Raw genomic sequence first — 57,671 nt, 5'->3', positions numbered from 1 at the left:
TTCAGCAACTTACCAAGACTTCCCCCTATCAAGAAAGGTTGGATTTGCTAAATCTAAAACAAATAGTGATAAAGCCTATGAATGAAGATGTTCAAATCATTACTTTCTCTACCGATGAGCAGCAACAAGGTTATATCGTTGTAACCAAAGATGATAACAAAATGAAGGTGGTTGAATATGGGTTGGGTTCAATACTCCCATATCAAAAACAAGTGATCGCGGATGAAGGTATAAAAGAAATGATCCCTAAAGAATTTACCTATCATTCACCTTTTGAAAACTATTGGTTTTTTGATACAAAGAATGAAAACATATATATAGAGGGTTCCACGGGAGAATGGCTCCCTGATCTAAGTGCCTACCAACCTGAATATAGGCAAACCAATGGACTAGATTTAAAGGAAAAATTAACAGATTCTTTATTTAATGATAAACTTATTTTTAACCCATATGAAGACTTAACTTGGTTATTGAATAATGAAAACAACCTATCAATAACAAAAAATCAACTCATTCTTTCACTTAAACAAAAGCAAGAAGTGCTTTTTGTAGGGTCAAAATATGATCGACAAGTACAATTTGCTTTTCCAGTCATTGGTTATCAATCATGGGATGATCAAAACTATATCACACTTTATGATGAGACACTTGATCTGATTCGTTATGTTCCATTTAAAGATGCTCAAGCCTTTGGCACATTTTATCTACATCCTTAATAAATTCCTAATATGAAAAAAGAGCGATGGATAGATCCATTGCTCTTATCACTTTATTGAAGATTATTGACGATTGATCGCTTGATAAACTTCCTCTGGGGTTAGTCCCCTTGCATTGATTACTGGTACTTTAGATGTGATATCTTCCATTCCCATTACATCTTTATCTTGACCTGAAATAATCACTGCATCCACTTGCCCTGTTTGCTGATTTAAATCCGTAACCTCAACACCTTGGCTTATTAAATAATTCTTTAAGTAATTTAACGATTGTTCCATTGCAACCCGTGGCATAGGTACACCCCCTCTCTAAAATTAATATGAGCGAGAAGGGGGTTCCCTATACCTGCTTATGCTTTTTTGAGCTTTTCATCACCATTTTTAAGGAAAAAGGAATAAGTCCAAACCAGTGAGAAGAAAAAGATTCAGTTTGTTTTTTTGCTGTTTCTTTTGACTTTTGTTTGGGATTGTCAATCCGTTCAACCAATTGAATGGTTAAGTACTTCACAAAATCATTAGATTTCATCCATTGTTCCCCCTTTCATTATCAGTATCAACAAAATATTTAAAAAATATCCTAAGGGGAACAAATTACAACTTATTTAAGATTTAACATTTGCAGTATTTCCTCAATCATTTGATTGATTGATTTTTGATCTGTATCAATTGAGAAATTGGCCACTTGCTCATATAAAGCATGTCTTTCATTCATCATGTCTAAGATATTCCTTTTTACGTCAGTTCCATTTTTTAATAGAGGGCGATCTCCATTATTAGATATCCGTTTATAAATTTCATCAACAGAGGCCTGTAACCAGATCACCATCTGTTCCTTCATTGCAGAACGGTTTTTTTCTGATAAAACTATTCCGCCACCTGTTGAGATCACTGAAAATGGTTTTTGGCCGAGGGTTTTAAGGAATACTTGGGATTCAATTTTTCTAAAGTAATGCTCACCTTTTTTTGCAAAAATGGTAGGTATATCCGATTTTTCTTTTTGCACAATGAGATCATCAGTATCAATATATGATATTCCCATATGGTTTGCTAAGGCTTGTCCGAGCGTCGTTTTCCCAACCCCCATAAATCCAATCAAAACAAGATGCTCTTTTAATAAATCCATCAAAAAGAACCTTCTTCCATTTATATTAGTAATTACCTATATTAGCTACTGCGCCCTATCCTAAAAACTTTCTTCCCAATATTGTATCGTGTAGGTATCTGTATTGACATCAACTTTTAATTCCTTTTGTGTTAATGCTGGTATTTGAATATTCAAGTTTACTGTTAATGGATCAGAGCTTACTTCTGGGGTAAATTGTATAACATAAGTATTTCCATTGTAAACATAGGTCCTATTTCCTAGGAAATCAGGTTCTTGTTGTATATCATGAAGTGCCAAAGCGATACCAGACTCTAATAAGTAATCTGTGTTAGCTTCTTGTTCCATCTTTTGTAGATTCTCTTTCCATATGATCAGATTATTTATGATGGGAAATAACGAAAATAGTAATAAAGTAAATGCAACTAAAATAGCTAAAAGAACAGAACCTTTTTCATTTCCAACAGCCATTTTCACTGCCCTACCCTTCTTAGGATAACCTCATCAAATGAAAAGATGCTATTTCCTTCCTTTAATTGACCAAACAGACGAATTCCTTTATGGTTAGGTAATACTTCAAAACGGATCTGGTCAACATATTCAAAAACAACAACTGACCCTTCAAATGGACCAATTCCTTTTCTAATCGATCGAATTACTTTATCCCCTGCTGTCCGAAAAACTTGAGTATCTTCTCCGTGTTGTATATAAAAAGGAAACAAGCCTCCACCATAGATATCTTCACTTTTTAAGACCTCAGATCTTAAATATTGATATCCTATTTGATAAGAATGTTGTAAGATCATTGTATTTCGTTGCTCATTCTTTTCATTTATAGTCATTAAAAGAAGGCTAGCCAAAAACAGTAACATAAAGGATAAAAAGGAAATGGAGATCAATAATTCGAGATAGGTAAATCCTTTTATATTTCTTAGGTAGGCGAATAAATCAGTTTTCTTAAAACTACCTGCCTTTGTTTGCCCAATCCTAACTCTTCCCATTTCACTGTCACCTTTAATTCTAGAATATTTTCCAAATAAGAACTGACTTTTACTTCAACCAAATAAGAGTCGATTTGTTTTGTACTTGAAACTAGTGTTAATTGGGTTTCTTCCATTTCTTTTCTAGCCAGTATGATAGCTTGATCATACATTTTCCGTTGTTCTTTCTCTTTAACCACTTGCGAATAGATGGGAATGTAGCTCATTAAAATGACACTAAATATAAAAATGGATACTAACGTTTCAATCAGAATAGCCCCTTTATGATTCCACATGGATCTGCCCCGTTAATAGCTGAATAACGATCTTCTTCGTTATTTTAGCGTTTTTAACAGTAATCGTACCACTTTGTTGAGCGAGTTGACCAAAACCATTAAACATAATACGGTGGTTTAACAAATTTTCCGTTACCTTAATACTTGAATCATAATACACCTTTTTTAAAGATCCATTGCCATTACGTATCTCATATGAATAAAATGCAGGTTTAAATAATATTTCCACCCATTGATCTGAATCAACCGCTTCTTGTTGAGCCCAATAGTAATCCGCGGTAAATTGTTCAATCCAATTTTCTATTTCAAAATGAGAGGACAAGGATTGAAAAGATGGAATCGTTAGTGAGAAAAGCAAACTCACGATAAACAAAGTCATCAATAATTCAAAATAAACAAATCCTTTTTCAGAGATAAATTTCTTCTCCATCTTATTCCTCGCCAATATTGTGTTCCGGAATTGAACACCTGATTTTTAATCTCTCTTGTCCACTTATGGCATCAATTACTAATTCATAGGAATATGTCCCATCAGCTGAACAGATTGGGATTTGATCTAATAATTGCTCTTTATATAATTCATTTAAGAAACCATCTTGATTAGGATATTGATGATGTTCTAAGTAATAATTTTCCATTTGCACATAGATCAATTTTTGATTAGCTTGACATGCTTTCGCTTGTGCTTTTTCCCCAGAGGCTTTTAAATTAGGCATTGAAATAGCCAAAATAACGCCAATAATAAAGATTGATATTAAAAGCTCAATTAAAGTAAAACCTTTCTCATTTTTAAATCTCATCGCATTATCCCCCCATTTCTAATTTTTATAAAGAATCCATTAAATAAAAAAGCGGTGAAAATAAGGTATAAATGATTAGAAAGACAAACGCCCCCGAAACCATGAGAAGAATTGGTTCAAGCCATTTTAACTTTTGGTTAAGTTCATGTTCAATTTGATTTTGTAATTGGGTAGAAATATATTGTAAACCTGTGTCTAAAGATCCTGTCTCTTCATAAAACTTAAGATTTTCAGCAAAAGAAGGCAAAAAAATAAGCTCTTGCTTCATTGAATCACTTACTGAATTTCCTTGTAACATCAACTCTTTCATTCTGAAACTAGTTTCTTTAATTAAAGGGTCATCATATTCAAGCAATAGCTCAATCCCTTTTAAAAAAGAAACACCACTATTTAAAAAGGTTCCTAGATGAAAGCTAAACAAATAAGTATATTTTTGTAAAAGAACTCTTCTTGAAAAGGGTAGTTTCAATAACAACAAAATCAAATTCTTCCGAAATCGATTCTTTTGTCTTAGATAGAAAAACAATCCCAGTAAAACAGCAAACAATAATAAAATCCACCATAGATTGTTTTGAAAAAAATAATAGCTAGAGATGAGTTTTCTGGTTGAGGAAGGTATTTCTGCTTGTATCATTCGGTATAACTGAAGAAATTGAGGAATTAAGACAGTTGCTAAAAATATAAAGAGCAATTGAATCATTACTAATATAAATAGTGGATATGCAATTACCGACTTGATCGTTTGTTTTAACTGATTTTTTTGACGATAATACCATTCCATTTGTTCAAATGCCTTTATTAATTCCCCTTGTTCCTCCCCTAAACGAATAATCGATAAATAACTTTTTGGAAACTTGATTTGTTCCAAAGACCTACTAATCGATTCCCCTTGTTCTATCAAGTAGATGATTTGCTTTATGTCTGGCCTTAATTTTTTTGGTAACGTTTCTTTTATAAACTTTAGACCGTACAGTATAGGTATCCCATTTTGGAGTTGAATTTTAACCATTCGGCTAAATTCAGCAAAATCATGATCTCTCCACTTTATAAGCCATCTATTCATAATCCGTCACCATTACGCGATGAAATTCTTCCATTGTTGTTTTTCCAAGTTGTACTTGCTCTAGTACTTCATCTTGTAATCTTTTTAAATTCATTTCCTTCATTTTATCCCTTATTTGATGTACAGAAGCACGTTGCAAAATAAGGTCATGAATCGAATCGTCAATTGGAAGCATTTCAAAAACTGCAAACCTCCCTTGATAACCATCGCCACCACAAATCAAACATTCTGGGTTTTGACCATTGCAAGAACACCTTTTCCTAACCAGTCGTTGTGCAAGAATAAGTCGAATCGATGAGGCAATTAAATAAGGTTCTATTCCCATGTCTAATAGCCTTGTAATTGCACTTGCCGTATCGTATGTATGTAAAGAAGACAAAATCAAATGACCTGTTAATGCTGATTGAATCGCAATATTTGCAGTTTCATGATCTCTAATTTCGCCAATCATGATTACATTTGGATCTTGTCTAAGAATTGCACGTAAACCTTTTCCGAAATTTAAGCCAATTTGACTATTAACTTGAACCTGGTTAATTCCATCTATCTTGTATTCAACTGGGTCTTCTAAGGTAGTAATGTTGCGGTGGGTTTGGTTAAGGAATTGAAGTGCAGTATATAATGTGGTTGTCTTACCAGAACTAGTTGGCCCTGTAAGTAAAATTAATCCTGTTGTTTGTTTTAATGATTTTTGAAATTGTACTTTGACTAGGGGATGCATGCCTAATTCATCAATATCTTTATATTTTGGTTCTTTTTTTAAAATTCTTATGGCCATCTTTTCCCCGTAAACAGTTGGAAGAGTAGAAATTCTTAGATCGATTGCTGGTGTTCGGTCATTTATACTGATTGCCCCATCTTGAGGTAACCGCCTCTCTCCAATTTTTAAATCAGCTAAAACTTTCATTCTCGAAAGAATCAATGTATGCTGTGAAATAGGTATTTTTTCATAGGTCTTTAGAAAACCATCTACCCTGTAGCGAATCACCGCATGATGCTCAAAGGGTTCAAAATGTAAATCACTCGCATCTTGCAAAAGGCAATGCTCTAATAACTGATCAATATATTGTGGGATATCTATTTGTCGTCACCTTCTTTTCTAATATGTAAATGATTTGAATATTTTTTCTATTCTACATATCATGACATGAACCCTCCTATTTCAACAAAAAAATTAATTTTTTTATTACTTACGAGGCTCTAAAGAATAAAAAGAAGAAAGGGCTTATTTATAGCCCTTATAGTGTTGAGGCGTGACGTTTAAATTCCTGAACGGCATCTGTGGTTCCTAAAACAAGGAGGATATCACCAAACTGAAATTCTGAATCCCCATGCGGTAAAAGAGTTTCTCCATTACGATAAATAGAAGAGATCAGTACATCCCTAGCCAATTTAAGGTAGCGCAAACTAATTCCTATTAGTCGAGGGTTAGTGATTTCCACTTCTTCCATGTGTAGATCTCTTCGATCCTCTAAAATATCTGCAGCTAAAGGGTGTTTAATCATATTCATTAACAGACTTACTGTAGATAGTTTAGGGTTGATAATTCTAATATTACGATTGGATTTTGCTTTATCAATCAATATTGGATCACTGAGTAAAACAACTAAGTGGTTTAGTCGATATTGATTGGCCATCTTCTCGGCAATTTGAAAATTAATTTGATCATTCCCAGTTGCAATAATCATTGATTTTGATTTTTCTATTTCTAATTCATCTAATAGGGAAAGATCCATCGCATCTCCAAAAACTCCCTCAACGCCAATTCTAGTTACTTCATCAATTTTTTTGCGATCAGAATCAATAATTAAGGTTCGCATCCCTGATTTTAATAAATTTTTCGCTAGAAGTATGGCATTTTTTGTTGCTCCAATAATCAATACATGCTCATCTTCTTTTTCTTCTAAAGATGGTGGAAAAAGCTTACCAAATAAGATCGGGGAGGTAATGCTCGTTAAAATAGCTACCAACACGATTGTTGCATTTACTTCAGGAGAAATTGCCCCAACTTGAAGCCCAATAGCGGCTGCTGCTATCGTTACACTCATTTGTGTAGTTAAGAGGATACTTCCAGCAATTGTTTTCTTCCAAGGAAAAAATAGTCTTAAAAGCAATGCAGGTGTTCCTTTTACAAGATAGGTTAAAATAAATAAAATGGGTACAAATAATAGAGCTTTTGGATTATGAATGAGTATATTCAGATCAAAAGTTACACCAACCAATATAAAAAACATGGGAATGAGAAAACCAAAACCTATGGCATCTAATTTATGATAAATTTCTTCCCTTCTGTTTTGACTAATTAGTGATACGACCACACCTGCTAAAAAAGCGCCTAGAATCATTTCAACACCGATCGATTCAGCAAGTACGAGAAAAATGAGCATCAATGCAAAGGAACCACGTATCCCGATTTGTGCAGTACCATGTGCTAAGTCTTCAAACAATTTATTTCCTTCAAATTTTTTACTAATCCAATAGAAAACAAAAACGAGCAATAATAATCCAAAGACCAAAAGAATTTCTGGGCGAAATCCACCTTTGAAAAGGGATACGGCCACTGAGATGAGTAACATGGTTACAAAATCAGCCATCACGGCATTTGTAATGATATATTGACCAAATGGTGTTCCCGATATTTTCTTTTCCTTAAGGATAGGAACAACAACACCTAATGAGGTTGTCCCGATAATTAAAGACATCAGTAAAGGATCTTTTACAAATTGAATCTTCATCATAACGAACGAAACGAAATAAGCGAATATTAACGTTATGAATAAAATAATTGTTGAAAATAGTACAGGATTTTTTAAATAGTGCTGCCATGATTTCCTGGTATTTTCACTTTCTCGGTTTGTTTTATCAAATAAAATATTAAAGTCTATTTCTAACCCTGAAGTAAACATCAAATAAGCTAGGCCGAAGAACATGATAAAATTTAACCAATCATCCATGGCCACTAAGTTAAAACCGCTTTTGCCAATTAAAATCCCTGCTAAAATTTCGCCTACTACAATAGGGATATGAATTCTTTTTAACTTGGTTATAACGATTGGAACAATAAACGAAAGAACCGTTACGATCAATAATGAAGTAAACGAAAAACTGGTATCTTCCACAACGTGCACCTCCATATTCCTATGTTTCCCAGAATCCAAAAAAATAAGATATCGACTATTCTATTAGAAAAACAACAAGTTATCTACAGTAAAAGTTTAATCTTTAAAATCTTGAATATTTTTTCGACGTTCTACAAAACATAATGATTGTCAAGTTGATGGGCTGTAGCCAAGCGGTAAGGCAACGGACTTTGACTCCGTCATTCGTAGGTTCAAATCCTGCCAGCCCAGCCAATTTTAAAAAATTTACAATTTGAAATCATGACATGTACGCTTTCTAGCTGCATGTTTTTTTGTTTTTCTCATTTGTTTTCCAATATTTAAGCATATACATTCATCCATATTGCCTTTAATATTGATAGTGTATCTCAATTGATAGAAAAGGTGACAAAAATGATATGGTTTATTCTGATTGCAACTTTGATTTTACTCTATTACCATGCACACAAAAATACCTATCATCCCGAATTTAGAGAAGTTCATTTAAATATAAATCATAAAGATTTAAAACCGCTTCATATCTTGCATCTTTCCGATCTTCATATGGAGAATATCTCTATTACACCAGAGCAATTATCTCAGCAATTAAAGGGTCAAAAAATTGATATCATTGCGCTGACAGGTGATTATCTAGAAAGAATCAAAAATATCGATAAATTTTTAGACTATCTAAAGGTATTACATCATCTAAAACCAAAATACGGAATTTATATGGTCTTTGGAAATCACGATTATTTGTTACGAGAAAAAATAAATATTTTTCAAGAAGCGATTGAAAAAACGGGAGCAGTTGTTTTAAGAAATAAAAATAGGACCATCCAAATTGGCAACCAAACCATCAATATCATTGGTATTGATGACTTTAGTACAAAACGAAGTGATTTAAAAAGATCGTTTGACGGAATAAAAAGTGGAATCAATCTAGTATTAACTCATGATCCAAACGTTGTGTTACACATGGCTGATTACTCTTTTGATTATTTATTATCAGGACATTTTCATGGTGGCCAAATTCATTGGCCAAAACCCTACCACTTAGTAAAGATGGGTAAACTTGCCCGCCAAAATATAATTAAAGGACTTCATTTTCATCAAGAACGAGCATTCTATATTAGCGAGGGTTTAGGACAAACAGGGATAAATATTCGTTTACGATCCAAACCAGAAATTACTCTTCATACTTTATCTTCTTAAAAACCACAAACGTGGCGTTTTTCCTTTGAAGCTTTAAGAAATAGGCTGTTTACTGTAAAAAAGTGAACAGCCTATTTTTGTATCATTTTTTGCATATTTTCATCACTTACTTCATTTTTTAAAAATAAGGAGGAGATGAACAAAGCAGAAGATGGTTTGGCAATATGAGCTTGATGATTTTTAAGTTTTGTTAACAGATTGGGATGATGGTAAAGGTATTTAATCCAATAGGGAATATATTCAATATGGTTGATTCGAATGGCTGAATGATTTTTAACAAGGAAATTAGCGTTGTGTTCTTCTTGTCCAGGAATCGGTTTATAGATGAGTATAGGAATGGGTACAGTTAACGCTTCAGATACCGTCATCCCTCCAGGTTTGGTAATTAGTACATCGTTGTTCTTCATGATCAGATAAACTTCTTCAGTATATTGCAGCAACTGGATTGGATAATTTAAGGTGCTTTTCATTTTAGTGATATCATCAAATAAATGCTGGTTTGTTCCAGTAATAATTGTAACAGATATCGGTATTTCTTTTATTTGGTTTAGTGCACCAATAATCTCCTTTATTCCCCCAAACCCTAATCCTCCTCCCATAACGAGTATCCGAAAGTAATCATTCTCTCCTTCTTCACTGTACATTTTATTTACTTGTAAACGCTGTTGGGATTTAGCAAAAATCGGGTCTATCGGGATACCAGTAACATATATTTTTTCCGGATCAATCTGATAGTTAGTGATTAGTTTTTCTTTTAAACTTTCATGACCGACACAATAATAATCAATATTTGAATGAATCCAAAAGCTATTAAGATGATAATCTGTAAAAACCGCTCCTAATAGAAAATGATGCTTTTCTTTTATTTTGGATAATGCACCAAGGCCACTAGCATGAGTTGCAATAACCACTTGTGGGACTTCATCTAAAATAAACTTCTCTAATTTCCATCTTATTAGATCAGCTAGTAATTCTTTGAATAGGAATGATAAACGTGTTTCTTTTTTATATATCCAACCCCATAATTGGGGCCTTTTTGTAATCATGCTTAAATAGATGGCTTGTACTATTCTTTCAATGCGTTTACTTACAATGGATAAAATATTTACGATTTTTACCTCATGGGTTGGATATTGATCTTTTATTGACTTAGCAATGGACTCTGCCGCCTTATAGTGTCCTCTGCCAGCGATGACTTCTGTAACAATTAAAACTTTCACATTAGCTCCTCCATTTGCTGTGAAGCTGTTCCATATTGATTAAGTAAATGGTTTTTGGATATGTATACCCTTTTAAGTACAAGCTCTTCTGGTTTCCTTTTTAATCGTTTGATCCCGTTTGGGTGGATTAGAAATAAAATCAATTTTAAATATTGATTTTTAATACGGAATCTTAATAAATCTGGAACTGGGTGTACATCAAAACCAAGTCGATTTACACCTCGATGTAAAAAAGTTGTGCCTATCACTGCTTTAACAGCATTCCCCTTTGGATGATGTTCAATATAAGTTGCAAGGGTGGGTAAAGAATCTTTTACGATTCTAAATGTGATTAAACCAAGCCTTGCCTCATTGTTGATACCCTGTAAACGATTTGCTAACCCCCAATTATGGATATGTAATTTGACAATAGGGTCGCCTTTAGAAATATGTGTTCCATCCCTTGTTACTAAATCTGGGCCATGATATTTACAAAAAACAACTCGGAAAATATTTCCGTTTTCCTTATCCACATACTCTAATCTTGTCATATGCTGGTATATAAAATCAAACGCTCTCCATGCTTGTAATAATCCAGCATTCACATTATTTTCCCCTTTCTAGAAAGATTTTCAGCATATTTATAGTTCCCAAATTCTGTATAACCCATACAAAAAAACAGTATCAAAATCGATACTGTTTTTTTGATCTTTCTTCGATTCACTTTATTCATTACCACTTCGTTTACTTAGTAAAAACTTTAATATCCGTAAAAAGAAGATCTTTTGCTTTGATCTTTGAATGGGGTGTGACCGTTATAACACGAGTATTAGCAAGAGCATCCTCTACCAGTTGGTCGATATCCATATAACTTTCTGCCTTCTCTGCTATTTTTATGGATGGCTTGGTAGCAGGATTTCTTGGAACAAATAAAGAGCAACAATCCTCAAAAGGCCGTATCGAAGCTTCATATGTTCCTATTTTTTGAGCAACTTCAATAATATCCAATTTGTCCATCGTAATTAGCGGCCTAATAATAGGGGTATGTACAACTTGATTGATCGCATACATACTTTCTAATGTTTGACTTGCCACTTGTCCTAAGCTTTCACCTGTAATAAGAGATAAAGCCCCTCTTCTTTCTGCAAGTCTTTCCGCTATACGGAAGAAAAACCTACGCATCATGGTGATATTATGACTTTCTGGAGCATATGTTTTGATTTCCTTTTGAATTTCCAAAAAAGGAACCATATGAACTTTAAATTGCCCTGAAAAATATGAAAGGGCTTGCGCTAAATCAATCACCTTTTGAATCGACTCTTCAGTAGTTAAAGGATATGTATGAAAATGAATGCCTTCAACCAATAATCCTCTTTTCATCGCATACCAAGAAGAAACAGGACTATCGATTCCACCTGAAAGTAAAGCAATCCCTTTCCCACTAGTTCCAGCTGGCATCCCACCAATTCCCTTAATGACTTCTGAGTAGATAAAAACACCTTCTTCTCTAATTTCAACCATAACAGTTGTATCAGGATGGTGAACATCCACCTTTAATCCTTGAATATTTCTTAAGAGATGTCCCCCTACTTCATTCGTAACTTCAGGAGAATTGAGTGGAAATAATTTGTATGGTCTTTTCGTTTCCACTTTAAACGTTTTTGGAATCGGTTTTAGTTGTTCTATCACTTCTAAAGCTGTGGTTTTAATCTGTTCTAATTCCAACCCAGTTTTTTTTACAGGGCTAAATGAAATAAGTCCAAACACTTTTTTTAGACGTTCAATTACGATTTCATAAGGTGAACCATTTAGTTCTACATAGATACGACCAAACGTTTTAGTTACTTTTGCCTGGGGTAAATCTTTAAGTACATTTCGGATATTTTGTACCAATCTATCTTCAAATCGATAACGATTCTTCCCTTTTAAAGCAATTTCTCCATAACGAACTAGAATATAGTCATAATGCATTGAAAACACCCTTCTTTTCCATACTAATGTTGTTGCCTATTAAAATATACCAAAGATTAGTAGTAGATAAAACTCCAAAAGAAAACTTATTTTCAAATAAAACAGGATTTTCTTCCAAAAATTTATTATAATATAAAATAGTTTGTACAAAAGGAGGGGTTTCAATAATGGATTTGCTGAATATGAACGAAAAAATTCGTTTAACACAAACCACTAATAAATCTGGATGAGGTTGCAAAATTGGTCCTGAGGACCTAGCGCAAGTTTTGCGTTATTTACCAAAGCAAGAATTTAATGAAAATGTATTAATTGGCTTAGAAACCCCTGATGATGCTGGTGTTTACAAACTTTCCGATGATTTAGCTTTAATCCAAACGGTGGATTTTTTCACACCAATTGTTGATGATCCATATATGTACGGGCAAATTGCCGCTGCCAACGCATTAAGTGATGTCTATGCAATGGGTGGGATACCATTGACAGTAATGAACATTGTTGGTTATCCTATTCACAAGCTAGGACCTGAAATGTTAGCAGAAATTCTTAAAGGAAGTGCAGATAAGATTAAAGAAGCTGGTGCTATTTTAATCGGCGGCCATTCTACAGATAATGTTGAACCGCTCATTGGTTTATCGGTAACAGGTACAGCTCACCCAAATGAGATATGGACAAACCATGGAGCAAAACCTGGGGACCAATTAATCCTAACCAAACCAATTGGTGTTGGTATCCAAACAAAGGCAATAAAAGATGGCGTCCTTGATCAAAAACGGATCGAGCGAGTGACTGAAGTGATGACCTTTTTAAACAAATATGCTGCTGAAGCAATGAAAGGCTATCCTATTTCTGCTGTAACAGATGTGACAGGATTTGGTTTATTAGGTCATTCTCTTGAAATGGTACAGAACACAAACGTGGGGCTTGTAATCGATTCAGCAAAAGTTGAAATTCTTGATGGTACCAAAGAGCTGGCAATCAATAAACACGTTCCAGCAGGTAGCAGGGATAACCTGAAATGGGTTTCCCAACATGTTATATTTGAGGATCACTTAGACGAATATGATCAACTATTACTTGCCGATGCCGTTACTTCCGGCGGATTACTTGTTGCTGTAGAAGGAAAGGCTGCAGAAGACTTGCTTCAAAAAATGCACGGCCTTGGTGTGAAAGATGCACAGATAATCGGAGAAGTTACGGATAAACACCCTGGAAAAATTCATGTGGTATAAATATCATCATCAGGAAGCACCCACGTTCATATGGTAACAAAGCTTCACGTAAAAGGTAGTGGGTGATTGTATTGTAGTTAGTATCAAAAAAGGAGTAATCTATAGCCTTACAGATTGCTCCTTTTTTCTGAAATTTCCCTATTCGTCTTTTGGATACAATTTGTTAAAAGGTTCCCATTTTCCTTCTATATACACCTCTAAAATATTCCCTCCGCCAGCGAGAAATTCTATGGTTTCTTTATTTAAATGAAGCCAAGATGTATGTGAATATTCAATCCTTTATCGAGGAAATGAATCTGGCCTATGAGACCAACTTTAAAGTAACCAAGGAAACCTTATTAGATGATCTAAGAGTCATACTTATCCACTTAGAAGAAAAACGAAAGCAAGAACAAATCGAGTTCGTTCATGGAATTGGAAAACGGAAGACCAAACTGCAGAAGTTGACAGAAGAATTGCAGACTTACTATGAACGTCAGGAGAGATACAATACCCACAACCAATTATTTGAAGGAAGAAACAGCTACTCCAAGACAGATACAGATGCGACATTCATGCATATGAAAGACGACCATATGCGCAATGCTCAATTAAAACCTGCTTACAACGTTCAGATTGGGTAGAGAGTGAGTATGTAACAGGAGTTGGGATATTTCAAGATCGAAATGATACCACAACCCTTATTCCTTTTTTAGACGAAATGGAATCCCATCTAAAAATGTGGTATCAGAACATCATTGCAGACTCTGGATATAAAAGCGAAGAAAATTATCTTTATCTGGAAGGAAAAGAGCAGACTTATTAAATAAAGCCTCAAACCTATGAACAATGGAAAAAGAAAAGTTTTAAAAATAACATTAGTAAACGAGAAAATATGTTTTACAATGAACAGACAGATGAATATACCTGTCACAATAGAAAACAGCTTAAGCCCATTGGAATCACCCATAGAACATCAGCAACAGGTTACCGATCCGAATTAACCGTTTATGAATGCGAAGATTGTAGTGGATGCCAATTCAAAACGAAATGTACAAAGGCAAAAGGGAACAGAAAGATGCAAGTATCTAAAACGTTTATTGAAAAACGTCAGGTATTATATGAGAATATTACATCCGAGGAAGGGACGTTGTTAAGAGTCAATCGTTCCATTCAGGTAGAAGGAGCTTTCGGCGTCCTAAAAAACGACTACGATTTTAATCGATTCTTAACACGTGGCAAAAACAGCGTCAAAAATGAGTTTATTCTCTTATGCTTTGGTTATAACGTGAATAAACTTCATGCAAAAATTCAGAAAGACCGTGTTGGAAAGTCGCTTCATGATCTAAAAATAGCATAATATATTATCGAAAAAAGCCTTGAGTTGAAGGCTTATTTATCCATGTCTAAAATCAGCCATGCCACGGAGGGAGTTTCTCCAAAGATGGGCTGATTTTTTATTTTCAACATAAAAAGAGAGCGCCGCTAACTACCTAAGGTAGTTTTGCGACACCCCCTTCTAGTATGTAATTATTTGTCTATTTGAACACTTGTAGCTTTAGGGGGCTCTTCAGCAAAAATAGTGACTTGTACCAGAGAAGTTATAGCTAGGATGCTGAATATTAAAGAAAATACCAGCTTCTTCATTATTATCACCTCACATTTGAATATTTTTTCTGGCATCATTAGCCAAACAGCAATAATCTTGACTCTTTTTATAGGATTGTTGATTGGCATAATAATTAGATAATTTTTCTGCAGCTTCACTTAATTCTTTCCAATTTTGTTTTTCTTGAAGGTAACGGATCGCTATTTCTTCGATATATTTACGCGATTGCTCTTGATCAATGTTATATTCTAATTGTAGAAGATATAATTTTATTTGATTAGTGATAATGTTATATTTTTCAGTAATTTTAAGTCCCTTTTTAATCCATCTTGTTGCATCTTCAATATTCTTGACGGCATAATAACTTTCAGCCAAGTAATAAATTGTATTGGTTATCCGTTCATGACATCCTTTTTTTAGATTTAAACTCTTGTGATAATAATCAATAGCTAAATCGTGTTGATCTACCTTAGAGTACATATACCCCAGATTGTGGTATATATTGCTTATCAGATATGGGTCATTGTGTTTTTCAGTGATTTTTAAAGATTTTTCCAAATGATGTTTTGCTTTATCATACTCTTTAATACGCATGTAATTAATGGCTAAAATAGATTGGGTTTCGACACTGCGTAGGTAATCCATATTTTGATTGGATAGATCTAAAGCAGTATTTGCATAATGTATGGCTAAGGTAACATGATTTAGCCTAGTGTGAACGAGGGATATTAAGTAAGTCAATTCGGGTTCATCAATATGAATTTGATAGCCGATTTTTTCTGCTTTTGAGTAATAATCTAATGATTCTGAAAAATTGTTATGTAAATATTGATAAAGTCCATAAAAGTAATAGAAATAGTACTTTTGTTTATCGGGAAGATGTTTCTCTAATGCTTTGAATTCTTGAATGATCTTCTTGCTTTCATCGAAATTATATAATAATAGATGGTGTCTTAATGAAAATAATCGAAATCGGATGAATACAGTTGTATCTTCAATTCTACTTATGTCATTACTAATAGACTTTTCCATTTTGATAGCATTATCTTTATCTCTACTTTTTACTACTTCATACCACTCATCCAGTTTTCTATTTATTTCTTTAATCCTCTGTGTATCTTCTTCCAATGAGGGAATCTCTAGTCTTTTAAACAGAAGATTGACGACATCTCGATGTGGTTTAGCCGTGTTATTTTCGATCTTGCTTAAATAAGATTTAGAAATAATTCCGTCAGCTAATTGTTCTTGAGTAATTCCTTTCTGTATTCTATGGTATCTTATTTTATCACCTGTCTTCAAAAATACCACCCCCTTGAAGTTGGGAAACTTAACTTAAAAAAGTTATTTTAATTAAGGAATATTATACCATGTTTCCGAATTGATGGTAAATATACTATCTATTAAAATTTAATTTAGAATTAGCATTTTATACAAAACATCTTTCAATAATGTAATAGGGGGTGATTATAATGAAATTGAAAAGAGTTGTATCAAAGTCTGATCACATTTGCGTAGCTTTTTGTTAATACACGCTCCTAAGATTTAGGGAGGAAATGAAGATATAGCCAAATATATCCTCCCTAAATCACCTAAACAATATAAATTAAAGCAATGATTCTTATATAATATAGATTTGGGTGAAATAATCAAGAGATCAAATTAACTTATAGGAAGAAATCAAATTCAACTAACTGTAAGTAGACGTAAATAATCAAAAATATATTTGTTATGATGAGAGGAGTGAAAAAATGCGCTTAAAAAACCATCTTAATTTTAGAGGAAATAAAAAAAATAACGAGATTACTTTTCATATGTATGGTAGCTTAAATAAGGATATGATTATTGAAGTAGATGACTTTGATAAATGGTGGGAATATTTAGAGTTGATTAGTAAACAATATTATGAAGAGGATGTTAAGACTTGGATAAATAAATATCATGTTAATAATTTTGAATTAGAAGAGACAAATAAATTTTTATTAGATAACGGATTGGTATATATAGATGACAAATTAGAAGATTTTTCAAATTTGAGAACTGCAAATTTTCTAAATAATTTTCTAAATAATAGTGATAAAGATGAAATTATCCAAGAAATGTCTAGTAAGAGAGTTTTAATTATTGGTCTAGGTACTGTTGGAACCTCCTTAGTAAGGGTATTGTTACAATTAGGAATAGTAAAATTTGATTTGATTGAAGGCGACATTGTTGAAGAGAAAAATATAATACATCAACATTTTTACACTGTTGAAGATATAGGTAAAAGTAAAATAAACGTTATAGAAAGAAAGATTAATGAGGTAAAGAAAAATATAAAATTAAATTTATACAATGAATATTTTGAAAGTGAAAAACAGTTTGATAATATTGATGATGTAAATTCTATTGATGCTGTTTTTATATGTTTTGATAGTCATGATACGAGTGTTTTACAAACTATTTTTGATTATTTTAACAGAAGAAAAATTCCTGTTTTTATTTCAGGTTATATATTTGGTATGGTAAGAGCTCTTGAAGTGAATCAAGATTTTTTAGATGAAAACCGTGAAGCTGAAAATAATATCCACAAATGGATTAATGAAAATTCAGGACTAGGATTGCTTGGTGATTTATCTGCAATATTACTTTCTAGATTGTGGTTACAAAAGCTATTTTCATTATTAGATTTTGATTTGAAAGAGTTAAGTTATAACTATTTAACTCCTTCAATGGAAAATGATAATTCGTTTAAAATTAAAGAACTTCAAACTGATTTTGATGAGTCTGAAAAGACTTTGAACATGCTAAAAAATGATGATGAAAGAAATTATTTTTATAATCAAATACTTTTTTCTAATGCACTTCTATTGTACAAAAAGTTCTATATTAATAGTGATTCTAATATATATGATGAAATTATACGGCTAAATACTAAATTCGAATTAGATTTAATTGACGAAGAGGATAAAGATCTTAATGAGTATGAGAAAATATTGTCTGAGAAATACATAGATTGTAAGGATACTAGGTATTCCATGAATGAATTTTCCATAAAAATGTTAGAAGCAAAAGATATTGATAATGATTGCATCAAAAAATATCAAGAAAATCAGTCAGAATTAATTGATTTATCAATAAACGCTTTGAAAAAGAAAAAAGAAATGTATTTTGATGAATTAATCAAAGAATGGGATGAAAAAAGAGACATTAAAATAGTATTAACTGGTATAGCTCAAGAAATGAACAATTTACTTTATAAAGATGATAATGAAGTTGATTATGAAAAATATAAACCTTATTCAGATAAATTTTTAGATGTTAATGAAGCTTTAATGCTAATTTCTGAAATTGACAGGTTTAATTTCATTTCAGATTTTAGAGGGTTTATTAATTATGTAACTACTCACAATATGATTACTATAACAGAAAATCGTGTTAATCCTTTATGTATTTGGAACCCGAGGTATGGATTATCTGAAATAATTGTAACATACGAAGGAAGTGGTAAGGATATAATGGATCTAACTCATGAAATTGGGCATGCATATTATAATTCTTTTTTAAATAGAGGTAATAATGCAAAGTATATAAATTCTATAGTATCTGAATCATTAGCAATACTTACTGAATTTAAACTTATGTTTATTTTGATGGAACAATCTAATTTAAATAAATCGTTTTTGAATATGATGATTTATAATCTTCAAGGTACAATGGTCGGTGTTTTTTCTTTAGATCTTTATGAAGAAGAAATTTTGAAATTGGAAGATATTAATATTGAGAATGTATTAGAAGTACGAAATAATTTAATTAAAGAACTTTTTGGTGAAAGAGTAGTTAAAAATGATGAATATAGCCAACTAAATATCACACTGAGTAAAGATGTTTTATTTGGAAAACGCGACATTTATTTATATCCACATGCAAAACTTATAGGTTTTAAGTTTGCAAAATTATTATATAAAGCTCCTGCATTTGAATTAAATCTAACTAATTATTTGAAGCAAAATGATCCAAGTCAAATAACAATTGAAAATATTTTGAAATCAGTTTTTCAAATTGAAGTAAATAAAGAATTTTATAAAGAGATAGGTAACGAAATGATTTTATTTTTATCAGACATAATAAGAAAGGTTGAAAGGGATTGAAGAATGAAAAATAAATCTTTTACAAATTTACTTTTAGGGATTGGTGTAACAAATTTCGGCGATAGTTTGTTTATGATTGCTATCCCGATCATTATCTATGCCCAAACAAAAAATAATCTTCTATTATCTATCAGCGCCTTAACATCAGTTATTCCAATCATTCTTGGCTTTCTTCTTGGGCCTTTATTTAATAAAATGGTCTCAAAAAAGAGTCTCATCTTTCTTCAAATCATCCAGATGTGCTCGGTGTGTTTAGTTTTTTTTGTGATATTTATTGGCATCAATCATTACAATTTTGTTTTCATTGTTATCGGAGAATTCATCTTCAGTCTTAGTAATTACGGTTCTTATATATTAACGCAGGTCATTGTACCTAAGGTGGTAGAAGAAAAAGAACTGGCAAAGGCAAATAGTTTATTAACGGCAAGCCGAAATATTATCAATGGAACAGCAGATGTGATAAGCGGTATCTTAGTTACGGTCATAAGTTATTTTAGTATTTTTATATTTGATCTCATTACATATTTCATAACGATATTATTTTTTGCCGGAGTCGAAGTTTCAAACGATAAAGGAAAGAATACAGATCAAGTTCGATTGAGAGAGTCGATAAAAAATTACCGTACCCAAATAAGAGAAGGTATCAGCGAAGTTTTTAGTAATAAATTTGTCGTCGGAATTCTAATTATTGCGGTGGTTTTACAATTCCACACTAAAATAAGCTTAATTACAGTCGTAGGGTATTTTGCGGACGGCGGAAAATCTTATTTATACGGAATTTATTTTGCAGTGCTTTTAATAGGGTTCAGCTTAGGAAGCTTAAGCTCAGCAAAGATTAAAGATAAAATCGAATTTTCTAAATTGACCGTAGGATCATATGCTTTTGCAGGCATCGCTTGGCTTTTATTGGTTTTCTTATTTAAAGAGATCGGTGTATTAATCGCAACCTTTATTATGACGTATATTTCGGGCATATTTGAAATCTTAGTCGTTACAAAATTTCAGGAAATATATAAAGATAAGCTTGGAAATATATTCACCATCTTTATGGCAATCGCCGCTGTTGCTCAGATAGCCGGCTTATTAATCGCCCCATTCATGATTAAACTATTCGGAAATGCGAATATTATTTTGTATTTAGGTATGCTTAATTTTATAGCGATAGCTTTGTATGCTTTAAATAGCTATGCTGTCAGGAAACATAAAGAAAAAGAGCTGGATACTATTTAACACTGATTCATATAAACAATTCATACCATAATATCAAGAAGCTCGACTCCATATATGATACCATTGTATAATATATAGAGAGAAGTGATAAGCTTGTCGAAGTGCGAAAAGTTATTAAATAAAATAACTTCCCTGTCAAAGGACGTAAGGTTTGCGTTTGTGTCAAGTTTTTCTCGATCAACCTTTAACACTAGCAGTTACAGCATTCTATTATTGTACACTTTCCATAGCTACCACGCTATCGCTTGGTGGTCTGGGTTAATTAGTTAGGTCTAAGGAACCTAACTAATTAACCCAGGTATTTCGAATACTTTTCATAAGATTTCCTATTGCCGTTTAGTGAGCAGTATACAGGCTGATTGAGCCTTGCTTTACTCCAATCGATGGATGAGTGCTCTCTCGTAGAATTTGTGCTAATCTTACGGTTTTCTTCACGTCACGTTGTTTTCTTTCACTTCTTCGTTGATGTGCGAGATAAGTACTTCTTAATGTTTTATTTAAGATTCCTTGTTTCACTTTTATCATCGCTTCTGCACCTTCTAAACTCCAATGCATTCCTCGCTTTTTCATCCGGTAGGATACATGACGTTGGTTGGATTCCATTGCCTGAATATTGATGGGCGGTAAATACCTGAACTTCTTTCCAAAAATCTGCAGTTAAAGGACTATATCGCTGGTATTTCCGAATTCCTATCCACTCATCAAAAGGGTAGTGAGAGTCTTTTTGTATTCTTTATTAACTGATATAATCTTGATATAATATTATCCATGAGAAGGCCTCTTTCTAAAATGTATTAGCGTGCAAGCATACATTTATGATAGAACGCCTTCTCTTTTTTGGCTAATATTTCCTATTAAAATCCTCGAGAATTATTTCACACATAGTTACAAGATGCCGCCAATAAATTAACGGGCTCCGAAAAACGAGTATTCCTGGCCAAGACTGCCGAAGCGGTGGGCAAAGGCGTCAATCACTTGTTGCCAAGGAATTTAAAGTCAGCCGGGATACGATTAGAAAAGGGTATGAGGAAATGAAAACCGGCATACCGATTGAAGATGCCTTTCATTTAAGGGGCAGAAAAAAGGCCGAAGAAAAATTAATCAACCTCTTAAAGGAGATCAAAGACATCGTAGACAGCCAAAGCCAGACAGACCCGAATTTTAAATCAACCTGACTCTTTACTAGACTTACTGTTGAAGAAATAAGAAATCAGCTGATTAAAAAAGGCTATACAGATGAAGAATTATCAACCAATCAACTTTAAATACCAAAACAAACCAACTCGGCTATAAGCTTGAAAAGGTAAAGAAAACGAAGCCGGTAAAGAGAATAAAAGAAACGGATGCCATCTTTGAAAACCTCAAGAAGGTGCATGATGAATATCGTGATAAAGATAACGTTTTACGACTGTCCGTTGATACGAATGACAGGGTGAAAATCGGTCCCTTTTCTAGGGGCGGAAAAAGCAGGACAAATACACAAGCAGTTGACCATGATTTTGGGAATGAATTTATTACACCATTTGGGATTTTAGATGTAAGCAATAATCAGCTTCATCTAGAATTCACCAAATCAAAAATGACAGCGGATTTTATGGTGGATGCCATTGAAGCCTAATTGAACGTGGGTTTTCTTTGATTCGTTTTAAAATAAAAGTATGTTATGATAAGATAATTCTAGCAATTATCATGATGAAGGAGCTCGTTTTTTATGTTAACCGAAAAACAAAAAGAAGCTTTAAGAGCATTACCCGCCGTTTCAACAATCCTTCAACTTCCAGAAGTGAAGAAGCTGATAGAAAGTTCTACGTTAAATTTGGTCTCGGATATTATTTCAAAAACGATTGAAATTGAAAGAGAAAAGATCTTACAATCGGATACTCCTACTGTACTTTCGCTATCTACTATTTTAGAAAAAATAAGACATCAATATAAACGGTTAACGACTCCCCATTTAAGATCTGTCGTAAATGGTACAGGAGTAATCTTACATACGAATTTAGGACGAGCAAAATTATCCAATGAGTCAATTTTTGCTGCACAACTAGCAGCTACAGATTACACCAATTTAGAATATACCCTATCAACTGGAAAACGGGGTTCTCGTTACGATCATGTAGAAGATTTACTGGTTCAACTTACAGGTGCTGAGGCCGCACTCGTAGTGAACAATAATGCCTCTGCTGTGATTTTAATTTTAAAAGAGATGGCACAAGGAAAAGAAGTCATTGTATCCAGAGGACAACTTGTTGAGATAGGCGGTTCTTTTCGCGTATCTGAAATCATGGCTCAAAGTGGTGCCCATCTAGTGGAAGTGGGAACAACAAACAAAACCCATCGGTATGACTATGAGCGAGCGATTACCGATCAAACCGGTTTATTAATGAAAGTACATACGAGTAACTTTAAAATTATTGGTTTTACGAAAGAAGTCTGCTTGAAGACACTTGTTGAAATTGGCAAAGAACATCAGATCCCTGTGTATGAAGATTTAGGTAGCGGAGTTCTCTATGATTTCAAAAAACATGGAATTGGCAATGAACCTACGGTACAAGAGACTGTTAAAGCAGGAGCTGATCTTGTTTCTTTTAGTGGCGATAAATTACTTGGAGGCCCTCAAGCCGGTATCATCGTCGGTAAGAAAAAGTGGATTGATCGTTTAAAGAAAAATCAACTTACCCGTTCTCTTCGAGTCGATAAAATGACGTTAGCTGCTTTGGAAGCAACCTTAAGACACTATTTGCTTGAAGAAGCTCAAGATAAGATACCTACTCTAAAAATGATTCTGATGAAGGAAAAGATAATTAAAGAAAAAAGTGAAAAACTCTATAGTATGTTAAAACCAGTGGTAGCTGAGCAATTTGAAATGAAGATCATCAATGGATTTTCTGAAATCGGTGGAGGATCAATGCCTGATGTTCAGCTACCAACCAAATTGATTAGTATCAAACCAAAGCATATTCCCGTTCATAGATTCGAAGAGGCTTTACGAATCACATCCCCACACATTATTGGCAGAATCTCATATGAACAATTTTTCTTAGATGTGAGAACCATTGAACCAAAGGAATTTGATTTAATTGTAGAAAAAATACAATGGATTGCAAAAAAATAGAGAGGCGCCTGTTTCGCCTCTCTATTGTATAATTCAGCTTTTCATAATTTTTTCCCTTCAATACTTACATTTCTTTATTAATTTCGTTCAATAATATTGGCGTAATTACATACGTACTATTATTTAATTTTTTGTTTTCAATTTGGGATATGGGCATAATCCCTAACAATGAACTAGTTAAGAAAGCTTCATCACATGATTCAAGAAAATGATTAGGAATCGTATCAATGATTACATTAAATCCTAGTTTTTTAGCAATATTTATTATTTTATTCCGTGTCACGCCTTCTAATAAACCACAAGAGGTTTTTGGCGTATAGATGTTGCCATTACAAACTAAAAAAAGATTACTTCTTGTTCCTTCAGTAATAGCCCCTATTTCGTTAAGAAAAATAACTTCATCATAACCTTTACGTTGAGCTTTTTCCAATTCTAATTTATTCAAAAGATAATTTGTTGTCTTGTGGTAAAGTAATGGGTTAGAACGATGTCTTATAACATTTGACCGACTAATCTTAAAACCTCTCTCATAATCTTCTTTTTGATATGGAAAATGATTCGCAGAAATGATTATATCAGCTGGTTCGTTTTTAGTGGATTGAATAACAGTAATACGTAAAGCAACTTTCTTTTCATCAATATGCTTGATAAAATATTCCACTTGTGAAATTAATTCTTGTTTTGAAATTTCAATATAAAGATTAAAAAACTTTAAAGAAAAAAATAAGCGATCGATATGAGAATTTAAATCGATTGCCTTTTTATGATAAACGGTTAATGTTTCAAAAATACCTGTTCCTAAAATAACATTACTTGAAAAAAGGGAACAATTATTATTCATCATTTGACCATTATATAGAATCATACCTTCTCCCCCTTTTCATCTTCTACGATTTAAGAACCTCAAAGAGAGCCTTTCCCTTTGCTAGACTCTCATCATATTCCTTTACAGGATCAGAATCCCACACAATTCCACCACCTACTTGAAAATGTGCAGTCCCATCTTTAATCACAATGGTTCGAATCGCTATATTTAGATCGGTATTTCCTCTAAAATCGATATATCCAATCGATCCAGTGTAAACATTTCTTTTTGTAGGCTCTAACTCATCAATAATCTCCATCGCTCGAATTTTTGGTGCCCCAGTAATCGATCCTCCCGGAAAGGTAGCTTGAATTAGATCAACAACATCGTACCCATCATCTAAAACAGCTCTGATCGTTGAAACTAAGTGGTAAACGGTTGTATATTCTTCAACTTTAAATAAATCTACGACTTCAACTGTCCCTGTTTTCGCAACTTTACCAAGATCATTTCGTTCTAAATCTACAATCATCAAAAGTTCTGCCTTATCTTTTTCACTATTTTCTAATATACTTTTGTTTTTTGCATCTTCTGCTGGTGTTGATCCTCTTGAAATCGTTCCTTTTATAGGTCTTGTTTCAATTACACGATCTACTAGCTTGATAAATCTCTCAGGTGAACTCGAAAGAATATAGCTGTCCCCTATATCAAGATAAGCAGCAAATGGTGCAGGATTTTTTTTCCTTAGTTGAAGATAGAGTTTAAAAGGAGTTTCTTTAATTGTTGCGGAAAAGCGTTGTGTATAGTTAGCTTGATATATATCTCCATTCTTAATATACTCTTTAATTTTTGCTATACTTTCAAAATATTCTTGTTTACTCATGTTCCCTTTAAATGCGCTACGATCTTTGTTTCTATCGGGATAAGGTGGAGTTTCATGATAAAGATGCAAGTTCATTGACTTTTTTGTTTGTTTTATTTTCCTCTCCCACCATAAAATCCGTTCATTTTCATTTTCTCTAACACCACTATCAACAATAAATACCTTCTCATTGTAATGATCAAAGATAACTCCACCATCATAGAGTCCAAAAAACATATCTGGTATTTGAATATCATCAAGTGTGTTCGTTGGAAGCTTTTCAATAAAATGAGCAAGGTCATAAGCAAGATAGCCAACTAATCCTCCAACAAATGGAAATTCTGTATTATTTTTAACTTTATATTTAATAAGCAAGTCCTTTAATATTTTAAAAGGATTACCTATTATTCTATCATGTCCAGTTGGAAGATTAAGATCAGTTTGATTACCTATCGTTTTTAAATAGCCAAAAGGATTCGCCACAATGATAGAATAACGTCCTAATTCCGCAAAATTTTGATTACTATCAAGAAACATAGGATATTTTTCATTAGCTATTGCTTCAAATAAATCCAAGCTTTTAATAGATATACTACATGGTTTGATAATCATTCTTTTTCGCCTCTCTAGTATGATACAAAAAATTTCTAAGTATATCTATGCCATGTTCCGTCAGAATGGCTTCAGGATGAAATTGTATCCCTTCGATTAACTTATATTTATGTCGTATACCCATAATTTCTCCTTCAGCAGTAGTTGAAGTAATGATGAAGTCTTCAGGTAGTGATTTTTTATCCACAATTAATGAGTGATACCGTGTGACATTCAGAGGATTTTTGAGCCCTTTAAATACACCTTTACCATCATGAGTAATCGGATGAACTTTTCCATGTACTGGGGCTAAGGCATGAACAATCTTTGCACCAAATGCTTGAGCAATAATTTGATGACCTAAACAAATTCCCAAAATAGGAAATTCATCGGATAATTGCTCCACTACCGAAACAGAAATCCCTGCTTCGTTTGGCGTACATGGCCCTGGTGAAATCACTATCATTTCTGGATTCATCGTTCTAATTTGGTCAATGGTTAATGCATCATTACGATGAACTTCTACCGACTCTCCTAGCATTTTTAAGTACTGAACTAAATTAAAGGTAAAAGAATCATAATTATCAATCATTAATATCATTAGCACAACTCCCAGAGATTTAATAACGATTTAATTATATTTCCATTCCACAATGAAAACAAGAAAATGGCTTTGTTATCGTTTCTTGTTGAATCTCATGTAATAGTTAAAAAAATGCCGGGCGCACAACGAAAAAGAGACATTATTACAAATGCCTCTTCTCCAAATGTTTTCCACTTATCGATCTTTTTATCAGCTCAAATGTCTCAGTAGAAATCTTCCCTTTCCCGGAAGCAAGCAATTGACCATTTAAAATCACGGCTGGCACCCTAAGTGTAAAAATTGTTTTGATCGCTTGCCAGGGAGAAAGTTTATATCTAACGACATCTTTGATGATGCGAGGAAAAAGATATCCTTTATTTCTCGGATCAACTATATCTAAGGATAGATTTTCCCCAAATTCTTTACTTAATTGCTGATACAATTCTCCAGTATTGTGTATAACGGCTCTTTCCTTAAGATAAAGATCCATCTTACCTATCTGTTGAAGAAACTCTCCATCAAACGGCACACAACATGCGGCAACAAGTTCGTCCTGCTCCCTAACAATGATCACACTTGGTTTTACCATGAGTCCCTCCTAAATCATATATCCTAAACACTGAATTCTTTATGTTCCTCATGTGCTTTCTTTAATGTTTTTATGGCAAAAATAATCAAAACGATAGCCAAAATAAACAAAGCTACTCCAAATCCACCTAATACATAATTAGATAATTTTGCATCTGCTAAGGTTAAATTCTTATAGGACAATTGTGCCAAGGCGGTTAATGTTACAGAAAACATAAAAATCATTGGATATAAAGTAAATTTATTATTTTTACCGATCTTGGCTAACCAAACAGATACGGTGAGTAGTGCAACTGCTGCCAACAGCTGATTAGCAGAACCGAAGATTGGCCAGATCGCTTGCCAGTTGCTTAAAGCAAGTAGTCCCGAAGCTACTACCGTTACGATAGTGGCTACATAAGGATTCGTCCCTAAGTTTTTGGCTACACTTCCATTGGCGGAATCCCTTTCAAAAAACTCTTGGAAGATATATCTGCCAAGTCTTGTAGCTGTATCCAATGTGGTTAATGCAAAAGCAGAAACTACAAGAGAGGTAAAGGTGGTTCCTACACTATGGGGAATGCTTATTTTCTCTAAAAAGCTTCCAACACCAGTTGAGAATAATGCAACAGGGCCCCCATTACCAATGGCTGCAGCATAATCACCTTTTGTTAACATTGCAGCCGTAATTAAAGCTACTGTTGCCAATGTACCCTCAATTAACATTCCACCATAACCAATAATTCTAGCATCTGTTTCTTTATCAATTTGTTTTGCCGTCGTACCTGAAGCGACCAAAGAGTGAAAACCAGAAATTGCTCCACAGGCAATGGTTACGAATAAGACAGGGAACATATAACCCAAATTAGTTTTAAATCCCCCAAAGCCAGTTAATTGAATCGTTGGATTGTAAAAAAATAATCCAATAATTGCTCCTGCCATCATTCCATATAACAAAAATGAATTTAAATAGTCCCTAGGTTGGAGTAAAATCCAAACAGGTGCAATCGAAGCAACAATAACATAGATCATTAAGATGGTAATCCATTGATTAAAAGATAATACCAAGGGGAATTTTATTCCAAACCAGATCGATAAAAGTAATAAAGCCACGCCAACAATCGTTCCAATAATCACTGGGAAATTATTTCGATAAACTGTAAAACCATAAACAATCGCTATGACAATAAATAGCATAGAAGCAGTTCCAGCTTCAGGTACCGCAACAAAAGTATTTGCAACAATGTTAGCAAAAACAGCGATTATTAAGACTAAAGTTAACCAAGCAAATATATTAAATAAAGTCTTTCCTGATTTTCCCATCGTATGATCAATAATGATCCCAATCGATTTCCCTTTATGGCGAATCGAAGCAACGATAGAAGAAAAGTCATGAACGGCACCTATAAAAATAGAACCCAAAACAATCCAAAGAAATGCAGGAATCCAACCAAAGACTGCTGCCGTTACAGGACCAATAATCGGTGCCGCACCTGCGATAGAAGCAAAGTGATGACCCAATAATACAGGTGCTTTGGCAGGTACATAGTCAACCCCATCTTTCATGGTATGGGCTGGCGTTTTCCTTGAGTCATCTAAATCTAAATGTTTTACTAAAAATCCGCCATACACTTTATAAGCAATAACAAAAGCAATAATTGCAATACCAAGTAAAACTAAAGCACTCACTTTAAATCCCTCCCCTTTATTTTTTTATTAACCAAGCCATCTTTTTCTTTGGCCTATCCATGACTGGAAGATAAAATTGCTGTACCTCCTTTCCTTTTTTATTACTTATCACTCTGTTTGAGTGAAGATCAACAGCCAAACATCTTACATCTGCCCATCCTTTTAAAGAAAGATTAAAAGACTTGCGATATTTGAACTGTTTAATCATTTCTTGTAATTCTTTAGGGAAATGTTTAGTAACGATTACTCCTGTAATCATACTAGACATATGCTCAGAATGCGGCTTTACAAAATAATCAACCGCTTGAGTTAAAAACAGCTGAAATTGTTTGATTTGATCTTCTGTAATCACATCAACTTGCTGGATAAGACAGTATTCAAAATTCTCTGCCCGCCAAAGTTTTAGGTTCTTTGAACCAAAGTAGCTTTCGTTATGTATCTCTGATTTTGCGAAAATTTGAATAGATTGTCCCAATATTTGTACATCCTTAGTAACATCAAAATTCCTATTTAACCTTAAGGCTATTTTCTGAAAATATTCATGGTATTCCACTCTGTCCCGACCACCCATCAAAGAATACAAGCGTTCTATTTATAATTTATATGAGTTAAAAAGATATTAAATTCTTTAATTCTTCAACGTTTTAAAAAATCCTGCTGTAGTTTATCCAATTTTTAAAAAATTAAAATAAATATCATTTGTTGCATTTTCTTCCTCAAGAGAATAAAATTATAATATTCAAATGAATTTTTGAATAGGAGGAAAGATATATGACTCATTCAAATCAACATCACAATAATTATGATCACCATGTTCATCATAACCATCATGGACACATGCATTCTCATACTTCTAATAAGAAATTATTGATGATTGCCTTTTTCATCATCACAGGATTTATGATTGTTGAAATTATTGGCGGTTTTCTTACAAACTCCCTTGCCCTTCTTTCAGATGCCGGGCATATGTTGAGTGATTCAGTTGCATTATTTTTAAGCCTTTTGGCCTTTTGGTTCTCAGAGAAACCAACAAATGCCATGAACAGTTATGGCTATAAACGGGCAGAAATCATTGTAGCGTTAATTAACGGGATCGCACTTGGTGTGATTTCAATATATATCTTCTATGAAGGTATTCAACGCCTTTTTCAACCAGCTAAAGTACAAAGTATGGGCATGTTATGGATCGCAGTTCTTGGTCTTCTTGTCAATGTAGTGACTGCATGGATTTTAATGAAGGGTGAAAAAGACAATTTAAACCTAAGAAGTGCTTTTCTTCATGTATTAGGAGATTTAATGGGTTCTGTCGGTGCTATAGTTGCTGCATTGTTGCTATGGGGTTTTGGTTGGCAGATAGCAGACCCAATTGCAAGCATCCTCGTTGCTATTTTAGTTTTAGTCAGTGGATGGCGAGTAACAAAATCCTCTATTCATATTCTAATGGAGGGAGTACCTACAAATATTCAGCTAGATAAAATTCGATCCACTATTTTAGAAGTACCAGAAGTCGAATCGATTCACGACTTACATGTATGGTCTATCACCTCAGGATTTCCTTCATTAAGCTGCCATATTGTATTAAATAATAATATAACCGAGTTTAGCTTCGAAAATATATTACTCAAGCTTAAACATAACCTGAAAAAGGATTTCGGAATCGAACATAGTACTATTCAAATCGAAACAATAGAACTATGTGAGAGTGGTGAAAGCTGTGACTAATCCACATATATGTAGTAAAACCGATCAAAAGGAGAAAATGGTTATTCAAAACCAGCTTTCACAAATTTCTGCTGAAATTATTGCAAATTGGTTTAAAGCTTTTTCAGATATAAACAGAGTGAAAATTGGATTTCTTCTTCTTCGACAAGAAGAATTATGTGTGCATGATATTTCCCAACTTTTAAACCTTTCAATTGCAAACACAAGTCATCATCTTCGCTTAATGAAAACTTTAGGAATTACTTCAACCAAAAAACAAGGAACTACCGTTTTATACTCATTAAAAGATGAACACGTAAAAGAGATTTTAAACTTAAGTTTCATGCACCTATTAGAAGAAAATTAAGAAACAAATGATATTTAAAAATAGAGTTACACAAACTACTGGAGAAAAGCTCATAAAGATGAAATGTCAGAAAAAGAAATCGCACAAATCGAAGATAAAAACCAAGATCGAATTGAGGCAATTGACGGATTTAGAGGTGAAATCCAAGATGAAGTCCATAATCAACAAGATAACGTTTAAAAATAATTACTGATACCTTCCATTAAAATAGCAAGCCTTCGCTTGCTATTTTTTGCGTATTTCAATGAAAATGATGTTAATGAAATTCTACAAAATTTTTAATTCTTTTGTAACTTTTTGCTCTCATTTTCGTCTTATTAATAGATTGATAAAAACAAGGAGGAAAAACATGAAAACAAGATTACATTGGATGGTTATCCTTCTAATCTCTCTAACTCTCATTTTTTCTACTGTCTCTTGTTCAAAAAAAAATGAGCAGACAACGCCTAACGAAGAGCTAAAAACAGGTACTGAAGAACCAAACCAACAAACAGAAACTTTTCAAGACCAGGGAATTTACACTGGACAAATTGACAATAATTCTGTGGAAATAAGAACTAAAAATGAGATCATGGCACTTCAATTGACAGATGAGGTTAGACAAGTGATTGAAACTTTAGTGGAGAATGATGAAGTCACTTTTGAGTATGAGAAAAATAAAGTTGGACAATTGATTCTAACGAAATTAGAAAAAATAAATTCTAACAAAACAAGTCAAGGAAAACTTCCTAAGGAAAAAGACATAGAAATCTTTGTTGAAGGAACTAAAGAATTAAGAAAAGCATATCTAAATGAAAGTACTTTAGGGTACTCTATTTATGTCCAACCTCAATTTACTTTTAGCGGGGAAGAGCCTGGCAAAGATATTTTATTCTGGAATAATGATGGCAATTATTACATCCGTATCGAAAAGCTTCCTGATGATGTAAATATAGAGGATATGAGAAAAAATGCAGCATTAGAATTACAAACCATCGGTAAAGTATATGAAAGAAATGTTGAGGAGATTTTTGATCCATTCTTTAGAACGGCTAAATTCTTCTTAACTTCTTCTACGTCTCAACTAACACAAAATATTATGCTGATTGAAATAGATGGAACATTATTTAAATTTAAATTTAATTTCCCAAATGGTGAAGCTGCGGAAGGAGTTACGCCTAGTTTATGGGCAATGTTAAAAACGATTGATGTAAATCAATGATCTATCATAAGATTCAAAATGAGAGGTTGTTAAATGCCTCTCATTTTGAATGGGCTATTTCTTTGATTTCAAGCTGTCGACTATCCTAACTCTGATTTTATTTTGCTGCTTCATCCATTACATTGATCATCAAGCTTTCTACATGGTCAGCAGTTTTGTTCCATTCTTCTTTTTCATATTGATTTAATAAGAATGTAGGTCTAGGCATTCTAATATTAACGATTCCGTCTTCTTCAGTAACTGTAATTTTACATGGTAAGAAGATAGAAACTTCATTTCCTAAACTAAGAATTTCATATGCTTCTCCTGCATTGCAAACTTCCAAAACACTTACCTTTTTCTTAAAGTCATATCCTTTATTTAGAATATTGTTATGGATGTCAATGCGAGCAACAATTTTGAACGCAATCTTCTTGAGTTCAGCATCGATTGCTTCAATTGTTTGTTCAAATCCTTTATTCGATGGTACAACATATTCAAAATGTTTCATTTTCTTTCTCCCCCTATTTTTTAAAATGATCCTTCCTTTTCCATCTTTCATTTTACTTTTTTCATTAGTATTAGACAAGAATTATTCTAATTTATTCTTTGAATAGTGTTTCTCTAGAATCTTTCTAAGCTGAACTAACTCTTCTTTTGTTAGTGTAATTCCTTTTCCCATTTTCTCATGATTAGGATCCCAATCGCGTAGGTCATATTTTGGTTCACGGCCGTTCCAGCTAATTAGGTTTAGCTCTTTCTTCCATCCTTTTGCACTTTCCGAAATAACCCCCACAGTTTCTTTAATTTCAAATTTGATCTTTGCCATTATCTTTTCTCCCCTTCTAAAAATTTTCCTTTGCTCTATTATTTTAAGTAATCTTATTATATCGAACAATAGTTCTATTTTCAATTCTTTCTTTCCATAAGAAAAGGTTTGTATATTCCATCGCGCTCCGTCATCCGTGCCCTTCTATAAATAAAGATTAAGGAGAGAAGGGCACTTCTGAAGGTCGCAGCTTATGGAATATACAAACCCTTAAATGACAAGTGGAAGAAAGTTATGCTTTCTTATCTTTTTAAAAAACAACCACAAATCCCTGTGATTGCTAGTTTTTAAGTATTGGCGGGAGTGGATGGGAATCGAACCCACCAGGGACGTCACGCGCCCCTCACTCGGTTTTGAAGACCGGGGAGAACACCAGAATCTCAGCCACTCCCTTAAGAGTTACATAACATATTATACACGTTTCGTTTACAATTGCAAGCTTACCCTATCGGGTATCTCCTTCTAGGTATATACCTATTTTTTCAAAATTTTGTATCCAAATTGGGTGTTATGCCATACATTGATGGTGTAATAGGCAAATAACTCGAAGGAGGAACAAAATAGAATGGAAAAAATGGAAATTCAACAAAGAGAACCCTTATATTCACCTTATCAACAACCAGCATTACCAACACAACCTACAATGCTTGAGGATCAACAATTTACTTATCCTTGGTTTGGGCAATATCCTAGTTATGGCCAATATCCTTGGTATGGACGCAGACCTCGTTGGGGGCGCCATCCATGGTGGGGACATCAACCTTGGTGGTATGGTAGTGGCTCCTATCCTTGGTATGGTACACCCATACCTTATTCAGAGACAAATGAGGGTGCCGAAACAGAAGATGAAGATGATGTAATGACAGAACAATTTGGCTTTGGATACCCTTGGTTTGGTTATCCTGGATTTGGCTATCCATGGTTTGGATTTTATCCATGGTGGAGACGCCGTTTTTGGTGGTAAGTGATAAAGTGAAGCGAACTATTCGCTTCACTTTTTGATATAATGACGTAAGATACCCTATTCACTATTTTGCATGTAAAGGAGCCTTATCTATGCAAAAGCATTATATTGTTGGTACTGCGGGTCATATTGACCATGGAAAAACGACATTATCCAAAGCCTTAACGGGAAAAGACACAGACCGTCTAAAAGAAGAAAAAGAAAGGAATATCTCTATCGAATTAGGCTTTGCGCCCTTTCTGCTACCAAATGGTGATCAAGTTTCCTTAATTGATGTACCAGGTCATGAAAAATTTATTCGTCATATGGTTGCTGGTGTTGGTGGTATTGATTTAGTCTTACTTGTTATTGCAGCAGACGAAGGGATTATGCCGCAAACAAAAGAACATATGCAGATCATAGAATTACTAGGGATTGAACATGGAGTGATCGTCTTAACTAAAAAAGATTTAATTGATGATGAATTTTTACAACTTGTTGTGGAGGAAGTAAAAGAAACTATAGAGGATACCATCCTTAAAGATGCACCTATCATTTGTGTTTCAAGTACGACAAATGAAGGAATTGAAGAATTAAAGCAAATGATACAAAATCAATTACAACTAATTCCTGAACGTACTTATACTGGCTTTTTTCGCATGCCGATTGACAGAGTATTTACCTTGAAAGGAATTGGAACTGTTGTCACAGGTACAGTTTATTCTGGAAATGTCGAAGTGGGACAAGAACTAGAAATCCTACCTTCCAACCATAAAGTACGTGTTAGAAGTCTACAAGTTCACTCAGAAAGCGTTGATCAAGCATTTGCAGGCCAACGTGTCGCAATCAATCTAACTGGAATTGAAATAGAAGATTTAAAACGTGGCGATTCTGTGGTTACCCCAAAACAATGGGAACCAAGTGAACGGGTGGATATTCAATTACATATTCTTAAGGATATTGACTTTTCAATTAAACAAAATACTGAAGTAAAATTCCATGTTGGGACTTCAGAGGTCTTAGGAACGCTCCTTTTATATGATCGTAAAGAAGCGTTGCCTGGTGACACAGTCTATTGTCAGATTAAATTAGAAGAGCCTATTATTTCATCGCGTAAAGAACGATTTATTATCCGACGCCCTTCTCCAGCTGCGACAATTGGTGGAGGAATGATCATTGAACCCAATGCAGAAAAACATAAGTATCGCCAAGAAACCGTAGAGTTATTAAAGCAAAAAAGCAAAGGCACTCTAGAAGACTTGCTTTTACATCAGTTTTTAACCCTTCCACAGATTTTCTTGTCTTTAACCGACTTATCAAATCTATTCGTTTTACCAGACACTGAAATCTTGGTCGGTGTTAATAAGCTTATTCAAAATCATAAAGTAAGCCCATTTAATCAAAGTTCAGTCCCATTTTACGCTTCAAGTGACCGATTAGCAGAGCTAGAAAATAAAATTACATCGTTTCTCGAAGGTTACCATACAACTTATTCTATTCGCAAGGGACAAGCAAAATCAGAATTGATTAAACAGTTTTTACCTAAAATAAAACCAAAAATGGCACAAGAAATCCTTCAATACTGGCAGGATAAAAACTTATTAAAAGTGAAGGATGACTATATTTCTCTCTTTGCTTTTTCACCTCATTTACCCGAAGAACTGCGGAAAAAAGCGGAGTTATTAGAAAAAAAATTGATCCAGCAAGAATTTAACCCTGATACATGGGATGACCTAACAAAAGAATTTGGGATCAATGACAAAGAAAAAAATGAGCTGTTTTCCTTTTTGATAAACCAAGGGAGAATTTATAAGTTAACGGATAAAATGGTTATTCATGCTCAATCCTTTGACAAGTTAAAAAAATTGGTTACAGATTTTTTAATGAAGGAAAAGCAAATAACCATCCAGCAAGCAAAGGATTTACTAAATGTTTCACGTAAATATTTAGTCCCTTTATTGGAGCTTCTAGACCAAGAGAAAGTAACGGTTCTTAGGCAAGGGCAAAATTACCGTGAACTTCGATCATTAAATTAAAGCTTTCTTTATCATTTAAAAACAGCACCTGCAATAGGTGCTGTTTTGATTAGTACACAAAGGTCGAAACAATAAGAGTACCTAACAAACCAATTACCCCTAGCCCCATTGCCCAAATCCCAAGGCCTTGATCTCCCCTTCGGTAGGCGAGATATCCTAACACGATTCCGATAGGCGCTAAAATATAAGGTAAAAAGAATAAGGATAATATAGATAAAACGATCCCAATTACAGCCGTTCCAGAATATTGTCCCGACTCTTTACTTGATTGTTCCCCATGAATATCCTCTTTAACCTTTCCCCTAAAGGGAACTATTTTTTTTGGTAACTGAGGTGTTAGTTCTGTTGCCAATTCCTCTTTTGTTAACGGCCTAAATTCCTTTAGAACTGTAATATTCTTCTTTTTCGACATGGAACTCCTCCATTCCAAAATAATCAGAATACAGTTCCTAACCTTATTATTGTTTCAACATAAGCTTAATATGTTAATCAAATATTGACAATTTTTCAAAAGGAAGATAGTATGTATCAAAATAAGGGGGCTTTCAAGTAATGATAAAAAAGGAATTTACTTTAGGGATTGATATTGATGGAACAGTAACAGATCCATATACCTTTATTCCTCATTTAAACCAATATTTTAATAAAAACTTTTTATACAATGAAATTACAACCTACGATTTAACAAAGCTTTATAATATTGATGAAGAGGAATATTTAAATTGGTATAGCCAATATGGAGCTGACATTTATCAGACAGCACCATTAGCAAAAGATGCAAAGAAAACACTCTCCTATTTAAAACAAAGTTATCGTTTAATCTATATTAGTGCTCGAGAGGAGGAATACAGGTTACCTACTATGAAATGGTTTGAATCTCAAGGTCTTCCCTTTGATCGAGTTGTTTTAACAGGTTCCCCAAACAAAATCCAACAAGCAATTGAGTATGAAATCGATTTATTTCTAGAAGACCATTATGTAGCTTCTTGTCAAATGGCACAAGAATTAAACATTCCCATTTTATTATTTGATACACCTTATAATCAAGGACCATTGCCAGAACAAGTAACAAGGGTTTACTCATGGCAAGAAGCAAAACAAAAAATTACTCAATATACACAAAAGGTTATGAAGCGTTAATTCTTCATAACTTTTGTGTTTGTAGCTATCTATTTTCTTTTAATTTATTTGTATATGACCTCTTTTTTTATAGTGTACAAAGAAGCTTAAATTATCCTAGGATAAAAATTGATGTATAATAGGTTATAATGGAATTAGTGTAATCTTGATTTTGACAAACTAGAGGTGAACTTTTTGTTTAAGGATATTCAATATACTGAAATTGAAGATAAGAAACATCATTTATTAATCGATGTGAGATCACCAAATGAATACCATGAAGCAACCATACCTGGGGCAATCAATATTCCCCTTTTCGATAATGAAGAAAGGGCATTGGTTGGAACAGTTTATAAGGAAAAAGGGTCTGATATTGCAAGAGAACTTGGGTTAGAAATTGTTTCTCCTAAGATCCCTCAGCTTGTAAAACAAGTGAGACAAGCCCTGCAACCTGGCCAAGTACCTGTTTTCTTTTGCTGGCGTGGTGGTATGCGAAGTAAGTCAATGGCCACATTTTATAGTTTAATTTACCCTGAACCTTATCGGCTTGAGGGAGGGTATCGTGCTTATCGACAATATATCGTCGAAGAGATTCCAAAAATGGATCTTAACATCCCTACTTTTGTCCTTCACGGAATGACAGGGGTTGGAAAAACCACCCTCCTTTATAAATTAAAGGAATTAGGCCTATCTATTATTGATTTAGAAGGAATGGCTCATCATCGTGGTTCAGCATTTGGTGCGATTGGTTTAGAGCCCGTGAATCAAAAAACGTTTGATTCTCAAGTATATGAAGTATTAAAAGAAATTCGGCAGGCTAGAGCTGTCGTAATCGAAGCAGAAAGTAAGCGTATTGGTAAAATTATCGTGCCTGACAATATTATGAATGCAAAGGAACACGGACATCATATTTTGATTACTGCCTCTCAACCCATTCGTATTCAACGAATACTAGAAGAATATCGGTTAGACCAGTATAAAGAACCATTTATAGATGGATTAAAAAGAATTGAAAGAAAATTACCAACAGAAGTAAGACCGCTTTTATTTGCTGCCGTTGAAAAGAATGAGTTTTATCAAGCGATTCAGCTCCTACTTGAATATTATTATGATCCTCGTTATCAGTTTGCAACAGATCAATACCAAGGATCTTTTTTTGAAGTGAATAGTGATAACCTTGATCATGCTGCTAGAGAAATTGTCCAATATATAGAGAATAAAATAGCCGCATTCTCCTTAAACTAATCTTAAGGTCTTAATCTCCCTGCTTATATGACAGGGAGACTATTTCTTTAAAACATATGTAAATGATCAGGAGAGATGTAATGTGACCCGTTTTATTCGTTCAATCATTGCCTCTGGTATTTTATTAGGTATTGTCATCAGTCTTGCTTTGCCCCCTGTTACGCCTTTTACATTTCAATCTCGTTCCCTTCATAAAACCAACTTAAATGAAAAAATGGCCGAAACAGATTATATAACTGAAGATGCATGGCTTACGTCCAAAATGCAAATCCAATCACTGATACCAATCATAAAACAAGAATTAAAGCAAATGGATGATTCTACTTCCTCTTATGATCAAGTAAAGAAAAATCATTCGAATATTTTATCGATTCGATTAATGAAACAGACTTCACTTTCTGTTAAGGAGAACCTGGATCCTAAAAGAGATCAAATCTTTATTCAATCAAATAAAGATAAGTCATTAGTTTATATAGAAGTCCCAATTTTTAAAAATAATCGCTGGAATACCTATCAAATAACATTAAGAACCCCTATCTTTTCGGAAATTGAAAAGAAACAACAATTGCGAATGTTTACTGTTACCCATTTGCAAAACAATAAATGGAAAACAATACCTACTAAATATTCATCTAGAAAACGCTTAAGTCTGGGGTTAGAGGAAAATTTGCCTGATTTGAGGCCAGACCAAGAAGAAAAAGGGATCAGTCACTACATACAAAATGAGGTTGTTATAAAGTTTAAAAAACAAATGAATGAGCAGAATATCCAAGCTTTTCTTAAGAAATACCAATTGACAACGAAAAAAAGACGAGACCATACGATTATTGCCCATTGTCCTAAACGTTCAACTAAAACACTTATTCGCTTGTTAGAAAAAGATCCCGCAATTGAATATGTGGAGCCTCATTTTATTTATTTAACTAATCAGAAACCAACACAGCTTAAACCGCTTATACCTAATGATAGCCTTTATATAGATTATCAATGGAACTTACCTACCATCTTCACAGAACAAGGTTGGGAGCTTACAAGAGGCAAAGAAAATATGATTGTAGCCGTGATTGATACAGGGGTAGATTTAAATCATCCAGAATTCAAAGAAAAGTTGGTTAAGGGCTATAATGTGATTAACCCTTCCCTTCCTCCCATGGATGATGATGGTCATGGTACACATGTTGCGGGAATAATCGCGGCAAATACAAATAATTATGAAGGGATTGCCGGTATTACCTGGTATAATAAAATTATGCCAGTTAAAGTTTTGGATCAATCTGGAGCAGGTACCCTATTTGATGTAGCTGAGGGAGTGATATGGGCTACAGACCATGGAGCAAAAATCATCAACCTTAGCCTTGGCAATTATGCAGAATCAAAATATTTACACGATGCAATTCAATATGCTTATTCCAAAGATGTTGTCCTTGTTGCAGCTACTGGAAATGATAATATTGATGAATTAGGTTATCCAGCAGCCTATCCTGAAGTGATTGCGGTATCTGCTGTAGATGCTCAACAAAACAGAGCAGAATTTTCTAATTATGGCCCATATGTAGATGTGGTTGCACCCGGAGTAAATATCGCTAGTACCTATCCAGGAAACCGATATGCAGCGTTATCAGGTACATCGATGGCTAGTCCTCATGTTACAGGATTAGCAGCTTTAATTCGTTCCAGAAACCCTAATTTAACAAATAAGGAAGTGATAGACATTATTAAAAACACCACTACAGACTTAGGGGCCAAAGGGAAAGATGAATATTATGGTTACGGGGAGATTAATATTTTAAAAGCCATCACTACAAGTTCGGTAAATGTTACACCTATCAAAACTCATCCTCAAAGTAAAACAAAGCCTAAAAGTTTTTTTCAACGATGGCTTGAAAATTTAGCAAACTTTCAATTATGGAAAAAATAAAAGTAAAAAAAAGCCTTAGGTTAACATGTTTAACCTAGGCCTTTTTGTAATCAACGATCCTTTATTAGCGAATCGCTTCCATAATTTTTTCTAGAATCACTTCTTCTGGAACTGCTCCCTCTTGTTCTGCTTTTCCATCGTTAATTACCGTTTTTGGTACACCATACACATTATACTTTCCAGACAAATCAGGAAATTCCATTGCTTCGATCATTTCTCCACGAATATGTGGGTTAACCATAGCCATATGATGAGCCACGCGAACCGCGCGAGGACAATATGGTCAGGTAGGGGTTACGAAAACAGAAATGGTTACATCTTCAGTAATATTTTTTAATTGCTCTATCGTTGCTTGTGATAACCCAGTCTTTTCATTCGCAATATCAATAATATCCTCAATCAAAGTACTAAATTCATAACCCGAAGGGATCCCATAGAAGCGAACCCCAGTATCTGTTCCATCTTCCTTCACAAAAACAATGGCTGGAACTTTGTCTACGTTTAGACGATTTGCTTCCTCCGCATGTTCATCTTTATCCAATACTTGTAAATCAATACCATCAGAAAGTGCTGCAAGTTCTTCTAAAATTTCCTTTGTATCATCACAATAATCGCAGCCAGTTTTAGATCCAAAGAAACGAATGTGTGCAGTTCCTTGCATTTGCTCATTAAACATATTACGTATCGTTTCTTTATCCTTTTCATCGATTTTTGCCATTTTCTCATCTCCTTTTCATGTCATATGGAAAAGAACTATTTATATCTTTCCCTATTTAACTGTTAAATTAACATCAATATATTAAAACTTATTATCGGTACATTCAGTACATAAAGGTTACAAATTGTATGTATTATTCTACAAACCCTTGGTCAGCTAATGCTTGAACTGCATCCTTTGCATTACCTTTTGCACCAATAACAATCTTAATATCAGTTTCATTGATCACCTTTTGCATCCCTGGCCCAGCATGATCAAGCAAAACTAAATCAACTTGATGCTCTACTAAAAAATTCTTTATTGCTTGATGATGGTGACCATGTTCGTGATGATGGTCGTGATCGTGATGATGATAACCATGCTCATGCTCATGATGATGATCATGACCATGCGTTTCCGCAAATGGAGCTGCTACCTCTTCCCAAGAAATAATCTGCTTATTCTCAATGGTAGCAAAAGCAAGTTTGTTCGCTCTACCAAAATGCGCGTTGACCATCCCATTTGGTAACACAGCAACTGCTACTTTCATGATTACACCCCCTAACATTCGGAAACATATACCCCAATAGGTATATTATACTAAAAAGTAAAAAAAAGCAATGGTCTCAATAGTCCTAAATGCAAAAAGGGAAACGATTCCCATAAGGTATATCGTCTCCCTATCAAAAAATTTTATGCTAATCTGAAGATAACTCCTAAACCACCTTTAGGATATCGCCATTCAATATTGTCTTCTGGACAACCGATACGGCAGCTTCCACATTCATGACAGCCTTCAAAGCCGACAAACATTCGGTCTCCTTCCCATTTGTAAACTTCACCTGGGCAGAAAAACGTACAGTATTTTCCCTCACAATCAGCACAAACCTGGTGATTCTTAATAATTAGATGAGATTCTTTATCAGATACAAATCGTGTAAGATACTGTAAATCTTCTATTTTAACCTTTTTTAATGGTTCTGCCATCACTTCATCACCTTCCATACGCGGTATAGGTCGCGAATTGTGTTTATTGTTCCCCTATCTTGAACCATACCTAAAATCTTCTTCTGTTTATCCCATTTTGAAGCACCATCAACTGTAAACATTTCACTTGCAGCACGATTTATCATTGGGATGAACTCTTTAAAATACTGAGGATGGCGATCTAATGCATGTGCAGCATCTTTATATTTTTTCAAGTCTTGGCCTACAAAACTCTCCATTAGTTTTGTTCTGTAAGTATCTAACATATTTTCAGAAAAGTCTCCTACTTGTTTAGCTAAAATCGCTGTTTCTGCAGCTAGGCGCCCTGAAGCCATTGCAAGGTTTGAACCCTCACGGTGTATCCCATTAACGAGTTGGGCTGCATCCCCAACTAGCATAACTCCATGTCCTACAAGTTTTGGAATGGAATGATACCCACCCTCAGGAATTAAATGCGCCAAGTACTCTTTAGGTTCTCCACCCTCAATCAATTTACGAACCATCGGATGCTGTTTTAAGGTTTCTAAAAGTTCATGTGGGCGCATTTTTGTTTTCATTAAACCTGAAAGAAGTGTTCCCACACCAATACTAATACTATCCTTATTCGTATAAATAAATGCAGTACCAAGCATCCCTTTTGTTGAATCACCAAATATTTCAATGGTGGCCCCTTGATTAGGCTCTAAATTAAAGCGATCCTCAATTTTTTCAGGTGGTAAATTAATCACCTGCATGGCAGCTAAAGCGACTTCATTTGGTTTTAACTCTTTATGGAAACCTAATTGTTTAGCAAGTAATGAGTTTACACCATCAGCTAAAATAACAAGGTCAGCATAAACATCTCCATCAGGACGATCTGTTCTAACTCCTAGTACTCGATCATCTTCCACGATCACTTCTTTTACTACGGTTTCATTGATCAATAGCGCTCCTTGTTCAACAGCCTTATTAGCAAACCATTGGTCAAATTTTGCACGTAACACAGTGAAGTTATTATACGGTGCTTCTGCCCATTCTAAACCTTTGTATCCCACTTGGAAAGCCGATCTTTGGTCTAACATCCAAAATCTTTGCTCTACAACTGGTCTTTCAAATGGTGCTTCATTAAGAAAATCTGGAATAATTTCTTGTAATTGATGGCGGTACATCACACCACCCATTACGTTTTTTGAACCAGGATATTCACCACGTTCAAACATAATTACATTAAGTCCTGCTTTAGCTAATGTATAGGCAGCAGAAGATCCAGCAGGCCCGGCACCGACAACAATCACATCAAATTTTTCAGCCATGTTTTCTCTCCCCACTCTGCACTAGTTTCTTAAACTCATTAATAAATTTTGGAACAACTTCAAATGCATCACCAACAATACCATAGGTGCATTTTTCAAAAATTTGAGCATTTGGATCTTTGTTAATGGCGACAACGATTTCTGAGTTCTCCATTCCAACCGTATGCTGTACGGCACCTGAAATCCCTATTGCAAAATATAATTTAGGGGCAACCGTTGTTCCTGTTTGGCCAACTTGTTCTGAGTGTTCAGCCCAGCCTGCTTCAACTGCGTCACGACTAGCGCCAACAGCAGCACCTAAAACATCAGCCAATTCTCTGACTAACTGGAACCCTTTTTCATCTTGTAAACCTTTACCACCTGCAACAATCACATTAGCATCACTTAAGCGAATCTTATTTCCTAATTCTTGAACAACACTAATTACTTTTGTTTGCAATTGATTTTCGTCAATGTTAATTGGATGTTCAACCAATTTACCTGTACGACCTTTAATTGGATCAATGGCTTTCATCACCTTTGGACGAACGGATGCCATTTGTGGACGATGATTTTTACATAGAATCGTCGCCATAATGTTTCCACCCATCGCTGGACGAGAAGCCTCTAGTAATCTATTTTTCAGATCGATATCTAAACGAGTACAATCAGCAGTTAATCCTGTCCCTAATTCTGTCGCAACAGTACTTGCTAAATCACGACCGATAACGGTTGCACCAAATAATAAAATCTCAGGCTTATATTTTTTTACTAAATCAACAACACCAACTTGATAAGCCTCTGAACGGTAATGTTCTAATACTGGATGATCGATAGAATAGACTGTGTCAGCTCCATACTCATAAAGTTCATTTACAATCTGATCAACCTTATGGCCTAAAAGAACACCAGCCAATTCAACATTTAATTTGTCAGCTAATTTACGACCAGCACCTAATAATTCAAGGGATACTGGGGCAATTTTACCACTACGTTGCTCAATATAAACCCATACACCTTGATACTCAGATTCTGGTAAAACAACTTCTGGTTTCTTTTCCTCTTTGGATAGTGGTTTTACCTCTTTAGATTTAACTTCTTCCTTATTTGAAACCTCTTCAGTTTTTTCTTCCACTTTTGGCTCTTCAACCACTTCTTTTTTCACACCAAAAGGCAAAGTAATAGCTGAAGTAGGACATACTTCTATACATTCTCCACATTCGATACATTTATCTGGAATCACTTCTGCTTGCGTTGCTCCCATGAAAAGAGCATCATGGGGACAAGTATCGATACAAGCACCACAAGAAATACATGCACTAGAAATTGAAACGGCCATCTTATACTCCTCCCTTAGCGAACAATCCATGAACGTTCAATAATTTATCCATGACATGATTAACAACTTCATCAGCAGTTCCTTGGATCTTCTCTCCCCCTGATTGTTTTGGTGGAGCAAAAATTTTACCAACAACGGTTGGAGAACCTTTTAAACCTAACTGACTACGGTCAACCTCAATGTCATTTGTTGTCCATACGATTGGATTATATTTCGCAGCTTTGATCATATTTGGTAGAGGAGCATATGTTAGTTCATTAATTTCTTTCTCTACTGTGATTAGACATGGTAATTTAGATTCTACTACTTCATGTCCATCTTCAATTTTACGACGAACACGAATCATCTTTTCTTCAGCTGAGAAATGTTCAACTTGATTGACTTGTGCTAATACTGGTATGCCTAGACGTCTAGCAATACCAGGGCCTACTTGGGCTGTATCGCCATCAATTGCTTGCTTTCCAGCAAAAATAATATCCACTGGTTCTTTCTCTGCAATTTTTTTAATTGCTTGCGTAAGCGCATAACTTGTTGCCAATGTATCAGATCCTGCAAAGGCACGGTCAGAAATAAGCACCCCTTCATCAGCACCTAATTCAATACATTTTTTGATGGTACTGACAGCCATCGGTGGACCCATTGAAACAACAGTCACTTTGCCCCCAGATTGTTTCTTTAAGCGAACAGCTTCTTCTACTGCATGTGCATCATATGGATTAATAATTGATGGAGCACTACTCCGATCAAGTGTGTTTGTTACTGGATCCAATTTTACTACACTTGTATCCGGTACTTGTTTCACACATACTACATAATGCATATCAATTTCACATCCTCTCCCTGAATATTTACATTTCTTGGTGTACATTTCTTTAATATAAAATAGATTTCTGTTTGCAAAATTCTTCACAAACTTGTACTACCTTAAGAATAGTAAATTATCCAAAACTATGCAATGCTATTTTTAAGAATCTATCATATTTTTTTATCTTTTTTTCAACTAATCCTCCAATTGTAAAGTTCCTTCAAAAAAGCTTTGGCAAAAATACCAAAGCTAATTGTATAACACATCTACTTTTACTCCTTTTTTTACCCCAAACTTTAAAGCTTCATTTACATCTTCAAAATAGATGTCGATTTTATTGCCTTTAATTGCGCTGCCTGTATCTTGTGCCACACGATAGCCTATCCCTTCAATATAAACTCTTGTACCAATAGGTATCACTTTCGGATCTACCGCAATCGTAATCCCTTCTTGTACACGTGCTCCACTTGAAGTTATCCCATATCCTGGATCCCCTGGTCTTTTACCAGTCGATTCATATCCAGCAGTATAAGCAGTTAATGTGAATAATCCTGATTTTCTTATTTGGGTTCTACTTGTACTCACTGAAGCAATTTTCACACGATCAACTTTTGGTAATTTAATCATTGTTCCTATTACCAATTGTTTAGGATTTAAATTTTGGTTCAAGTTTAAAAGAGAATCTACTGATGTATGATATTTCCTTGAAATTGCCCATAGCGTATCGCCCTTTTGAATTTGATAAACTTGGGTTTCAGATAGCATCGTTTCATTTTGTTCTGCAAATGCTTTGTCTATTGAAGGATAATCTAAATTTTTAAGGTACGGAATCGTTATCGTAGAACCAATCTTTAAAGCTTTAAAATTAAGGCTAGGGTTTACTTTCACAATATCTTTCCAATCAATTCCATATCTTTTCCCAATTTGATATAAGGTGTCCCCTTTTTTTATGGTGTAGGCGATTTGTTTTGTTTTTAGGGGCGTAATCTGTTTATTATAATCATCTGATAGAATCATTCTAGCATTTACCTGTGTACTCATTAAAATGAAAAATACTAGAATAAACGTTATTGCTTTTCTTGTAATCATAGAATACTCCTTTCATTGATTTTTAAAAAAACAACTATTCCCATGATTACCAACATTTCTAATAACTATACCCGTTAAATGATTTAAGCGATTTTTAGCATATAGTTTTTACTAGATTTAGCCATGCTAAATTTAAGTGAGGTAAAAGTAGGAATGAAAAAGGATGTTGATCCTGCATTTATGGCAGAATTCAACACCATTGTTGTCGGTGAGATCAAAGCATATTCGGATGGTCGATTCTTCGGCCATCTTTTTTTTGATAAAGAAGTCAACTTTTTTTCTTCAACTAGTTCATTACCCAAAATTTGGGCAATTGTCCCCGTTACTGATAATTGCCTATTTGAATAAGGTGTTAAGGAAGAAGACCTAGAGGAGGAATCTTTAATGGATAAAGCATTTGCCTTATTGCGCCAATATCAAGAATTAGAATTTGCAGCCGTAGAAATTAGATTATACTTAGATACCCATCCATTTGACCAAAGAGCGCAATGCGATTTTAAGCGTTACACCTATCAAATGATGATGTTAAGACCACATTTGGAACGTCATTTTGGCCCTTTACAGCAAGGATTTTCTTATGAAAATCCTGCACGTTGGATTGATGAACCTTGGCCATGGGAATTAAATTACTAGGAGAGGAGTGTTAAAGCATGTGGATCTATGAAAAAAAACTTGAAATCCCTGTTCGAGTAGAAAGACCTGATCTAAGAATTGCTAAATTCTTAATTACCCAATACGGTGGTCCAGATGGAGAATTATCGGCTGCATTGAGATATTTAAATCAAAGGTATAGTATGCCAGATAGAAGAGCTAAAGCACTCCTTACTGATATCGGAACAGAAGAATTAGGACATTTAGAGATTATTGCAACGTTAGTTCATAAACTGGTCAAAGGTGCCACTCCAGAGCAAATGATCGCTGCTGGTTTAGGTGGCCATTATGCAGACCATGAAAAAGCCTTATTCTATGTGGATGCAAATGGTAACCCATGGACAGCTACTTATATTCAAGCAAAAGGAGATCCGATCGCAGATATAGCAGAGGATATCGCTGCAGAAGAAAAAGCGAGAGCAACTTATGAAAATCTAATCAATCTTTCTGATGATCCAGGAGTGATTGACGCGCTTAAATTCTTAAGAGAACGTGAAGTCGTTCATTCACAAAGATTTAGGGAGATTCTGTATATGTTAAGTGAACATAAAATAACAAAAAAATATAGACCTGCTGAAGTTTATGAAACAAAAGATATATTTTCAGATACGAATGTAACCCCTGACGAAATTTTAGACTAATAAAGAAAGAAAATCTTAAAGAAGGGAGCATTGCGAGTGAGAAGACGACCCTATCCTCCTATACCGATTCCTCCTGTGAAACCTATGCCAGGCCCTGGAAGAGATTACTTAGACCAATACTCTTTACCTAAGGCACTAGAGAAAGGTACACTCTTTAAATGGTTATATGATCCTTATGAAAAGAAAGGATTTTATCCACCTTTTATGTAACATGTGAATAAGAATCAAAGGGATGCAAAACTTGCATCCTTCTTTGTTTACCTTTATCGATAATGAATAAAAAATTAATAATTTTTTAAAAATTATGTATTATAAATGAAATGAACGTGATATAATTTAACTGAATATTCTAATCATTCCTTATTGTGCTAAAAGGAGTTTAATCGCTAAACGTTTCTAACGATTAGTGGAAACGCTTAGTAAAAAAAGAAAAAATTTAATGGGGTGAGTGAAGAGATGTACAAAGAAAGGATCCGATATGCACCTTATTTAGACAAGGTCATGGATGCAGAAAAAGCAGCCGATTTTATTAAAGATGGCATGATTGTGGGGGCAAGTGGTTTTACTCGAGCGGGAGATCCAAAAGCCGTAACTTTGGCATTGGCGGAAAGAGCAAAAAAAGAAAAGATTAAAATCAAATTTTGGACAGGTGCATCTTTAAGTGACGAAGTAGATGGTGGTCTTGCTGAGGCAGGTGCTTTAAGTCATCGACTTCCCTTTCAGGCAACGAGAAGTATGAGAGATTTGATTAACAAAGGTGAAATTTTATTTACAGATCAACACCTTAGCTTAACAAATGAATGGATTCGAAATGGGGTTATGGGTCCAATTGATATTGCTCTTGTTGAGGCTGTTACGATTACTGAAGATGGATACATTATTCCTACGACATCAGTAGGGAATACCCCAATTTTTGTTGACCAAGCAAAAAAAGTAATCATTGAAATCAATATGGCGCATACTCCACTTCTAGAAGGGGTACATGATATATATTTACCAGAAAAACGTCCTGGCCGTGAACCTATTCTGTTAAAAACACCTATGGAGAGAATTGGAACCCCTTACATTAAAGTAGATCCAGAAAAAGTGGTAGCTATCGTCATCACTGACCAAATGGATGTCCCTTCAAATATTCTTCCTGCAGATGAAGAAACAAAAATTATGGCGAACCATATCATTGAGTTCTTAAAAGAGGAAGTAAATCAAGGACGTATACCAAACAGTTTAATGCCGTTACAATCAGGTGTCGGAACGATTGCTAATGCTGTTTTAGAAGGTTTAGTCCATTCTCCATTTGAAGATTTAATCGTGGCTTCAGAGGTTCTTCAAGATGCAGTTTTCGAATTATTCAAAGCAGGAAAAGTTAAATTCGCAGCGGCTACCTCAGTCACTCTTTCACCTAGTTGGACAAAAGAATTATTTGAGAATTTCGATCAATATAGAGACAAATTAGTCTTCCGTCCTCAAGAGATCAGTAACCATCCAGAATTAATTCGTAGAATGGGTTTGATTGCAATCAATACTGCATTGGAAGCTGATATTTATGGAAACGTCAACTCAACACATGTGGCTGGTACCCATATGATGAATGGTATTGGCGGTTCTGGAGACTTTGCTCGTAATGCAGGACTTTCCATTTTTGTAACCAAATCTATTGCAAAAGATGGCAAAATTTCTAGTATTGTCCCCATGGTTTCCCATGTTGACCATACAGAGCATGATGTACAAATCCTTGTCACTGAGCAAGGGTTGGCTGATTTAAGAGGTTTAGCTCCACGAGAGAGAGCTGAATTGATTATTGAAAAATGTGTTCACCCAATGTATAAAGATAAAATGAGAGAATATTATAATGAGGCATTAGAACGCGGTGGTCATACACCACATGTTCTTGAAAAAGCACTATCCTGGCACCAGAAATTACGTGAAACTGGAACGATGCTATAATCTATTTTGAAAGAGTTCTATACGAACTCTTTCTTTAATTAATTTAATACGGGAGAAGATAGGGTAGTCAATTGAGCTTAAATCTACTATAATAATATTGATACAGGTTTTTCAGGCATTACGATTCATTTTTAGTTTTACCATACTAAAAAATGAGGTGAGCCATATGGAAACTGTAAAATTATCAACGATTGTTAAATTTGTATCTCCCGATTTAGAGAATATCTTAACAAAGCATGAATTAGAATCACCTGTAGTATTAAAAAATGGAATCGACTCAGTCACAGTCGATGATATGATGGAAATTATTGAAGCGATGATTATACAAACCAAAACAAACGGTACCCTGTTTCATTAAGGGTACCGTTTTGCATCTTTAAATATTTCTACTTTTCATTTCATCTTAGTAATGGCTATCTTGTTCTGTTACTTTATCAGAAAATATTTTATAAACAAAAATTTGATAGGCGATCACAATGGGTACAAAGATAATAGCCACATAGAACATAATTCTTAACGTATATTCACTGGAAGAAGAATTAAATATCGTTAAACTATACTTCTCATCAATACTAGATGGGATCATATTTGGATACAAACCAATAATGGTAGTATAAATCGTCATTAATATCGTAACTGAACTTGCAAAAAATGCACGAATCGCATCCTTCTTTTGTAAAAATCGTCTAGTAAATAATAATGCCACAACAGCTAACCCTGGCACGATCCACAAGATCGGCTGTTGGAGATAATTCCTATAGAGATTTGTTGCCACACTAGTATAGATTAAAAAGATACCCGCAAGGATTAAAGCAATGACCCACAACTTTGAAGCATAGGTTAATGCCCTTTCAGATAAATGACTCATTGTTTTAGCAGCAATCCATATCGCACCTGTTAATGAAAATAAGGCAATAAATACTAATCCTCCTAAGAGACCGTATGGATTAAGCAATGAGAGTAATGTTCCATGGTAGCCACTATCATCCATGGCTAACCCTTGGAAGATATTCGCAAATGCAACTCCAAAAAGTAGAGTAACTAACAAACTACCTGAGAAAAACGCCCACTTCCAAGCTTTTCTCCAAGATTGATGATCGCTTTTATTCATAAATTCAATGGCCGTTCCTCTAAATATCAATCCCAATAAAATGAGCATCAAGGGCAAATAAAGATAACTAAACATCAAAGCATAAGTGGTTGGAAAAGCTGCAAAGGTAGCACCACCAGCTGTAATCAACCATACTTCATTTCCATCCCAAAAAGGTCCAATGGTATTTAATAAAAGTTTACGTTCTGAATCATCTTTCGCAATAAATGGATAAAGAATTCCTACGCCTAAATCAAATCCATCTAGCATAAAATAGACGGCCCATAAAGTCCCCCATAATCCAAACCAAGTGATGGCCAATGCCGTATATGACATTTTTCATTCCTCCCTTATTCCAATCAAAATACTATGCCTGAAAGCCTGTCGATTGATCGATATGTATCTTAGTAGGCTTTTCAAAATCCGGACCCATTTTTGCATATTTCACCAGCAAATAAAGATCGGCAACAATTAAAATCGTATAGAAAACAACAACACCTATTAAAGTAGTAAGAACATTTGAAGCAGGAATAGGAGAAACTGCATCTGCGGTCTTCATTAAGCCATAAACAATCCATGGTTGTCTTCCGACCTCTGCCACAACCCATCCTAAATTAATTGCAATATAAGGTAAAGGAATAGAATAAAGCATCATTTTTAAATATAGTCTTGAATCTAATAATTTATTTTTTCGCTGCAAATACCATCCGATAAAGGACATAAGAATAAAATAGACTCCTAGTCCTACCATGATTCGAAATGCATAAAAGGTTAAATTGACTGGTGGTCTTTCCTCTAAAGGAAAATCTTTTAATCCCTTTATCGTAGCGTTTGGATCTTTAAACGCAAGAAAACTAGTCAATTTAGGGATTCCTAATGTTTCGATACGGTTCCCCTCATTCTTCTCATCAGGAATTTGTAAAAGATACATAGGTGCACCTTGTTGTGTTTCCCAAATCGATTCCATTGCAGCAAATTTAGCGGGTTGTACATCAGCTACATTGCTACCATTCAAATCGCCTAATACTGCTACGCCAATTGAAGAAAAAATAGCAAATATTAAAGCAATGCGGAATGACTTTTTAAAAAAGTCAAGATGTTGATGTCGCAATAAATGATAAGCACTAATTCCTAAAACAAAGAATGCCGAGAGCACGTATCCAGATAAAACAGTATGAAAAAACATTAACCATGCATATTTATTAGTAACAACCGCCATAAAATCAACCAACTCGGCTCTTCCATTACGAAGAACATAACCAACAGGGTGTTGCATCCAGCCATTAGCAATAATAATCCAGACAGCAGAAAGATTCGTTCCTAACGCTACCATCCATATGGCGAAGGCATGTAGTTTTTTTGAAAGACGATCCCACCCATATATCCAAACACCTAAGAAGGTGGACTCTAAAAAGAAAGCAACAGTCGCTTCAATTGCTAAAGGTGCACCAAAAATATCGCCAACATATTTAGAGTATTCACTCCAGTTTGTCCCAAACTGGAATTCCATTGTGATACCTGTTACCACACCTAAAGCAAAATTGATAATAAATAGCTTCCCCCAAAACTTAGCCATCTTTTTGTACATGATATCATTGGTTTTTACATACAAAGTTTCCATGATAGCAACTAAAATAACAAGTCCTAATGTGAGTGGTACAAATAAAAAGTGAAATCCAATTGTAATCGCAAATTGAAGTCTACTTAATGTAACAACATCCATTTACCTTTCCCCCTTTTTACATCTATTTATTTAGTATGTATAGAATATTTTCCATTTTATTTTACTACGACTTGTGACAAATATCACTACTTTTTTAATATTTTATTATGTATAATTTGTGAAGGTTATTAACGCTAATATTATTTTATAACATATAAAACTTAATAAGTATAAAATGTAGAATATTAACGACAAATTTCATTTATTCCTTGTATCCCCAGCATTCATTTGATAAAATATAAATGTAATTAAAGGGGAGTAGCTAACGTCTACATATGGCGTTGTATGGGGTCAACACACTGATGATGATTTGATCATCTGGCCTCATTGTTTGGTTGAACCAAAAAGCGAGACTTTTAATACTTCTTTGTGATATTTATCACTTAGATGTATTGAAAGTCTTTTTTTCATGAAATGAAGGGGTGATTTTTTGATTTCTTTTCTTGTTGCAACTGTATTTGTAACCTTAGCTGAGATGGGGGACAAAACTCAACTATTGGCAATTGCCTTTGCATCAAGATATTCAAGCAAACAAGTAATGTTAGGTGTGTTCCTAGCCACTATTTTTAATCATGGTTTAGCAGTGGCATTTGGCGATTTTTTAACTTCTAAAATTTCCTTAGATATGATCCAAATTGGTGCAGCGGTTTCATTCGTATTATTCGGAATCTGGACAATTCGAGGGGATCAATTAAACGGAGAAGAAAATCGTTTTAAGACATTTGGCCCAATTATGGCTGTTACCATGGCTTTTTTTATCGCTGAATTAGGGGATAAAACTCAATTAGCTACTATTGCTTTGGCTGCTAAATATCAATCGCCTTATTTTGTATTGGCTGGTACCACATTGGGAATGTTAATTGCTGATGGAATTGGAATCTGGTTTGGAACTTGGTTAAACCAAAAATTATCTGCCCAGATGATCAAATGGATTTCAGCATTCATCTTCATTTTCTTTGGTCTAGCTGGACTCTATCGCCATTTGCCAGATTCTTTAATCCTTTATCTTAATTTCATTACGTTAGTTCTGATTCTCGGTGTTGGATTTATATTTAGAAAAAATGTATCAAAGGAAAAATTACATTCAGAAAAACTATAACAATTGACTACTCCCCAAAGAAAAAACTATTCTCTCCTAAAATGAGAATAGTTTTTTCCTATCTTTATTCCCGTTTAACGGATCTTTACATGATACTCTTTTAACCAAAAATTAACTTGCACAAGATAAGCTAATAACTGTGGCCCTGTCATTAATTGTCCAAACCATGGCACTTTAAAACTTTCACCTCCTGAGTTTGCAATCTTTTCCACTTTTTCTTTATCAATTAATTGAAGAATAGGAGAAGCTGGATCATGGAGAATTTCTAAGATTATCTTGCTTACAGCAACTGTGTATTCGGGATTATGAGTTTTTGGATATGGACTTTTTTTCCTGATTAAGACCTCTTCCGGCAATACACCTCTTAACGCTTTACGTAAAAGCCCTTTTTCCCTATTTTCAAGATTTTTCATTTCCCAAGGAATATTCCATAAATATTCTACTAATCGGTGATCAGCAAAAGGAACGCGAACTTCAAGGCCTGTTGCCATCGTCATGCGATCTTTACGTTCTAATAAAGTCTGCATAAACCACGTCATATTTAAATAAAACAATTCACGCATACGGCTTTGCAGTGGTAATTCTCCATCCAGCTTTGGTACTTCATTTAATGTTTGTTGATAACGTTTGTTTAAGTAATCTTTCAAATGAAGTTGCTCTCTTACCTCTTTTGCTAAAATACTTTCTCTTTCGGAAATAGAACGTAACCAAGGAAAAGTATTAGATGCCAGATCATCTCTACGATAAAACCATGGATAACCACCAAAAATTTCATCAGCACATTCTCCTGATAAACCAACTGTCGCATTTTTTTTAATTTCCTTACTAAATAATAAGAGAGAAGAATCTACATCCGCCATCCCCGGTAGATCCCTAGCCATAACTGCATCTTTTAAAGCTTTTACTAAATCAATCGTATTGATTTCTACATAATGATGGTGAGAACCAATAAATTCTGACATTTGTTTTATATAAGGTGCATCTGAATTAGGTTGAAACTCATTCACTTTAAAATATTTTTGACTTCCTTCGTAATCAATCGAATAGGTATCTAGCATTTTACCCCTTTCTTTATAGTGATTAGCGGCAATAGCTGAAATCAGACTAGAATCAAGTCCTCCGGACAAAAACGTAAATAAAGGAACATCGGAGACCAATTGTCTTTCCACTGCATCAAATACAAGTTCCCGTACTTTTGCCAATGTTATTTTTAAATCATCTAAATGAGGTTTGCTCTCTACATTCCAATATTGGCGAATTCTCATTCCATTGCGATCAAAAATTAAATAATGACCTGATCTTAATTCAGAAATTCCGAAAAAAACACCATGGCCAGGTGTCCTAGAAGGACCTAATGCAAATACTTCTGCAAGACCTTCCTCATCAACTTCAGGTAAGACATCTGGATGAGCCAATAATGCTTTTAATTCTGATGCGTATAAAAGTTTATTTTTATCTTTGATATAAAAAAGTGGTTTTACTCCTAAACGATCTCTTGCCAAGAATAAACGTTGTTTATGTTCATCCCAAACACCAAAAGCAAAGATACCATTCAAATGATCAACACAATGTTCTCCCCACTCAATATAAGCGATCAACAAAACCTCTGTGTCTGAATAGGAGAAAAATCGATGTCCTAGTAATTTTAATTCTTTTCTCAACTCTTCCGTATTGTATAATTCTCCATTATAGGTAATCACATATCTATTATCACCATATTGACGAACCATCGGTTGGCCACCGCCTTCTGGATCGATCACAACTAAGCGTGTATGAGCAAGGGCCGCATGTCTAGATACCCAAGTGCCACTTGCATCAGGACCACGGTGGAGCATTGTCATCCCCATTCTTTTTACTGTTTCTTCAAATTGATTTAAGTCTTTTTCCCAATCTATCCAACCCGTAATTCCACACATTATCTATTCATCCTTTCTTCGATCATCATTCAACACTCTATTCTAAGTGAAAGAAATTATCATTCTCAATTTTTATTCTACGCCTAATATCTAAAAAGGTGCATAAAAAAAGGAGGACATTGAATCAAATGACTTCCTCCTCCATTTTTCAATAGAAAGTATTCTATTTATTGTTGATGACAGGAATTTGATCACGAAGAAATAATGTAGAATAAGCGTAACTTCCATGTTCTGTAATATCTAAACCCTCTTTTTCAACTTGTTCAGACACTCTTAGCCCAATTGTTTTTTCTATTACCTTGAAAATAATAAAACTTGTAGAGATCGTCCACAATGCTACAGTAGTTACACCTAAAGCTTGAACAGCTAATAACTTAAAACCTCCTCCATAAAATAGTCCTCCATCTGTAGCAAACAATCCAACTGCAAGTGTTCCAAAAATGCCACCAATTCCATGAACAGGAAAAGCACCCACAGGGTCATCTATTTTTACATAATCAAGAAACTCTACAGCAAAGACGAGTATAATGCCAGAAATAACTCCAACAATAACTGATCCAAGTGGAGAAAATGAAGCAGCACCTGCTGTAATACTTACTAAACCTATTAAAGCAGCATTTAACGTCAAACTAACATCAACTTTTTTGTAACGAATAGATGTAAAAATCATAGTGGCTAAAACTGCTGCAGAAGCACCTAATAAGGTAACTGTAAATATATCAGGAATACGAGCATCACTAGCTGTTAAAGCACTACCTGTATTAAACCCAAACCATCCAAACCAAAGAATAATGACTCCTAAAGCACCTAAAGGTATATTATGTCCAGGAATAGCATGAACCTTATCATCTTCATATTTCCCTATACGAGGCCCTAGAATTGATGCCCCGACTAATGCAGCCCAGCCCCCAACTGAATGAACGACAGTTGAACCAGCAAAATCGATAAATCCTAATTTAGAAAGCCAGCCGCCTCCCCAAGCCCAATGACCAACAATTGGGTAAACAATTGCAACTAATAATACAGAAAACATGACATAAGCACTAAATTTTATTCGCTCAGCTACAGCACCTGAAACAATAGTAGCACTTGTAGCAGCAAATACTGCTTGGAAAGAGAAAAAAGCTGCCAAAGGAATCGATAAATCTACACTAATGTTTTTCATGAGAAATCCCGTTGTTCCCAAAAAGCCATTGAAATCTTCTCCAAATGTTAAGCCAAATCCAATCAAATAAAATGCTAATGGCCCTAATGCAATGGTTAAAAAGTTCTTCATTGTAATATTTAATGCGTTCTTTGCTCTGTTAAAACCAACTTCAACCATAATAAATCCAGCATGCATGATTAAAACAAGAGTTGTAGAAATAAAAACTAGTAAAGTATCTAATGAAATTGTTAAATTTTCCATTTTATTTTCTCCCCTTTAATTCTATTTTTATAAAGCATTTTCACCTGATTCTCCGGTTCGAATTCGATATACTTCGCTTATTGTAGATACAAATATTTTCCCATCGCCTACCTGAAGAGTTCGTGCCACTTTAAAAAATTCATCAATGACCATATCTTCCATTGCATCGGGAATTACGACTTCTATTTTTACTTTTGGTAATAGATCCACAGTAAATTGCTGTCCCCTATAATATCCAGATTGTTTAGGTTGATTACCACATCCTTTTACTTCTGTTACCGTCATTCCATGAACCCCCAACAAACTTAAAGATTTTTTCATCTCTTCCAACTTTTCCGGCCTAATAATCGCTTCTATTTTTTTCATCAATTCATCTCCTTTCTAAAGAAAAACTTTAAATTTGATAACATCATAATAAATGTAAGTTTTTATTTCAAATTATGTAAGAAAACCTAACATATATAAAAGCCGATTATTTCTTCTATTTAAAGCGCTTTCTCTTGTTTTTTCGTATTTTTTAATTATTTTAATAATTTAAATTCCGATTTTATCTCTTATAAATTATTATTCATGTTAGATTTTCTAACATGAATAATTTTGTAAAGGCAATCGGGTAGGAGGCTGGCCATTATTTGACCAGCCGACCTCCCACAGCACCGTACGTACCGTTCGGTATACGGCGCTTCCAAAGTTTACACGTCACTTCGCAGAATAACACTCGCTAAAACTTAGATATCCAGCTCGCTTAAATCGCTCGTTAGATAGGGCTTTTGTCAAGATAGGGCTATGAGCAGTACGCCAATAGCCTTTTCTTGTATTCGCCCACATCCACGCTTGCTCCTCACTC

The 57,671-nt window shown here is 34.3% G+C and carries 60 protein-coding genes, 2 tRNA genes and 5 pseudogenes (1 of these 67 running past the window's edge); 27 read left to right on the top strand and 40 right to left on the bottom strand.

Translation table 11 applies throughout. The annotated features are described in order from the left end of the window. Window positions 1-716: the 3' portion of a hypothetical protein gene (locus BEN26_RS05100; protein ID WP_069797632.1), read on the top strand. 133 nt of this gene lie to the left of the window's left edge; 716 of the gene's 849 nt are visible here — the last part of the coding sequence; its start codon lies off the left edge, out of view; the stop codon is at window positions 714-716. A 63-nt stretch (window positions 717-779) separates the two neighbouring features. On the opposite strand, the gene BEN26_RS05095 is transcribed toward BEN26_RS05100, so the two are convergent. The 11 genes from BEN26_RS05095 to BEN26_RS05045 all read right to left on the bottom strand — a co-directional run bounded on the left by BEN26_RS05095 (window position 780) and on the right by BEN26_RS05045 (window position 8,076). Further along, a complete protein-coding gene (locus BEN26_RS05095) occupies window positions 780-1,010 on the bottom strand; it encodes a YkuS family protein (RefSeq protein ID WP_069797634.1) in 231 nt (76 codons plus the stop codon). 46 nt (window positions 1,011-1,056) lie between these two features. Further along, window positions 1,057-1,242, bottom strand: coding sequence for a YqzE family protein (locus tag BEN26_RS05090; RefSeq protein ID WP_068723531.1), 186 nt, complete (start codon window positions 1,240-1,242; stop codon window positions 1,057-1,059). A 72-nt stretch (window positions 1,243-1,314) separates the two neighbouring features. Continuing rightward, complete coding sequence (locus BEN26_RS05085) at window positions 1,315-1,839, bottom strand: shikimate kinase (protein WP_068723528.1); 525 nt, start codon at window positions 1,837-1,839, stop codon at window positions 1,315-1,317. A gap of 60 nt (window positions 1,840-1,899) precedes the next feature. Continuing rightward, window positions 1,900-2,295: a hypothetical protein gene (locus BEN26_RS05080; protein ID WP_069797636.1), complete on the bottom strand. Its 396-nt coding sequence runs from the start codon at window positions 2,293-2,295 to the stop codon at window positions 1,900-1,902. Next, window positions 2,292-2,819 carry a hypothetical protein gene (locus BEN26_RS05075; protein WP_069797638.1) on the bottom strand — a complete coding sequence of 176 codons (528 nt, stop codon included), beginning with the start codon at window positions 2,817-2,819 and terminating at the stop codon, window positions 2,292-2,294. The genes BEN26_RS05080 and BEN26_RS05075 overlap by 4 nt, the downstream gene beginning before the upstream one ends. Continuing rightward, window positions 2,750-3,094: a hypothetical protein gene (locus BEN26_RS05070; protein ID WP_069797640.1), complete on the bottom strand. Its 345-nt coding sequence runs from the start codon at window positions 3,092-3,094 to the stop codon at window positions 2,750-2,752. Before BEN26_RS05070 ends, BEN26_RS05075 begins: the two co-directional genes overlap by 70 nt. After that, window positions 3,081-3,524 (bottom strand): hypothetical protein, encoded by a 444-nt coding sequence (locus BEN26_RS05065; protein ID WP_068723520.1) that lies wholly within the window; start codon window positions 3,522-3,524, stop codon window positions 3,081-3,083. Before BEN26_RS05065 ends, BEN26_RS05070 begins: the two co-directional genes overlap by 14 nt. 1 nt (window position 3,525) lies before the next feature. Continuing rightward, entirely contained in the window at window positions 3,526-3,894 is a 369-nt protein-coding gene (locus BEN26_RS05060) for a competence type IV pilus major pilin ComGC (RefSeq protein ID WP_069797642.1), read from the bottom strand. Window positions 3,895-3,919: 25 nt separating this feature from the next. Continuing rightward, entirely contained in the window at window positions 3,920-4,957 is a 1,038-nt protein-coding gene (locus tag BEN26_RS05055) for a type II secretion system F family protein (protein WP_069797644.1), read from the bottom strand. After that, entirely contained in the window at window positions 4,950-6,020 is a 1,071-nt protein-coding gene (locus BEN26_RS05050) for a GspE/PulE family protein (protein WP_255421860.1), read from the bottom strand. The genes BEN26_RS05055 and BEN26_RS05050 overlap by 8 nt, the downstream gene beginning before the upstream one ends. Before the next feature lie 175 nt (window positions 6,021-6,195). After that, window positions 6,196-8,076 (bottom strand): monovalent cation:proton antiporter family protein, encoded by a 1,881-nt coding sequence (locus tag BEN26_RS05045; RefSeq protein ID WP_069797648.1) that lies wholly within the window; start codon window positions 8,074-8,076, stop codon window positions 6,196-6,198. A gap of 159 nt (window positions 8,077-8,235) precedes the next feature. On the opposite strand from BEN26_RS05045, the gene BEN26_RS05040 reads away from it, so the two are divergent. Both BEN26_RS05040 and BEN26_RS05035 read left to right on the top strand, forming a co-directional pair. Continuing rightward, window positions 8,236-8,310 (top strand) — tRNA-Gln (locus BEN26_RS05040). A 159-nt stretch (window positions 8,311-8,469) separates the two neighbouring features. Beyond that, entirely contained in the window at window positions 8,470-9,270 is an 801-nt protein-coding gene (locus BEN26_RS05035) for a metallophosphoesterase (RefSeq protein ID WP_069797649.1), read from the top strand. Between the two features lie 71 nt (window positions 9,271-9,341). On the opposite strand, the gene BEN26_RS05030 is transcribed toward BEN26_RS05035, so the two are convergent. From BEN26_RS05030 to thiI, 3 genes are all read right to left on the bottom strand, one after another. Then, window positions 9,342-10,490, bottom strand: coding sequence for an MGDG synthase family glycosyltransferase (locus BEN26_RS05030; RefSeq protein WP_069797651.1), 1,149 nt, complete (start codon window positions 10,488-10,490; stop codon window positions 9,342-9,344). Further along, window positions 10,487-11,074, bottom strand: coding sequence for a YkoP family protein (locus BEN26_RS05025; RefSeq protein ID WP_068723504.1), 588 nt, complete (start codon window positions 11,072-11,074; stop codon window positions 10,487-10,489). Before BEN26_RS05025 ends, BEN26_RS05030 begins: the two co-directional genes overlap by 4 nt. Before the next feature lie 139 nt (window positions 11,075-11,213). Continuing rightward, window positions 11,214-12,440, bottom strand: a complete 1,227-nt coding sequence (thiI, locus tag BEN26_RS05020; RefSeq protein WP_068723501.1) for a tRNA uracil 4-sulfurtransferase ThiI — start codon at window positions 12,438-12,440, stop codon at window positions 11,214-11,216. A gap of 182 nt (window positions 12,441-12,622) precedes the next feature. Between thiI and selD the strand changes: the two genes are divergently transcribed. The 4 genes from selD to BEN26_RS13930 all read left to right on the top strand — a co-directional run bounded on the left by selD (window position 12,623) and on the right by BEN26_RS13930 (window position 15,008). Continuing rightward, window positions 12,623-13,669, top strand: coding sequence for a selenide, water dikinase SelD (selD, locus tag BEN26_RS05015; protein ID WP_084818707.1), 1,047 nt, complete (start codon window positions 12,623-12,625; stop codon window positions 13,667-13,669). Window positions 13,670-13,926: 257 nt separating this feature from the next. Next, complete coding sequence (locus tag BEN26_RS13940; RefSeq protein WP_069797655.1) at window positions 13,927-14,292, top strand: hypothetical protein; 366 nt, start codon at window positions 13,927-13,929, stop codon at window positions 14,290-14,292. Then, window positions 14,220-14,474, top strand: coding sequence for a transposase (locus BEN26_RS14260; RefSeq protein WP_201024203.1), 255 nt, complete (start codon window positions 14,220-14,222; stop codon window positions 14,472-14,474). Before BEN26_RS13940 ends, BEN26_RS14260 begins: the two co-directional genes overlap by 73 nt. A gap of 69 nt (window positions 14,475-14,543) precedes the next feature. After that, window positions 14,544-15,008, top strand: coding sequence for a transposase (locus BEN26_RS13930; protein WP_220126411.1), 465 nt, complete (start codon window positions 14,544-14,546; stop codon window positions 15,006-15,008). A gap of 297 nt (window positions 15,009-15,305) precedes the next feature. Here the strand turns inward: BEN26_RS13930 and BEN26_RS05005 are convergent, their stop codons facing one another. After that, on the bottom strand, window positions 15,306-16,556 hold the full coding sequence (locus BEN26_RS05005; RefSeq protein WP_068723494.1) for a helix-turn-helix domain-containing protein: 1,251 nt from the start codon (window positions 16,554-16,556) through the stop codon (window positions 15,306-15,308). 449 nt (window positions 16,557-17,005) lie between these two features. On the opposite strand from BEN26_RS05005, the gene BEN26_RS05000 reads away from it, so the two are divergent. Together BEN26_RS05000 and BEN26_RS04995 are read left to right on the top strand one after the other, a co-directional pair. Next, window positions 17,006-19,384 (top strand): ThiF family adenylyltransferase, encoded by a 2,379-nt coding sequence (locus BEN26_RS05000; protein WP_069797657.1) that lies wholly within the window; start codon window positions 17,006-17,008, stop codon window positions 19,382-19,384. A gap of 3 nt (window positions 19,385-19,387) precedes the next feature. Beyond that, window positions 19,388-20,614, top strand: a complete 1,227-nt coding sequence (locus tag BEN26_RS04995; protein ID WP_069797659.1) for an MFS transporter — start codon at window positions 19,388-19,390, stop codon at window positions 20,612-20,614. 336 nt (window positions 20,615-20,950) lie between these two features. On the opposite strand, the pseudogene BEN26_RS04990 reads toward BEN26_RS04995, so the two are convergent. Then, window positions 20,951-21,220, bottom strand: a pseudogene (locus tag BEN26_RS04990) (ISLre2 family transposase); the annotation flags it as partial. Between the two features lie 279 nt (window positions 21,221-21,499). Here BEN26_RS04990 and BEN26_RS14335 point away from each other — a divergent pair. Together BEN26_RS14335 and selA are read left to right on the top strand one after the other, a co-directional pair. After that, window positions 21,500-22,226: pseudogene (locus BEN26_RS14335) on the top strand (ISAzo13-like element transposase-related protein); the annotation flags it as partial. A 99-nt stretch (window positions 22,227-22,325) separates the two neighbouring features. Beyond that, window positions 22,326-23,729 carry an L-seryl-tRNA(Sec) selenium transferase gene (selA, locus tag BEN26_RS04975; RefSeq protein WP_069797665.1) on the top strand — a complete coding sequence of 468 codons (1,404 nt, stop codon included), beginning with the start codon at window positions 22,326-22,328 and terminating at the stop codon, window positions 23,727-23,729. Between the two features lie 64 nt (window positions 23,730-23,793). Here the strand turns inward: selA and BEN26_RS04970 are convergent, their stop codons facing one another. The 6 genes from BEN26_RS04970 to BEN26_RS04945 form a co-directional block, all read right to left on the bottom strand. Next, complete coding sequence (locus tag BEN26_RS04970; protein WP_069797667.1) at window positions 23,794-24,594, bottom strand: aminotransferase class IV; 801 nt, start codon at window positions 24,592-24,594, stop codon at window positions 23,794-23,796. Window positions 24,595-24,616: 22 nt separating this feature from the next. Beyond that, window positions 24,617-26,008, bottom strand: coding sequence for an aminodeoxychorismate synthase component I (pabB, locus tag BEN26_RS04965; protein WP_069797669.1), 1,392 nt, complete (start codon window positions 26,006-26,008; stop codon window positions 24,617-24,619). After that, a complete protein-coding gene (locus BEN26_RS04960) occupies window positions 25,989-26,588 on the bottom strand; it encodes an anthranilate synthase component II (protein ID WP_069797671.1) in 600 nt (199 codons plus the stop codon). The genes pabB and BEN26_RS04960 overlap by 20 nt, the downstream gene beginning before the upstream one ends. 145 nt (window positions 26,589-26,733) lie before the next feature. Next, a complete protein-coding gene (locus BEN26_RS04955; RefSeq protein ID WP_069797673.1) occupies window positions 26,734-27,159 on the bottom strand; it encodes a hypothetical protein in 426 nt (141 codons plus the stop codon). A 23-nt stretch (window positions 27,160-27,182) separates the two neighbouring features. Beyond that, window positions 27,183-28,826, bottom strand: a complete 1,644-nt coding sequence (locus BEN26_RS04950; RefSeq protein ID WP_069797675.1) for a carbon starvation CstA family protein — start codon at window positions 28,824-28,826, stop codon at window positions 27,183-27,185. A 16-nt stretch (window positions 28,827-28,842) separates the two neighbouring features. After that, a complete protein-coding gene (locus BEN26_RS04945; protein ID WP_483887674.1) occupies window positions 28,843-29,397 on the bottom strand; it encodes a DUF8052 family protein in 555 nt (184 codons plus the stop codon). A 200-nt stretch (window positions 29,398-29,597) separates the two neighbouring features. Between BEN26_RS04945 and BEN26_RS04940 the strand changes: the two genes are divergently transcribed. From BEN26_RS04940 to BEN26_RS04930, 4 genes are all read left to right on the top strand, one after another. Then, window positions 29,598-30,548, top strand: coding sequence for a cation diffusion facilitator family transporter (locus BEN26_RS04940; protein ID WP_069797679.1), 951 nt, complete (start codon window positions 29,598-29,600; stop codon window positions 30,546-30,548). Beyond that, window positions 30,541-30,894 carry an ArsR/SmtB family transcription factor gene (locus tag BEN26_RS04935; protein WP_181482201.1) on the top strand — a complete coding sequence of 118 codons (354 nt, stop codon included), beginning with the start codon at window positions 30,541-30,543 and terminating at the stop codon, window positions 30,892-30,894. Before BEN26_RS04940 ends, BEN26_RS04935 begins: the two co-directional genes overlap by 8 nt. A gap of 63 nt (window positions 30,895-30,957) precedes the next feature. Beyond that, a complete protein-coding gene (locus tag BEN26_RS13925) occupies window positions 30,958-31,074 on the top strand; it encodes a hypothetical protein (protein WP_220126410.1) in 117 nt (38 codons plus the stop codon). Window positions 31,075-31,243: 169 nt separating this feature from the next. Further along, the gene (locus BEN26_RS04930) at window positions 31,244-32,095 is read left to right on the top strand and encodes a hypothetical protein (protein ID WP_069797681.1); all 852 of its coding nucleotides are present in this window, start codon (window positions 31,244-31,246) and stop codon (window positions 32,093-32,095) included. 97 nt (window positions 32,096-32,192) lie between these two features. Here BEN26_RS04930 and BEN26_RS04925 read toward each other — a convergent pair whose 3' ends face one another. The 3 genes from BEN26_RS04925 to BEN26_RS04915 form a co-directional block, all read right to left on the bottom strand. After that, window positions 32,193-32,585, bottom strand: a complete 393-nt coding sequence (locus BEN26_RS04925) for a DUF302 domain-containing protein (RefSeq protein ID WP_069797683.1) — start codon at window positions 32,583-32,585, stop codon at window positions 32,193-32,195. A gap of 81 nt (window positions 32,586-32,666) precedes the next feature. Continuing rightward, entirely contained in the window at window positions 32,667-32,903 is a 237-nt protein-coding gene (locus tag BEN26_RS04920; protein ID WP_181482200.1) for a YdbC family protein, read from the bottom strand. 295 nt (window positions 32,904-33,198) lie between these two features. Next, window positions 33,199-33,295 (bottom strand) — tRNA-Sec (locus BEN26_RS04915). Between the two features lie 173 nt (window positions 33,296-33,468). Here BEN26_RS04915 and BEN26_RS04910 point away from each other — a divergent pair. Continuing rightward, window positions 33,469-33,867 (top strand): hypothetical protein, encoded by a 399-nt coding sequence (locus tag BEN26_RS04910; RefSeq protein WP_069797685.1) that lies wholly within the window; start codon window positions 33,469-33,471, stop codon window positions 33,865-33,867. Between the two features lie 92 nt (window positions 33,868-33,959). Further along, the gene (gene selB, locus BEN26_RS04905; protein ID WP_069797686.1) at window positions 33,960-35,882 is read left to right on the top strand and encodes a selenocysteine-specific translation elongation factor; all 1,923 of its coding nucleotides are present in this window, start codon (window positions 33,960-33,962) and stop codon (window positions 35,880-35,882) included. Between the two features lie 49 nt (window positions 35,883-35,931). Here the strand turns inward: selB and BEN26_RS04900 are convergent, their stop codons facing one another. Further along, entirely contained in the window at window positions 35,932-36,294 is a 363-nt protein-coding gene (locus BEN26_RS04900; RefSeq protein ID WP_068723446.1) for a DUF4190 domain-containing protein, read from the bottom strand. A gap of 140 nt (window positions 36,295-36,434) precedes the next feature. On the opposite strand from BEN26_RS04900, the gene BEN26_RS04895 reads away from it, so the two are divergent. The 3 genes from BEN26_RS04895 (at window position 36,435) to BEN26_RS04885 (ending at window position 40,164) form a co-directional block, all read left to right on the top strand. After that, window positions 36,435-37,022, top strand: a complete 588-nt coding sequence (locus BEN26_RS04895; protein WP_069797688.1) for a 5' nucleotidase, NT5C type — start codon at window positions 36,435-36,437, stop codon at window positions 37,020-37,022. Window positions 37,023-37,196: 174 nt separating this feature from the next. Beyond that, complete coding sequence (gene mnmH / locus BEN26_RS04890; protein WP_181482199.1) at window positions 37,197-38,246, top strand: tRNA 2-selenouridine(34) synthase MnmH; 1,050 nt, start codon at window positions 37,197-37,199, stop codon at window positions 38,244-38,246. An 82-nt stretch (window positions 38,247-38,328) separates the two neighbouring features. Beyond that, the gene (locus tag BEN26_RS04885) at window positions 38,329-40,164 is read left to right on the top strand and encodes a S8 family peptidase (RefSeq protein ID WP_069797690.1); all 1,836 of its coding nucleotides are present in this window, start codon (window positions 38,329-38,331) and stop codon (window positions 40,162-40,164) included. Between the two features lie 64 nt (window positions 40,165-40,228). On the opposite strand, the pseudogene BEN26_RS13920 reads toward BEN26_RS04885, so the two are convergent. The 9 genes and pseudogenes from BEN26_RS13920 to BEN26_RS04850 form a co-directional block, all read right to left on the bottom strand. Then, window positions 40,229-40,435: pseudogene (locus BEN26_RS13920) on the bottom strand (thioredoxin family protein); the annotation flags it as partial. Between the two features lie 12 nt (window positions 40,436-40,447). After that, on the bottom strand, window positions 40,448-40,882 hold the full coding sequence (locus BEN26_RS04880) for a thioredoxin family protein (protein WP_220126409.1): 435 nt from the start codon (window positions 40,880-40,882) through the stop codon (window positions 40,448-40,450). A 133-nt stretch (window positions 40,883-41,015) separates the two neighbouring features. Continuing rightward, the gene (locus BEN26_RS04875) at window positions 41,016-41,411 is read right to left on the bottom strand and encodes a NifB/NifX family molybdenum-iron cluster-binding protein (protein WP_069797692.1); all 396 of its coding nucleotides are present in this window, start codon (window positions 41,409-41,411) and stop codon (window positions 41,016-41,018) included. 143 nt (window positions 41,412-41,554) lie between these two features. Continuing rightward, a complete protein-coding gene (locus tag BEN26_RS04870) occupies window positions 41,555-41,848 on the bottom strand; it encodes a ferredoxin family protein (protein ID WP_068727437.1) in 294 nt (97 codons plus the stop codon). Then, window positions 41,848-43,140 carry an FAD-dependent oxidoreductase gene (locus BEN26_RS04865; protein WP_068723439.1) on the bottom strand — a complete coding sequence of 431 codons (1,293 nt, stop codon included), beginning with the start codon at window positions 43,138-43,140 and terminating at the stop codon, window positions 41,848-41,850. Before BEN26_RS04865 ends, BEN26_RS04870 begins: the two co-directional genes overlap by 1 nt. Continuing rightward, entirely contained in the window at window positions 43,133-44,122 is a 990-nt protein-coding gene (locus BEN26_RS04860; protein WP_068727439.1) for an electron transfer flavoprotein subunit alpha/FixB family protein, read from the bottom strand. Before BEN26_RS04860 ends, BEN26_RS04865 begins: the two co-directional genes overlap by 8 nt. A 180-nt stretch (window positions 44,123-44,302) precedes the next feature. Further along, window positions 44,303-44,458, bottom strand: a pseudogene (locus BEN26_RS14065) (DUF362 domain-containing protein); the annotation flags it as partial. A gap of 1 nt (window position 44,459) precedes the next feature. Next, the gene (locus BEN26_RS04855) at window positions 44,460-45,278 is read right to left on the bottom strand and encodes an electron transfer flavoprotein subunit beta/FixA family protein (protein ID WP_068727438.1); all 819 of its coding nucleotides are present in this window, start codon (window positions 45,276-45,278) and stop codon (window positions 44,460-44,462) included. Between the two features lie 234 nt (window positions 45,279-45,512). Further along, window positions 45,513-46,352, bottom strand: coding sequence for a LysM peptidoglycan-binding domain-containing protein (locus tag BEN26_RS04850; protein WP_069797694.1), 840 nt, complete (start codon window positions 46,350-46,352; stop codon window positions 45,513-45,515). Window positions 46,353-46,475: 123 nt separating this feature from the next. Between BEN26_RS04850 and BEN26_RS04845 the strand changes: the two genes are divergently transcribed. The 6 genes and pseudogenes from BEN26_RS04845 (at window position 46,476) to BEN26_RS04820 (ending at window position 49,946) form a co-directional block, all read left to right on the top strand. Beyond that, window positions 46,476-46,700: a hypothetical protein gene (locus tag BEN26_RS04845; protein ID WP_181482198.1), complete on the top strand. Its 225-nt coding sequence runs from the start codon at window positions 46,476-46,478 to the stop codon at window positions 46,698-46,700. Between the two features lie 36 nt (window positions 46,701-46,736). Then, window positions 46,737-46,985 (top strand): spore coat protein CotJB, encoded by a 249-nt coding sequence (locus BEN26_RS04840; protein ID WP_069797698.1) that lies wholly within the window; start codon window positions 46,737-46,739, stop codon window positions 46,983-46,985. Window positions 46,986-47,002: 17 nt separating this feature from the next. Beyond that, window positions 47,003-47,563 (top strand): annotated as a pseudogene (locus tag BEN26_RS04835) (manganese catalase family protein); the annotation flags it as partial. A 117-nt stretch (window positions 47,564-47,680) separates the two neighbouring features. Continuing rightward, window positions 47,681-47,854, top strand: a complete 174-nt coding sequence (locus BEN26_RS04830; RefSeq protein WP_181482197.1) for a spore coat associated protein CotJA — start codon at window positions 47,681-47,683, stop codon at window positions 47,852-47,854. 246 nt (window positions 47,855-48,100) lie between these two features. Then, window positions 48,101-49,588, top strand: coding sequence for a succinyl-CoA:acetate CoA-transferase ScpC (gene scpC / locus BEN26_RS04825; protein ID WP_069797700.1), 1,488 nt, complete (start codon window positions 48,101-48,103; stop codon window positions 49,586-49,588). Between the two features lie 166 nt (window positions 49,589-49,754). Further along, entirely contained in the window at window positions 49,755-49,946 is a 192-nt protein-coding gene (locus BEN26_RS04820; RefSeq protein ID WP_068723429.1) for a hypothetical protein, read from the top strand. 45 nt (window positions 49,947-49,991) lie between these two features. Here BEN26_RS04820 and cydB read toward each other — a convergent pair whose 3' ends face one another. Further along, complete coding sequence (cydB, locus tag BEN26_RS04815; RefSeq protein ID WP_069797702.1) at window positions 49,992-51,014, bottom strand: cytochrome d ubiquinol oxidase subunit II; 1,023 nt, start codon at window positions 51,012-51,014, stop codon at window positions 49,992-49,994. A 31-nt stretch (window positions 51,015-51,045) separates the two neighbouring features. Next, window positions 51,046-52,401 carry a cytochrome ubiquinol oxidase subunit I gene (locus BEN26_RS04810; RefSeq protein WP_069797704.1) on the bottom strand — a complete coding sequence of 452 codons (1,356 nt, stop codon included), beginning with the start codon at window positions 52,399-52,401 and terminating at the stop codon, window positions 51,046-51,048. Window positions 52,402-52,831: 430 nt separating this feature from the next. Between BEN26_RS04810 and BEN26_RS04805 the strand changes: the two genes are divergently transcribed. Continuing rightward, window positions 52,832-53,500, top strand: coding sequence for a TMEM165/GDT1 family protein (locus BEN26_RS04805; RefSeq protein WP_069797705.1), 669 nt, complete (start codon window positions 52,832-52,834; stop codon window positions 53,498-53,500). A 74-nt stretch (window positions 53,501-53,574) separates the two neighbouring features. Here the strand turns inward: BEN26_RS04805 and asnB are convergent, their stop codons facing one another. The 3 genes from asnB to BEN26_RS04790 all read right to left on the bottom strand — a co-directional run bounded on the left by asnB (window position 53,575) and on the right by BEN26_RS04790 (window position 57,190). Continuing rightward, the gene (gene asnB / locus BEN26_RS04800; protein WP_069797707.1) at window positions 53,575-55,416 is read right to left on the bottom strand and encodes an asparagine synthase (glutamine-hydrolyzing); all 1,842 of its coding nucleotides are present in this window, start codon (window positions 55,414-55,416) and stop codon (window positions 53,575-53,577) included. Between the two features lie 163 nt (window positions 55,417-55,579). Next, window positions 55,580-56,824, bottom strand: a complete 1,245-nt coding sequence (locus BEN26_RS04795; RefSeq protein ID WP_068723417.1) for an ammonium transporter — start codon at window positions 56,822-56,824, stop codon at window positions 55,580-55,582. Window positions 56,825-56,851: 27 nt separating this feature from the next. After that, window positions 56,852-57,190: a P-II family nitrogen regulator gene (locus tag BEN26_RS04790; RefSeq protein ID WP_068723414.1), complete on the bottom strand. Its 339-nt coding sequence runs from the start codon at window positions 57,188-57,190 to the stop codon at window positions 56,852-56,854. Between the last annotated feature and the right edge of the window lie 481 nt (window positions 57,191-57,671).

The sequence above is a fragment of the Tepidibacillus sp. HK-1 genome (assembly GCF_001748485.2).
Classification (GTDB): domain Bacteria; phylum Bacillota; class Bacilli; order Tepidibacillales; family Tepidibacillaceae; genus Tepidibacillus_B; species Tepidibacillus_B infernus.
The sequence above is the reverse complement of the archived record's forward strand: the minus strand, read 5'-3'. Positions and strand labels throughout refer to the sequence as shown.

Bases quoted from the DNA above. Each gene is read 5' to 3' on its own strand.
- asnB (WP_069797707.1), bottom strand. From the start codon at position 55,416: ATGTGTGGAATTACGGGTTGGATAGATTGGGAAAAAGACTTAAATCAA.
- BEN26_RS04850 (WP_069797694.1), bottom strand. From the start codon at position 46,352: ATGATTACAAGAAAAGCAATAACGTTTATTCTAGTATTTTTCATTTTA.
- BEN26_RS04870 (WP_068727437.1), bottom strand. From the start codon at position 41,848: ATGGCAGAACCATTAAAAAAGGTTAAAATAGAAGATTTACAGTATCTT.
- BEN26_RS04945 (WP_483887674.1), bottom strand. From the start codon at position 29,397: ATGGGTGGTCGGGACAGAGTGGAATACCATGAATATTTTCAGAAAATA.
- scpC (WP_069797700.1), top strand. From the start codon at position 48,101: ATGTACAAAGAAAGGATCCGATATGCACCTTATTTAGACAAGGTCATG.
- BEN26_RS05000 (WP_069797657.1), top strand. From the start codon at position 17,006: ATGCGCTTAAAAAACCATCTTAATTTTAGAGGAAATAAAAAAAATAAC.
- BEN26_RS05070 (WP_069797640.1), bottom strand. From the start codon at position 3,094: ATGTGGAATCATAAAGGGGCTATTCTGATTGAAACGTTAGTATCCATT.
- BEN26_RS04930 (WP_069797681.1), top strand. From the start codon at position 31,244: ATGAAAACAAGATTACATTGGATGGTTATCCTTCTAATCTCTCTAACT.
- BEN26_RS05060 (WP_069797642.1), bottom strand. From the start codon at position 3,894: ATGAGATTTAAAAATGAGAAAGGTTTTACTTTAATTGAGCTTTTAATA.
- BEN26_RS05085 (WP_068723528.1), bottom strand. From the start codon at position 1,839: ATGGATTTATTAAAAGAGCATCTTGTTTTGATTGGATTTATGGGGGTT.
- BEN26_RS05075 (WP_069797638.1), bottom strand. From the start codon at position 2,819: ATGGGAAGAGTTAGGATTGGGCAAACAAAGGCAGGTAGTTTTAAGAAA.
- BEN26_RS04810 (WP_069797704.1), bottom strand. From the start codon at position 52,401: ATGGATGTTGTTACATTAAGTAGACTTCAATTTGCGATTACAATTGGA.
- BEN26_RS04910 (WP_069797685.1), top strand. From the start codon at position 33,469: ATGGAAAAAATGGAAATTCAACAAAGAGAACCCTTATATTCACCTTAT.
- BEN26_RS04865 (WP_068723439.1), bottom strand. From the start codon at position 43,140: ATGGCTGAAAAATTTGATGTGATTGTTGTCGGTGCCGGGCCTGCTGGA.
- BEN26_RS04875 (WP_069797692.1), bottom strand. From the start codon at position 41,411: ATGAAAGTAGCAGTTGCTGTGTTACCAAATGGGATGGTCAACGCGCAT.
- BEN26_RS04995 (WP_069797659.1), top strand. From the start codon at position 19,388: ATGAAAAATAAATCTTTTACAAATTTACTTTTAGGGATTGGTGTAACA.
- BEN26_RS04970 (WP_069797667.1), bottom strand. From the start codon at position 24,594: ATGATTCTATATAATGGTCAAATGATGAATAATAATTGTTCCCTTTTT.
- BEN26_RS04920 (WP_181482200.1), bottom strand. From the start codon at position 32,903: ATGGCAAAGATCAAATTTGAAATTAAAGAAACTGTGGGGGTTATTTCG.
- BEN26_RS13940 (WP_069797655.1), top strand. From the start codon at position 13,927: ATGTATGTGAATATTCAATCCTTTATCGAGGAAATGAATCTGGCCTAT.
- BEN26_RS05035 (WP_069797649.1), top strand. From the start codon at position 8,470: ATGATATGGTTTATTCTGATTGCAACTTTGATTTTACTCTATTACCAT.
- BEN26_RS04795 (WP_068723417.1), bottom strand. From the start codon at position 56,824: ATGGAAAATTTAACAATTTCATTAGATACTTTACTAGTTTTTATTTCT.
- BEN26_RS04880 (WP_220126409.1), bottom strand. From the start codon at position 40,882: ATGGCAAAAATCGATGAAAAGGATAAAGAAACGATACGTAATATGTTT.
- selB (WP_069797686.1), top strand. From the start codon at position 33,960: ATGCAAAAGCATTATATTGTTGGTACTGCGGGTCATATTGACCATGGA.
- BEN26_RS04840 (WP_069797698.1), top strand. From the start codon at position 46,737: ATGGATAAAGCATTTGCCTTATTGCGCCAATATCAAGAATTAGAATTT.
- BEN26_RS04960 (WP_069797671.1), bottom strand. From the start codon at position 26,588: ATGATATTAATGATTGATAATTATGATTCTTTTACCTTTAATTTAGTT.
- BEN26_RS05065 (WP_068723520.1), bottom strand. From the start codon at position 3,524: ATGGAGAAGAAATTTATCTCTGAAAAAGGATTTGTTTATTTTGAATTA.
- BEN26_RS04845 (WP_181482198.1), top strand. From the start codon at position 46,476: ATGCTAAATTTAAGTGAGGTAAAAGTAGGAATGAAAAAGGATGTTGAT.
- BEN26_RS04855 (WP_068727438.1), bottom strand. From the start codon at position 45,278: ATGCATTATGTAGTATGTGTGAAACAAGTACCGGATACAAGTGTAGTA.
- BEN26_RS04940 (WP_069797679.1), top strand. From the start codon at position 29,598: ATGACTCATTCAAATCAACATCACAATAATTATGATCACCATGTTCAT.
- cydB (WP_069797702.1), bottom strand. From the start codon at position 51,014: ATGTCATATACGGCATTGGCCATCACTTGGTTTGGATTATGGGGGACT.
- BEN26_RS13925 (WP_220126410.1), top strand. From the start codon at position 30,958: ATGTCAGAAAAAGAAATCGCACAAATCGAAGATAAAAACCAAGATCGA.
- BEN26_RS04900 (WP_068723446.1), bottom strand. From the start codon at position 36,294: ATGTCGAAAAAGAAGAATATTACAGTTCTAAAGGAATTTAGGCCGTTA.
- BEN26_RS04895 (WP_069797688.1), top strand. From the start codon at position 36,435: ATGATAAAAAAGGAATTTACTTTAGGGATTGATATTGATGGAACAGTA.
- thiI (WP_068723501.1), bottom strand. From the start codon at position 12,440: ATGCATTATGACTATATTCTAGTTCGTTATGGAGAAATTGCTTTAAAA.
- BEN26_RS05095 (WP_069797634.1), bottom strand. From the start codon at position 1,010: ATGCCACGGGTTGCAATGGAACAATCGTTAAATTACTTAAAGAATTAT.
- BEN26_RS04820 (WP_068723429.1), top strand. From the start codon at position 49,755: ATGGAAACTGTAAAATTATCAACGATTGTTAAATTTGTATCTCCCGAT.
- pabB (WP_069797669.1), bottom strand. From the start codon at position 26,008: ATGATTATCAAACCATGTAGTATATCTATTAAAAGCTTGGATTTATTT.
- BEN26_RS05055 (WP_069797644.1), bottom strand. From the start codon at position 4,957: ATGAATAGATGGCTTATAAAGTGGAGAGATCATGATTTTGCTGAATTT.
- BEN26_RS13930 (WP_220126411.1), top strand. From the start codon at position 14,544: ATGTTTTACAATGAACAGACAGATGAATATACCTGTCACAATAGAAAA.
- selA (WP_069797665.1), top strand. From the start codon at position 22,326: ATGTTAACCGAAAAACAAAAAGAAGCTTTAAGAGCATTACCCGCCGTT.
- BEN26_RS05090 (WP_068723531.1), bottom strand. From the start codon at position 1,242: ATGAAATCTAATGATTTTGTGAAGTACTTAACCATTCAATTGGTTGAA.
- BEN26_RS04790 (WP_068723414.1), bottom strand. From the start codon at position 57,190: ATGAAAAAAATAGAAGCGATTATTAGGCCGGAAAAGTTGGAAGAGATG.
- BEN26_RS04955 (WP_069797673.1), bottom strand. From the start codon at position 27,159: ATGGTAAAACCAAGTGTGATCATTGTTAGGGAGCAGGACGAACTTGTT.
- BEN26_RS04925 (WP_069797683.1), bottom strand. From the start codon at position 32,585: ATGAAACATTTTGAATATGTTGTACCATCGAATAAAGGATTTGAACAA.